The sequence below is a fragment of the Burkholderia perseverans genome, assembly GCF_022870505.1.
Classification (GTDB): Bacteria; Pseudomonadota; Gammaproteobacteria; order Burkholderiales; family Burkholderiaceae; genus Burkholderia; species Burkholderia plantarii.
Genome location: NZ_CP045094.1, coordinates 61,926 through 119,596, shown reverse-complemented (window position 1 = coordinate 119,596; position 57,671 = coordinate 61,926). Strand labels below are relative to the sequence as shown.

Here is a 57,671-nt window from a genome sequence, read left to right as displayed (position 1 = left end):
CGCCATTTGTCCCCGTGCTTTTCCCCTACCAATCCACTGCTTTTCCACAGGCTTATCCCTGGCTTGTCCACGCTTGATCCACCGACTTTTCCACCACCGAACCCCCACTTGCCCCCCGCTACTCCACAGCCTGTCCACTGCTTATCCCCGCCTTTATCCCCAGCCGCTCCAGCCACCTCCACCACATCCGCGCCCCACGCTCCCAGTCCGCCCACCGGCCCTCGCACACGCCCACGCTTGTCGTGAAGCGACGTCAATTTGGGCAAATTGACAACCCATCCGGCCTCGCGTAAATTCGCCGGCACGCGTCGGGAGAGCGTGCGACGGTTTGTCATCAAACCGGTCGCGCCGCCGAAGGGGCATACCCAGAAACTCTCAGGCAAAAGGACCGAACGCGTCGGATCACCCGCGCCACGCATTCGCGTCGCGCGACGGAGTTCGGACTCTGGAGAGCGGCAGTAGCCACGTGCGCGAGCATCGGCAGGCTGCCCACCGAAGGGGCGCGCGCAGGCCGGCAACGGCGGCGCAATCTCTCAGGTATCGAGGACAGAGGGGCTGCAATGAATCGCAGGCGGCATCACGCGCTTGCGCCTCGTCGCATCGCCGTTTTGTTTTCGCGTTCGCCCGCCATGGGCGAGCGGAACCCCGAGGCCCCGATGACCGCACTCAAACACACCCCGCTGCACGCCGCGCACGCCGCGCTCAACGCCCGCATGGTCGACTTCGGCGGCTGGGACATGCCCGTCAACTACGGCTCCCAGCTCGAGGAACACCGCGCCGTGCGCACCGACGCGGGCATGTTCGACGTGTCGCACATGTGCGTCGTCGATTTCCGCGGCACGCGCGTGCGCGCCTTCTTCGAACACGCGATCGCCAACCACGTCGGCAAGCTGAAAACGCCGGGCAAGGCGCTCTACTCGTGCCTGCTGAACCCCGAAGGCGGCGTGATCGACGACCTGATCGTCTACTACTTCACCGAAAACTTCTTCCGCGTGGTGGTGAACGCCGGCACCGCCGAAAAGGATCTGTCCTGGTTCACCCGACTGAACGCCGAGGGCGGCTTCGGGCTCGAGATCACGCCGCGCCGCGATCTGGCGATCGTCGCCGTGCAGGGCCCGAACGCGCGCGCCAAGGTGTGGGACACGGTGCCGGCCGCGCGCGCCGCCACCAGCGAACTGAAACCGTTCAACGCCGCGCAGGTGGCGGACACGCCGTTCGGCGAGCTGACCGTGGCGCGCACCGGCTATACCGGCGAGGACGGTTTCGAGGTCATGGTGCCGGCCGCCCACGTCGAGGCGCTCTGGCACGCGCTGGCGGCCCACGGCGTGCGCCCGGCCGGGCTCGGCGCGCGCGACACGCTGCGCCTCGAAGCCGGCATGAACCTCTACGGCCAGGACATGGACGACAGCGTCTGCCCGCTCGACGCGGGCCTCGCCTGGACCGTCGATCTCACCGCGCCGCGCGAATTCGTCGGCCGCGCCGCGCTCGAGGCCCGCGGCCAGCGCAGCGCGTTCGTCGGCCTGATCCTCGAGAAGGAAAACGGCAAGGCCGGCGGCGTGCTGCGCGCGCACCAGACGGTGCTGACCGAGCACGGCGAGGGCGAGATCACGAGCGGCACGTTCTCGCCCACCATGCAGGAATCGATCGCGTTCGCGCGCGTGCCGGCCGGCGTCGCCGCCGGTGCGACGGTGCAGGTGCGAATCCGGGACAAAAACCTTCCCGCGCGCGTGGTAAAACTCCCGTTCGTGCGCAACGGCAAGGTGCTGGCCGCCTGACGGCCGGCCGCCCTGCGCACGAACCTCAACGCACACACCCCCATCTCAGGAGCAACCGATGAGCAACGTCCCGGCCGATCTGAAATACACCGACGAACACGAATGGATCCGCACCGAGGCGGATGGCACGCTGACGATCGGCATCACCGATCACGCGCAAACCACGCTCGGCGACATCGTCTTCCTCGAACTGCCGCAGGTCGGCAAGCAGGCGAACGCGGGCGACCCGGTGGGCGTCGTCGAGTCGGTGAAAGCCGCCTCGGACATCTACGCACCGGTGTCGGGCGAGATCATCGCCATCAACGACGACGCCGTCGACGCGCCGGAATCGGTCAACGAAGACGCCTACGACGCCTGGCTCTTCAAGGTCAAGCTCGCGCCGGGCGCCAACACCGACGCGCTGCTCGACGCCGATGCCTACCAGAAGCTGATCGACTGACCCTCTGTCCACCCTGGCGGCGCGCCCGGCCACGGCGCGCGCCGCAACCCGCCGGAACGCCATGAAGCTCGAACACCCGGATCACCTGATGAACCGCACGCCCCTCTCGCTCGCCGCACTCGAAACCCACGACGCGTTCGCCGAACGCCACATCGGGCCCGACGCCGCCAGCCAGCAGGCCATGCTCGACACGCTCGGCTTCGCCTCGCGCGCCGCGCTGATCGACGCGGTGATCCCCGCCGCGATCCGCCGCACGGAAACGCTGCCGCTCGGCGCGTTCACGCAGCCGAAGAGCGAAGCGGAAGCGCTCGCCGCGCTGCGCGAGCTGGCCGGCAAGAATCAGGTGTTCCGCTCGTTCATCGGTCAGGGTTATTACAACGCGCACACGCCGGCCGTGATCCTGCGCAACGTGCTCGAGAACCCGGCCTGGTACACGGCCTACACGCCGTACCAACCCGAAATTTCGCAGGGGCGCCTCGAAGCGCTCCTGAACTTCCAGCAGATGGTGACCGACCTGACGGGCCTCGCGATCGCCAACGCGTCGCTGCTCGACGAGGCGACCGCCGCCGCCGAGGCGATGACGCTGCTGCAGCGCAACGGCAAGCCGAAATCGAACGTGTTCTTCGTCGCCGACGACGTGCTGCCGCAGACGCTCGAGGTGATCCGCACGCGCGCCGAGCCGATCGACATCGAGATCGTGACCGGCCCGGCCTCGCAGGCCGCCCACGCCAACGCGTTCGGCGTGCTGCTGCAATACCCGGGCGTGAACGGCGACGTGCATGACTACCGCGCGCTCGCCGACGCCGTGCATGCCGCGGGCGGCCACGTGGTGGTGGCGGCCGACCTGCTCGCACTGACGGTGCTGGCCGCGCCGGGCGAATGGGGCGCGGACGTGGCGGTGGGCAACACCCAGCGCTTCGGCGTGCCGGTCGGCTTCGGCGGCCCGCACGCGGCCTACCTGGCCGTGCGCGACGAATTCAAGCGCCAGATGCCGGGCCGCCTGGTGGGCGTGACCGTCGACGCGCAGGGCAAGCCCGCGCTGCGCCTCGCGCTGCAGACGCGCGAGCAGCACATCCGCCGCGAGAAGGCCACCTCGAACGTCTGTACCGCGCAGGCGCTGCTGGCGATCATGGCCAGCTCCTACGCCGTCTACCACGGCCCGCGCGGCCTGAAGACGATCGCGCTGCGCGTGAACCGGATCGCCGCGCTGCTCGACGCGGGCCTGAAGCAGCTTGGCTACGCCACCGTCAACGCGACCTTCTTCGACACGCTGACGATCGAGGCGGGCGAACGCGCCGCCGCGCTGCACGAAGCCGCCGGCGCCCGGCGCATCAACCTGCGCCGCGCCGGCGCGACGCGGGTGGGCGTGTCGATCGACGAAACCACCACGCGCGCCGACCTGGCCGACCTGCTGGCGATCTTCGCCGAAGTGGCGGGCGCCGCGGCGCCGGGCGTCGACGCGCTGGACGCCGCGCTGCCCGGCAGCGCCGCGCTGCCGGCCGGCCTCGAACGCCAGAGCGCGTACCTCACGCATCCGGTATTCAACCGCCATCATTCCGAAACGGAAATGCTGCGCTACCTGCGCAGCCTGTCCGACAAGGATCTCGCGCTCGACCGCTCGATGATCCCGCTCGGCTCCTGCACCATGAAGCTCAACGCCACCTCGGAGATGCTGCCGGTGACCTGGCCCGAGTTCGGCCAGATCCATCCGTTCGCGCCGCAGGCGCAGACGGTCGGCTATCGCGAGATGATCGCCCAGCTCGAGGCGATGCTGGTGGCCGCCACCGGCTACGCGGCCGTGTCGCTGCAGCCGAACGCGGGCTCGCAGGGCGAGTACGCGGGCCTGCTGATCATCCACGCCTATCACGCCTCGCGCGGCGAGGGCCATCGCGACGTCTGCCTGATCCCGGCCTCGGCGCACGGCACCAACCCGGCCTCGGCGCACATGGCCGGCATGAAGGTGGTGGTGGTGGCCTGCGACGCGCAGGGCAACGTCGACGTCGCCGACCTGAAGGCCAAGGCCGAACAGCACTCGGCGAACCTCGCGGCGATCATGATCACCTACCCGTCCACCCACGGCGTGTTCGAGCAGAACGTGCGCGAGATCTGCGAGATCGTGCATGCGCACGGCGGCCAGGTCTACGTGGACGGCGCGAACATGAACGCGATGGTCGGCCTGACCGCGCCGGGCCAGTTCGGCGGCGACGTGTCCCACCTGAACCTGCACAAGACGTTCTGCATCCCGCACGGCGGCGGCGGCCCCGGCGTCGGCCCGGTCGCGGTCGGCGCGCATCTCGCGCAGTTCCTGCCGAACCAGCGCTCGACCGGCTACGCGCGCGGCGAGCACGGCATCGGCGCCGTCTCGGCCGCGCCGTATGGCTCGGCCTCGATCCTGCCGATCTCGTGGATGTACGTGGCGATGATGGGCGCGCGCAACCTGACGGCCGCCACCGAAGTGGCGATCCTCAACGCGAACTACATCGCGCGGCGCCTCGCGCCGCACTACCCGGTGCTCTACTCGGGCCCGGGCGGGCTGGTCGCGCACGAATGCATTCTCGACCTGCGGCCGATCAAGGAGTCGAGCGGCATCACCGTCGACGACGTGGCCAAGCGCCTGATGGACTACGGCTTCCACGCGCCGACCATGAGCTTCCCGGTGCCGGGCACGCTGATGGTCGAGCCGACCGAATCGGAATCGCAGGAGGAACTCGACCGCTTCATCGACGCGATGATCGCGATCCGCGAGGAAATCCGCGCCGTCGAGGACGGCCGCGCCGACCGCGACGACAATCCGCTGCGCCACGCGCCGCACACGGCCGCGGTGGTCACCGCGAACGAGTGGACGCACGCCTACACGCGCGAGCAGGCCGCGTTCCCGGTGGCCTCGCTGGCGGCCGGTAACAAATACTGGCCGCCCGTCGGGCGCGCGGACAACGTCTACGGCGACCGCAACCTGTTCTGCGCGTGCGTGCCGATGTCCGACTACGCCTGAGCCCGGCAGGCCGCGCGCGCCGGGCCGGCCGGGCCGGCCAGTCGGGCCAATCGCGCGCCGCCATGCCGTGCGTCATCGCCTCCGCCGCGCGGGCGCGGCGGCGCGGTCGCGTTCGTTTCCAAGTCCGGATAACATCACACACCGCCATCCAGCCAATCGAGGAGTTCCGCATGGTGCGTAAGGTGTTTCCGGACAGGGCGCGAGCGCGCGCGCGAACCTGGCGCACGCTCGCGCCGGCGTTCGCGGCCTGCGTCGCGCTGGCGGCCGCGTCGCAGGCGCGCGCGGCGATGAATTTCTGCGCGGCGCCCGCGCTGCAGAGCAACGAGGTGACCTCGGCCGAGCCCGGCGTGCAGGCGCTGGTGCGCAGCGTCGAGGCGCGCGTCAACGAGCAGCCGAAGGCGCTCGCCCATCTTCATACCGAGGGCCTGCTGCCGCACGAGGGCATCCGCGACGCGAGCGAGGCCGCGCTCGACGACATGGAGCTGATGCGCGACGCGGCGCTGGCCTGGCGCGTGACCAGCGACGCGCGCTATCTCGCGCTCGTGAACCGTTTCCTGCTGGCCTGGGTGACCACCTACCAGCCCGATTTCGATCCGATCGACGAGACCCGTTTCGAAAGCCTGATCGTGGCCTACGACATGACCGCGAGCACGCTGCCGGTGAAGACGCGCAACGCCGCCGCCGCGTTCATCGCCAAGCTCGGCGCCGGCTACGTCGCGCAGATCGAGGCGCAGAAGCGCCCGCTCACAGGCACCTGGCGCAACAACTGGCAGAGCCACCGGATCAAGCTGATCGCGCTGGCCGCGTTCACGCTCGGCGACCGCAGGATGATGAACGCCGCGCAGCGGCTGTTCGTCGAACATCTGGCCGACAACATCGGCCCCGACGGCACCACGCTCGACTTCACCGAGCGCGACGCCGTGCATTACGCCGTCTACGACCTGCAGCCGCTCGTGACGGCCGCGCTCGCCGCGCGGCGCTTCAACCGCAACTGGCTGCGCGAACGCGGCACCAACGGCGCGACGCTCGAAGCCGCGCTCGACTGGCTGGTGCCGTATGCGCGCGGCGAGAAGACCCACGAGGAGTTCGTGAACTCCACGGTGGCGTTCGACGCGAAGCGCCGCGAGGCCGGCCTGCCCGGCTACTCGGGTCCATGGTCGCCGAAGCACGCCACCGAACTGTTCTACCTGGCGGCCCGTCTGGACGGCCGCTACAACAGCGTCGCGCAGCTGCTCGCGCCGCAGCCGCCCGCCTGGGTGGCCGCCTGCCTGCCGCTGCCGGCACGTTAATCCCCAGAAGCACCGAGAACCACAGGAAATCCCCATGGCAGTCAGCGTGTTCGATCTTTTCAAAATCGGGATTGGCCCGTCCAGCTCGCATACGGTGGGACCGATGCGCGCCGCGCTGATGTTCGTCCAGGGACTCGAACGCGACGGCCTGCTCGAGCGCACCGCCGCCGTGAAGGTCGACCTGTACGGCTCGCTCGGCGCGACCGGCAAGGGCCACGGCACCGACCGCGGCGTGATGCTCGGGCTGATGGGCGACGCGCCCGATACGGTCGACCCCGATACCATCGACGCGCGGCTCGCCGAGGTGCGCGACACGCGCAAGCTCGCGCTGCTGGGCCGCCATCCGGTGCCGTTCGTGCTGAAGGAGCAGATCGGCTTCTACCGGCAGGCGCTGCCCGAGCATCCGAACGCGATGACGCTGCGCGCGCGCGACGCGGCCGGCGAGACGCTGCGCGAGACCACCTACCTGTCGGTGGGCGGCGGCTTCGTGGTGACGGCCGGCGCGCCGAACACGAAGGTGCTGAACGCGGCCGAACAGATGCCCTACCCGTTTCGCAGCAGCGCCGAGCTGCTCGACCTAACGGCCAGCACCGGCAAGTCGATCGCGCAGCTGATGTGGGACAACGAGCGCGCCTGGAACGACGAGCCCACCACGCGCGCCGGCCTGCTGAAGATCTGGGACGTGATGCAGTCGTGCGTGTCGCGCGGCTGCGGGATCGACAACCCCGATGCGCACGGCACGCTGCCCGGCCCGTTCCAGGTCAAGCGCCGCGCGCCGCAGCTGTACCGCACGCTGACCGGCAACCCCGAGCAGGCGCTGCGCGACCCGCTCTCGATGATCGACTGGATCAACCTCTACGCGATCGCCGTGAACGAGGAGAACGCGGCGGGCGGGCGCGTGGTGACCGCGCCGACCAACGGCGCGGCCGGCATCATCCCGGCCGTGCTGCACTACTACATGCGCTTCACGCCCGGCGCCAGCGAACAGGGCGTGATCGACTTCCTGATGACGGCCGCCGCGATCGGCATCCTCTACAAGCTCAACGCATCGATCTCGGGCGCCGAGGTGGGTTGCCAGGGCGAAGTGGGCGTGGCCTGCTCGATGGCGGCCGGCGCGCTCGCCGCCGTGCTCGGCGGCACGCCGCGCCAGGTCGAGAACGCCGCCGAGATCGGCATGGAACACAACCTCGGGCTGACCTGCGACCCGGTCGGCGGGATGGTGCAGATCCCCTGCATCGAGCGCAACGCGATGGCCTCGGTGAAGGCCGTCAACGCCGCGCGCATGGCGCTGCGCGGCGACGGCAGCCACTACGTGTCGCTCGACTCGGTGATCAAGACGATGCGCGAGACCGGCGCCGACATGAAGACGAAGTACAAGGAAACCTCGCGCGGCGGACTCGCGGTGAACATCGTCGAGTGCTGATCGTCGCCGCGATGGTGGCCGCGCGAGCCCGAGGCGGCGCGTCTCCCGGCGCAGCGGGATGGGTGGGATGGGCGGGACCGCGTCGATCCGGGGCCGAAGCGGCGGCGCGGCATGGCATTTGCCGCTGGCGCGGCGCCGTGCCCGAGCCGCGCCGGCCGCCGGTGCTCCATGCCGGGCGCTGCCGATGCCATCGACACCCGCCCGGCCTCGATCCGCCCCCATCCGCCCCTCTCCGGCATCCTCCGCCACGTCCCGCGCATCCGGCGTAAGCTATCCCTCTCGTCACCGAGGGAGCCCGCCACTCATGTCGATCGTCCCGGAGTCCGCTGTCCCCGCCCCCGCCGCCAGCGTCACCGGCGCCCGCCTGCTGGTCGATGCGCTGCTCGCGAACCGCGTCGAACGCGTGTTCTGCGTCCCCGGCGAGAGCTTCCTCGCCGTGCTCGACGCGCTCGCCGACGAAACCGAACGGATCGGCACCGTCGTCTGCCGCCACGAGGCCGCCGCCGCGAACATGGCCGAGGCGGTCGGCAAGCTGACCGGCCGGCCCGGCGTCGCGCTCGTCACGCGCGGCCCCGGCGCCACGCACGCGTCGATCGGCGTCCACACCGCGTTCCAGGATTCCACGCCGATGATCCTGCTGATCGGCCAGTGCGCGCGCGAGCATCTCGACCGCGAGGCGTTCCAGGAGATCGACTACCGCCGCATGTTCGGCGAGCTCGCCAAGTGGGTCGCGCAGATCGACGACGCGCGCCGCATCCCCGAATACCTGAGCCATGCGTTCCACGTCGCCACCTCCGGGCGGCCCGGCCCGGTGGTGCTCGCGCTGCCCGAGGACGTGCTGTCCGAACCGTGCGCGCCGCAGCCGGCGGCGCCGGCCGCGAAGCGGATCGCCGCCGCGCCGTCCGAGGCGCAGCTCGGCGAGCTGCGCGAGCGGCTCGCGCGCGCCGAACGGCCGGTGGTGATCGCGGGCGGCAGCGGCTGGAGCGTGGACGCCTGCGCCGACCTGCGCCGCTTCGCCGAGAGCTGGCAATTGCCGGTGGCCTGCGCGTTCCGCTATCAGGACACCTTCGACAACGAGCATCCGCTCTATGCCGGCGACGTCGGGCTCGGCATCAACCCCGCGCTCGCAAAACGCATCGACGCCGCGGACCTGCTGCTCGTGATCGGCCCGCGGCTCGGCGAGGCCACCACCGGCGGCTACACGCTGCTCGCGATCCCGAAGACGCGGCAGACGCTGATCCACGTCCACCAGGGCGCCGACGAACTGGGGCGCGTCTACGCCGCCGACCTGCCGATCGTCTCGGGCATGCCCGAGATCGCGGCGCGGCTGGCCGCGCTCGCGCCGCCCGAGGTGCTGCCGTGGGCCGGCAGCGCGGCCGAGGCGCACGAGGCCTATCTCGCATGGCGCCGGCCGCTGCCGATGCCGGGCCGGCTGCAGCTCGGCGAGATCATCCAGCAGCTGCGCGAGCGGCTGCCGCACGACGCGATCGTCACCAACGGCGCCGGCAATTACGCGACCTGGCTGCACCGCCATTACGCGTACCGGCAGTTCCGCTCGCAGCTCGCCCCGACCAGCGGCGCGATGGGCTACGGGGTGCCGGCCGCGCTCGCCGCGAAGTCGCTCTATCCGCAGCGCGTGGCCGTGGCGCTGGCCGGCGACGGCTGCTTCATGATGGCCGGCAACGAACTCGCCACCGCGATGCAGTACGGGCTCGCGATCATCGTGATCGTCGTCAACAACGGCCATTTCGGCACGATCCGCATGCATCAGGAGCGCCATTACCCGGACCGCGTCCACGGCACCGCGCTGACGAATCCCGATTTCGCCGCCTACGCGCGCGCGTTCGGCGCGCACGGCGAGACCGTCGTCGACACCGCCGGCTTCGCGCCGGCGCTCAAGCGCGCGCTGGCGAGCGGCCTGCCCGCGCTGATCGAGATCCGGGTGCCGCAGGAGGCGTCCACGCCGGCCGCGACGCTCGAGCAGATCCGCGACCAGGGGCGGCGCGCGCGCGGCGAGGCGACGTGAGGCGGGGCCGCGTGGAGCGTCCGGGATCGGGACGGCGGCGCACGGGCGGATGGGGCCGCATCGGCCGTGGCGGTTGAGGTCCGGCGTCGGACCCGGGCCGGCCGCGCCATTCGCTCGCGCGACCTCGCGACGATTGCGGGTTGCGGTATTGCGCCGTTGACGCCGTCGCTCGAGTCGGCCCCGGCGATTGACGTGTGGCGGCGGACCGCGCCGGCGCGCGCCGTCCCACGGTGCCCCTCGGCCAATCGATCGGACACGGCTCGCTTCACCGCACCATCGACACCATCGCTCGCGCTGCCGGTGACGCTAGCCGCGCAATCGCCGACCGCAAGCCGCACCACGCGCGTCTCCCCCCGCTTCGCCGCGCGCTCGGCCGCTTCGCCGGCACCACGCCCCGAATCACGCGGCCGGCGCTAACATCGACGGCGAACGCGCCGGGCCGCCGGCGCCGCCCCGAGGAACACACCGCCCATGAAATCCCAAGCGCCGGCCGCCGGCGAAGCCGTGCCGAACCCGTTCGACGCGCTGCGCCATCCCGGCACGCTGCTCGCGCCCGAGCGCAGGCTCGTCGCGTCCTACGATCTGGAAACGGCGGGCCAGGCGCCGGCCGGCCACGTCGCGGCCACCCAGGCCGATGCCGGCCTCCTCAACGCGGCCGAGCGGCCGTTCCGGCTCGATTACGCACGGCTCACGGAAGTCCACGTGATCAACGGCATGGGTGTCGCGCTCGGCGACTCGATCATCGGGCTGACCGCGCTGGCCGCGCTGCGCGCCGCGCATCCGGCGCTGCGCCTCGTGCTGTACCGGCCGGCGCGTCTAGCGCCCCACGTCGAGGCGCTGTACCGGCTCGCCGGCAGCGAACCGGCGGCGCCGCGCACGCTGCCCTGGCCGCTCGACGCGCTGCCGCGCGCGGCAACGCGCATCGACGTCGGCAACCAGCTCTATCGGCCCGCGTTCGCGGCGCTGCCGATGATCGACTACTTCCTCGACGCGCTCGGCGCCGATCCGGCCTCGATCCCGGCCGCCGCCAAACGCAACCGCTGGCTCGCGCGGCTGACGCTGCCCGCGCTGCCGGACGGCTGGCGCCGGCGCCCCTACGCGCTGCTCTGCGCCGACGCGAGCACGCCGCTGCGCAGCATCCCGCCGGCCGAACGCGCCGCGCTCGTCGAGCGGATCGCGCGGCGCTACGGGTTGCCGGTGGCCGGCTTCGGTCCGGTCGGGCATCGCGACTACACCGACGTGTCCGCGCTGTCGCCCGACACCGCCGCCTATCTCGCCTGGGTCCGCGACGCGCGCGTGCTGGTCGGCGCCGACAGCTCGGCGATCCATGTCGCCGACGGCTTCGGAGTGCCCACGCTGGCCTGCTTCACGAGCATCGCGCCCGAGTTGCGCGTGCGCGACTATCCGCACTGCGTGGCGGCGCGCCTCGACGTGCCGGCCGCCCTGCGCGACCGCCACGCGAGCGACGAGCCGGCCCACCTCGCCGCCGTGGCGGCGGCCTATCGCGGGTTCGACTGGGACGCGCTCGCGTGGCCGCCGGCGCGCGACTGAGCCTGCCGCCTCAACCCGCCTCAACCCGTCTCAACCCGCCGCATCGCGCAACGCCTCGGACGGTCGCATCCCGAACATGCGCCGGTAGTCGTTCGCGAACTGGCTCAGGTGCCAGAAACCCCAGGCGGCGGCCACGTCCTGCACCGAGCCGGCCGCGCGGCCGCACAGGTCGCGCCGCGCTCCGTTCAGCCGCAAGGCGCGCAGGTAGGTGGCGGGCGCCATTCCGAGCACGTCCTGAAAGCAGTTCTGCAGCGTGCGGCGGCTCACGTGCAGCTGTTCGCAGAGTTCCGGCACGCCCACCGCGCGGCCGCGATGCGCGAGCACGTAATCGCGCGCCTGCGCGACGATCCGGCGCCGCCGCGCCGGCGCGAGCGCGTCCGGGGCCGCCTGCCGCGCCGCGTCCGGCCCCGCGCAGACGTCGAACAGCGCGGCCAGCACGGCCGCCTGCAGGTCGTGCCGCTCGCGGCCGGACAGCGCCGCGCGCGGGCTCGCCGCGCCGTCGAGCGAGGCGGCCAGCAGCGCGCGCAGCCGCGCGAGCCGCCCGCCGCCGACGTGGATCATCGGCCGGCGCGGCAGCCGGTCGTCCAGGCCCGCGTGCTCGACCTGCTCCGCGTAGCGGCGCAGCCCGTCGCCGCGCACCACCACGCCGTAGATCGAGAACGCGGCCGGCGTCAGCAACTCGAACCCGAGGTTGCCGGGCCGGCAGGCGACGCCGTCGGCCGCGATCGGCTGCGCGTCGATCCGCGCGCCGCCGTCCGGCACCACGGGAATCCCGAACCAGTATGCGTCGCCGCGCACTTCGCAGGCCTGCCGCAGCGTATGGCTGGTGGTTTCGCGAAACAGCTTCATGGTGTCGAGCGGCAGCTCGGTCAGCGTGCCGACGAAGCGCCCGGCCGCGAGCTGGTCATAGGTCTGGCGCCAGCCCACCAGGTTGCGCGCCTGCTCGTCGGCGTCGTGCGCGACGCTGACCACCGCGCGCCCGGCCGGCGCATCGGCACCGTCCGCGCTGCGCCGCGTGTCCTCGGCCGTGGCCTCGTCCGTGGCATCGGCGCCCGGCATGGCGCTGCCGGCCGGCGCCCGGTTCGCTCCGCTCGCTGCGTCCATCGCTGCCCTCCCTCGTCGATCGCCGGAACAACGCAAGTCCCGTGCCGAAACCGGGACCGGCATCGAGGCCGACGTCGCCACCGGCGGCGCATCGTCTCCGCGATCCGGTCCCGGCGCACTGCTCAACCGTGGCACAACGCCGCACTCCTGGATCGTGCCAATTTGGCACAGCCGGATCCGGCCAGCGCGGCGCGATCCGGCGTGCGTGCCGCCGCACCGGCGCGCGCCGCCCGCGCACCGCGGCGCGGCGGGCTGGCACGTTTTTGGCGTATCGAACAGGCCCTGCCGGCTCGATCGACGAGCCGCCGCAGCGTTTCCCTATATCGAACATGCGAGGAGCGACACGATGAATCACGCCGAGATGCAGCACCTGAACATCGAATTCCCGTACCGCAAGCAATACGGGAATTTCATCGGGGGCGAATGGGTACCGCCCGTCGGCGGCGACTATTTCGACAACGTCTCGCCCGTCACGGGCCAGCCGTTCACCTCGATCCCGCGCTCGCAGGCAGCCGACATCGAACTCGCGCTCGATGCGGCGCACGCGGCGCGCGCCGCCTGGGGCGCAACCCCGGCGGCCGAGCGCGCGGGCATCCTGCTCAAGATCGCCGACCGCATGGAAGCGAACCTGGCGCGCCTCGCGGTGGCCGAGACGATCGACAACGGCAAGCCGCTGCGCGAGACCACCGCGGCCGACATCCCGCTCGCGATCGACCATTTCCGCTATTTCGCGGGCTGCGTGCGTGCCCAGGAAGGCTCGATCGCCGACATCGGCGGCGATCTGGTGGCCTACCACTTCCACGAGCCGCTCGGCGTGGTCGGCCAGATCATCCCGTGGAACTTCCCGATCCTGATGGCCACCTGGAAGCTCGCGCCCGCGCTGGCGGCCGGCAACTGCGTGGTGCTGAAGCCGGCCGAGCAGACCCCGGCCTCGATCCTGGTGTGGGCCGAGCTGATCCAGGACCTGCTGCCGCCGGGCGTGCTCAACATCGTCAACGGCTTCGGGCTCGAGGCCGGCAAGCCGCTCGCCTCGAGCAAGCGGATCGCCAAGATCGCGTTCACGGGCGAGACCTCCACGGGCCGCCTGATCGCCGGCTACGCGAGCGCGAACCTGATCCCGGTCACGCTCGAACTCGGCGGCAAGAGCCCGAACATCTTCTTCGCCGACGTGATGGACCGCGACGACAGCTACTTCGAGAAGGCGCTCGAAGGCTTCGCGATGTTCGCGCTGAACCAGGGCGAGGTCTGCACCTGCCCGTCGCGCGCGCTGGTCGAGGAAAGCATCTACGAGCGCTTCATCGAGCGCGCCGTGCAGCGCGTGGAGAAGATCCGCCAGGGCCATCCGCTCGATGCGCAGACCATGATCGGCGCGCAGGCCTCCGAGGAACAGATGGAGAAGATCCTGTCGTACATCGACATCGGCCGCCAGGAAGGCGCCGAGTGCCTGACGGGCGGCGCGCGCAACACCATGACGGGCGAACTGGCGAGCGGCTTCTACGTGAAGCCGACCGTGTTCCGCGGCCACAACAAGATGCGCATCTTCCAGGAGGAGATCTTCGGGCCGGTGCTGTCGGTGACGACCTTCAAGAACGAGGCGGAAGCGCTCGAGATCGCCAACGACACGCTCTACGGCCTCGGCGCCGGCGTCTGGACCCGCGACGGCAACCGCGCCTATCACTTCGGCCGCGACATCCAGGCCGGGCGCGTCTGGACCAACTGCTACCACGCCTATCCGGCGCATGCGGCGTTCGGCGGCTACAAGCAGTCCGGCATCGGCCGCGAGACGCACAAGATGATGCTCGACCACTACCAGCAGACCAAGAACTTGCTGGTCAGCTACAGCGACAAGCCGGCCGGCCTGTTCTGACTCGCGTTCGCCCCGCCGCCGCCGGTCGCCGATCCACGACCGGCGGCGCCAACGAGGGGACTTGGACAGGCGCCGGCGGCGGATCGCCGGCGCTTTTTTTCCGCATTCGTTTGTTCTGCATTCGACCCGATGCGCGCGCCGCGATGCACGCGCCGCCGCCCTTCCCGCCGGCGTCGGTCATTCGACCGATACCGTGCGCGGCACCCGCCTGCGATGCTGGGCGCCTCTTCAACACGAAGCGGAGTCGCCATCGTGGACCGTTCCCCTCATTCCCTTCCCGCGCAAGACGAATCCTGGCTCAAGCGCTATTACTTCACGCGTACCGCGTTCTCGGTGATCTGGGCCGCGCTGGCGTTTTCGATCGGCCGCCAGGCGCCCGCCGTGGCCGCCGTGCTGCTGGTGATCTACCCGGCCTGGGACGCGCTCGCCAACGGCATCGACATGTCGCGCAGCGGCGGCGCGGGCACCAACCGCACCCAGGCGATCAACCTCGTCATGAGCGTCGCCGCCACGGCGGCCGTGGTGGTCGCGCTGCAATCGCGCGACGGCGGCGCGCTGGGGGTGTTGGGCGTGTTCGGCGCCTGGGCGATCGTGGCGGGGCTGCTGCAGCTCGGCACCGCCGTGCGCCGCTGGAAGTCGGCCGGCGGCCAGTGGCCGATGATCCTGAGCGGCGCGCAGTCGGCGCTGGCGGGCGCCGCCTTCTTCGCGCAGGCGCATGTCCCCGTCACGCAGGCGATCACGAGGATCGGCGGTTACGCCTGCGTCGGCGCGCTGTATTTCCTGATCGCGGCGGTGACGATCGTCGTCACCGAAAAGCGCCGGCAGCGCGTGCGCGTGTCCTGACGGCCGTGCCCTCCCTTCTCCACCCACGAGCTCACAGATGAATCACGCTTGCGAGACAGTCGGCCTGATCGGACTCGGCGCGCTGGGGCTGCCGATCGCGCAGAACCTGCTCGACGCCGGCTACCGCCTGATCGTCCACAACCGCACGGCCGCCAAGGCCGACGAGCTGCTCGAACAGGGCGCGCAGTGGGCGCCGCGCGCCGCCGACGCGGTGCCGCCGGGCGGCGTCGTGATCAGCCTGCTCTGGGACGATGCGTCGGTGGAGGCGCTGGTGCGCAGCGAGGACTTTCTCGACCGGCTCGCCGAAGGCGGCGTGCATGTCTCGATGAGTACGCTGTCGCCCGAGGCCTCGCGGCGGATCGCGGCGCTGCACGCGCAACACGGCTGCACGCTGGTGGAGGCGCCGGTGTTCGGGCGCCCCGAGGCGGCGCGCGTCGGGCGGCTGATCGCCGCCTGCGTCGGGCCGGCGGCGGCGCGGCAGCGCGTGCGCCCGGTGCTCGCCGCGCTCGGCGTGCAGCAGGTGTTCGATTTCGGCGCCACCTTCGGCCACGCGCTCACCGTCAAGCTGATCGGCAACTTCCTGATCTTCTGCGCGGCCGCCGCGCTGGAGGAAGGCCTCACGCTCGCGCGGCACGCCGGGCTGGACCCGCGGGCCGTGGCCGACCTGTACACGTCCACGCTGTTCGCCTCGCCCATCTACGTGAACTACGCGCGGATGATCACCGAGGGCACCTCGCCGTTCGGCGACAACGCGATTCCGGCGAAGGATCTCGACCTGTTCCGGCAGGCATCGGAGCAGGCCGGCGCACCGGCCGCGATGGCGGATTTCCTGTGTGCGGCCTTGCTCGCACAAGGCCGCGAGTCCTGACCGACCCACGCGTTCGGAACACGCAATCGGACCACCCGCCCGGATCACCGCCGCGCGTCGATCCGTTCGTGGTCCGCGCCTTCCGGCAGCAGCGCGTCGCTGTCGTCCTTGAGCCCGACGCCCGTCAGCCCGAGCCGCCGCGCCTGCGTCAGCAGGTAGTGCAGCTTGTGCGCGGCGGCGGCATGCGGCAGCCCCTCGGGCCGCACGTTCGAGATGCAGTTGCGCTGCGCGTCGTGGCAGCCCACCCGCGGCGCATGGGTCAGATACACGCCGAGGCTGTCGGGCGAACTGAGCCCCGGCCGCTCGCCGATCAGCATCGCCACGAAGCGCGCGCGCAGCAGCTCGCCGATCTCGTCGCCGAGGGCGACGCGTGCCTGGCGCGCCACCACCACCGGGCCGAGCGTCCAGCCGTCGGCCTCGAGCCGCCCGCGCACCGCGTTCAGCAGCGGCAGCGCCTGCTTCGCGGCCGCGAACGCCGACAGTCCGTCACCGATCACGAACACCAGATCGGGCTCGCCCGCGCCGTCGGCGGCCTCGCCCAATGCCGCGCGGCTCGGATCCGACAGGCGCCGGCCGAGGTCGGGCCGCCGCAGGTAATGCTGGCGATCGGGCGCGGCGCTGTCGGCCGCCAGCGTCGCGAAGCCGGTCGCCTCGAGTTCGCCGCGCAGCCGGTCGGCGTCGAGCGGCTGATGCACGGCGTCGCGCGCCTGCGCGTGCGAGAGGTTGAACGCGAGCAGCGGCGCGGTGGGCAGGCTGCTGCCCGCGCGGCCCAGCGCGATGCGCGCGTTCGTGAACGACTTCAGCGCGCCCCACGGGTTCTTCTCGACCGGATCCGTCATGCGCCGAGCCCCATCCACGCGTCGGCGCCGGCCAGCAGCGGCGTGCGCGCCGAGGCTGGCAGCAGCGCGCCCTTCGCGTCGGCGATCTCCATCGCCTCCAGCCATTCCTCGAACTCGGGCGCGCGCCGCAGCCCCAGCACCTCGCGCACGTAGAGCGCGTCGTGGAACGAGGTGCTCTGGTAGTTCAGCATCACGTCGTCGGCACCGGGAATGCCCATGATGAAGTTGATGCCGGCCGCGCCGAGCAGCGTCAGCAGCGTGTCCATGTCGTCCTGATCGGCCTCGGCGTGGTTCGTATAGCAGATGTCGCAGCCCATCGGCACGCCGAGCAGTTTGCCGCAGAAGTGATCCTCGAGCCCGGCGCGGATGATCTGCTTGCCGTCGTACAGGTACTCGGGGCCGATGAAGCCCACCACCGTGTTGACGAGGAACGGCCGGAACCGGCGCGCCACCGCGTAGGCGCGCACCTCGCAGGTCTGCTGGTCCACGCCGTGATGCGCGTTGGCCGACAGCGCGCTGCCCTGGCCGGTCTCGAAGTACATCAGGTTGTCGCCGACGGTGCCGCGCTTCAGCGAGCGCGCGGCCTCGTGCGCCTCGCCGAGCAGCGCGAGCGAGATGCCGAAGCTCGCGTTGGCCTGCTCGGTGCCGGCGATCGACTGGAACACCAGGTCCACCGGCGCGCCCTGCTCGATCGCCGCGATCGTGTTGGTGACGTGGGTCAGCACGCAGGACTGCGTCGGCACGCGGTAGCGCTCGCGGAACGCGTCGATCATCGCGAGCAGCTTCGTGATCGCGGCGAGGCTGTCGGTGGCGGGATTGATGCCGATCATCGCGTCGCCCGAGCCGTACATCAGGCCGTCGAGCATCGAGGCGGCGATGCCCTTCACGTCGTCGGTCGGGTGGTTCGGCTGCAGCCGCACCGACATGCGCCCCGGCAGCCCCATGGTGTTGCGAAAGCGCGTGACCACGCGGCGCTTGCGAGCCGCCGCGATCAGGTCCTGGTTGCGCATCAGCTTCGAGACGGCCGCCACCATCTCGGGCGTGAGGCCCGGCGCGACACGTTCCAGCGCGGCACCGTCGGCGGCCGGCGACAGCAGCCAGTTGCGGAACTCGCCCACCGTCAGGTGCGCGAGTTCGGCGAACGCGGCCGCGTCGTGCGTGTCGACGATCAGCCGCGTGACCTCGTCGCGCTCGTAGGGGATCAGCGCCTCGTTCAGGAACGCCTTGAGCGGCACGTTCGCGAGCGCCATCTTGGCGGCCACGCGCTCCTCCTCGCTGGCCGCCGCGATGCCGGCCAGCTGGTCGCCCGAGCGCAGCGGGCTCGCGCGCGCGAGCAGCGTCCTCAGGTCCGCGAAGCGGTAGGTACGCGAGCCGATCGTCTCCGTATGGGCCATCTGCAACTCTCCTGCGGTCAGTCGGCGCGCTCGGCGCGCGTCATTCCTCGAGCAGCGCCTCGGCCGGCGCGGCAGCACGCTGCGCGCGCGTCGCGATGAAATAGCCGTAGCCGAGCCCGACGATCACCAGGAAGATCAGCGCGACCAGCGCGTTGAAATAGACCATGGTGGCGAGGCACACCAGCGCGGCGGCCAGCGCGAACGCCGGGAACAGCGGATAGAGCGGCGCGCGGAACGGCCGCGCCATCGCCGGCTGGCTGCGGCGCAGCTTGAACAGCGCGGCCATGCTGACGATGTACATCACGATAGCGCCGAACACCGACATCGTCACGATGTTCGCGGTCAGCGTCTGGCCGCCGAACTGGATCAGCTCGTCGCTGTAGATCGCCGCGATGCCCACCACGCCGCCCGCAAGGATCGCGCGATACGGGGTGCGAAAGCGCGGGTGGACCTTGGCGAGCCATTCGGGCAGGTAGCCCTCGCGCGCCAGTGCGAAGATCTGGCGCGAATAGCCGAGTATGATGCCGTGAAACGACGCGACGAGCCCGAACAGGCCGAGCCAGACCAGCATGTGCATCCAGCCGCTGTGTTCGCCGACGATGGTCTTCATCGCCTGCGGCAGCGGATCGTTGATGTTGGCGAGCTTGGTCCAGTCGCCCGCGCCGCCCGCGAACACCATCACGCCGATGGCCAGCACCACCAGCGTGAGGATGCCGGCCACGTAGGCGATCGGGATCGAGCGCCGCGGGTTCTTCGCCTCCTCGGCGGCCATCGCCACGCCCTCGATCGCGAGGAAGAACCAGATCGCGAACGGGATCGCCGCGAACATGCCGGAGAACGCGCCGGGCGAGAAGTGCCCGGCGCCGCCCCAGCCGCCCTTCGAGAAGTGTTCCCACGAGAAGCCCGGCGACACCACGCCCATGAACACCAGCAGCTCGAAGATCGCGAACAGCGTGACGATCAGCTCGAAGGTGGCGGCGATCTGCACGCCGACGATGTTGAGCGCCATGAACACGAGGTAGGCGCCCATCGCCGCGTGCTTCGGCTCCAGCGACGGGAACTGCACGTGCAGGTAGGCGCCGATCGCGAGCGCGATCGCGGGCGGTGCGAACACGAACTCCACCAGCGTGGCGACGCCGGCCAGGTAGCCGCCCGCCGGGCCGAACGCGCGGCGCGCGTAGGCGAACGGGCCGCCCGCGTGCGGGATCGAGGTGGTCAGCTCGGTGAAGCTGAAGATGAAGGTGGTGTACATCGCCGCGATGAACAGCGCCGTGACGACGAAGCCGAGCGTGCCGGCGCTGGCCCAGCCGTAGCTCCAGCCGAAGTATTCGCCCGAGATCACGAGGCCGACCGCGATCCCCCACAGCTGCCAGGTGCCGAGGGTCTGCTTCAGCGCCGGCCCCGGCGCGCCGCCCGCTGCGGGACGGCCGTTCGACTCTGCGTGCATCGCGTGTTCTCCTTGGGTGGCACCCATTCGGGCCGGCCGCGCCTGACGTGGCGCGGCGGGAACGGGTGATCGACCACCGATGCTAGAGAGTCATAAATCCACGCGTTATCGAAAATCGGCAAACATGGCGGACGCTACGGTCAGCGAAACGATCGGCGCAGCAGGAAGCGGGCCCACGCGCGGCTTGCATCGATTGCGTGGATCGCGTGGATTGCGCCGGTTTCTCGCCTGGGCGGGCGCCGGCATGGGCCCGGCCGACGATCGAGGCGCTCCGCGCATGGCAAACCGTCAGGTCAAGATCCATCTGCCGCTGCGCTGCGCGGCATCCCGGCTGGCAGCGGCCGGGTCCATCGCGTGCGTGAGGTTCAGCGCATGCGCGTCCCGCAATGCACGCACCAGCGCGCGGCCGGGTCGAGCGGCGCGCGGCAGCGCCGGCAGACCGAGGGCGGGCTCGCATCGCCCGCGCGCAGCCGCTTGAATCCGGGGCGCCGGCTCGCGGTGCTGTCGGGGCGTGCCGGGCCGCCGCCGGGCGCGCCATCGCCGAGCGCTCCGCCACGGGGCGCGCCATTGTCAGGCGCTCCGCACCGGCCGCCGCGTCCGGCGCGCGATCCGGGCGCCGCGCCGTGCAGCAACCGATCGAACCATCTCGCGAGCTGCCCCATGTCGCCCTCCGTCAGCGCGACGCGCGCAACAGCCGCAAGCCGTTGGCCACCACGATCAGGCTCGCGCCCGCATCGGCGAACACGGCCATCCACATCGTGCCGAGCCCGGCCAGCGTGAGCCCGAGGAACACCAGCTTCACCACCAGCGCGAAGCCGATGTTCTGCAGCAGCACGCGGTGGGTGGCGCGCGAGAGCCGCACGAACGCGGGGATCTTGCGCAGGTCGTCGTCCATCAGCGCGACGTCGGCCGTCTCGATCGCGGTGTCGGTGCCCATCGCGCCCATCGCGAAGCCGATGTCGGCGCGCGCGAGCGCGGGCGCGTCGTTGATGCCGTCGCCGACCATCCCCACCGCGCGGCCCTGCCGCGCCAGTTCGGCCACCGCCGCGAGCTTGTCCTCGGGCAGCTGGCCGCCGCGCGCGTCGTCGATGCCGACCTCGCGCGCGATCGCCGCGGCGGTGTGCGCGTTGTCGCCCGTCAGCATCGCCGTGCGGATGCCGAGCGCATGCAGCTGCGCCACCGCCTCGCGGCTCGTGTCCTTGACCGTGTCGGCCACCGCGAACAGGCCGAGCACGCGCGCCGCGTCGCCGAGCATCACCACGGTCTTGCCCTGCGCCTCGAGTTCGGCCACGCGCGCGTCGAGCGCCGCCGAGGCGCGGCCGAGCTCGACCGCGAGCCGGTGATTGCCGAGCCAGTGGGCCGCGCCGTCGATCTCGCCGCGCACGCCGCGCCCGGGCAGCGCCTCGAAGCCGTCGACCTCGGCGAACGCCCGCACGCCGTCGGCCGCCGCCGCGGTCGCGATCGCCTGCGAGACCGGATGATCGGAGCGGCTCGCGAGGCTCGCGGCGAGCCACGCGATGCGCGCCGGCTCGACGTCGCGCGCGAACGGCTCGGCATCGGTGCGCACCGGCTTGCCGTGCGTGAGCGTGCCGGTCTTGTCGAGCGCGAGCCAGCCGAGCTTGCGGCCCTCCTCGAGATAGACGCCGCCCTTCACGAGGATCCCGCGCCGCGCCGCAGCCGCGAGCCCCGAGACGATCGTCACCGGCGTGGAGATCACCAGCGCGCACGGGCAGGCGATCACCAGCAGCACCAGCGCGCGATAACACCAGTCGTGCCACGCGCCGCCCGCCAGCAGCGGCGGCGCGATCGCCACCACCAGCGCGATCGCGAACACGATCGGCGTGTAGACGCGCGCGAAGCGGTCGACGAAGCGCTGGATGGGCGCCTTCGCGCCCTGCGCCGCCTCGACCGCGTGGATGATGCGCGCGAGCGTGGTGTTCGAGGCCACCGCCGTGACGCGATACTCGAACGAACCGGCCTCGTTGAGGGTGCCGGCGAACACGGCATCGCCGGGCGCCTTCTCGACCGGCAGGCTCTCGCCCGTGATCGGCGCCTGGTTCACCGTGGAGCGGCCGGCCACGAGCGCGCCGTCGAGCCCGATGCGCTCGCCGGGTCGCACGCGCACGATCGCGCCGAGCGCGACCTCGGCGGCCGCCATCGGTGCCCAGCTGCCGTCGGGCCGGCGCACCGTGGCCGTGTCGGGGGCGAGCCGCATCAGGCCCTGGATCGCGTTGCGCGCGCGGTCGAGCGACTTCGCCTCGATCAGCTCGGCGATCGTAAACAGCACCATCACCATCGCGGCCTCGGGCCACTGGCCGATCACCATCGCGCCCGTCACGGCGATGCTCATCAGCGCGTTGATGTTCAGGTTGCCGTTGCGGATCGCGATCCAGCCCTTGCGATAGGTGGTCAGGCCGCAGAGCGCGACGGCGGCCACCGCGAGCAGCGCCGCGAGCCAGGTCGGCAGGCCGGCCCAGGTCAGCGCCTCGGAGCCGAGCGCCGCCACGCCGGCCGCGACGAGCGGCCAGAGCGGCTTGGCCTCGGCCGCGGGCACGGGCGCGCCGCCGGCGGCATCGGCGCCGGCCGCATCGGGCGTCATGCCGAGCGAGCGGATCGCGGCGGCCACCGCGTCGGCCGCGCCCGGCGCATGCACCACCGTCAGCATCCGCTGCATCAGGTTGAAGTCGAGCGCGGTGACGGCGGCCATGCCGCCGAGCTTCTTGCGGATCAGCGTCTCCTCGGTCGGGCAGTCCATCTGCATGATGCGGAACGCGGTGCGCTCGCTGCCGTCGGCGAGGCGGCTCGTCCCCGGCAGCGGCGCGAGCGAGCGCGCGGCCGGCGCGCAGCAGCCGGCGCCGTGATCGTGCGAATGCGCGTGATCCGATGCGTGGTCGTGATCATGATCGTGGCCGTGCGAGTGCGTGTGGCCCGACTCGGGATCGTGGTCATGCGAGTGCGCGTGATCCGACGCGTGATCATCGTCATGCTCGTGCGAACACGCCCCGGCCCGCGGCGCGCCATGCGCGTGCGCGGCGCCGCCGCAGCAGGCCGACGCCGTGCGCGGCACCGCCGCGTCGGCCTCCACCCTCTCGGACAGCTCGTTCGCCTGGGCCATGACCTTCTCCTGTTCGCTTGACGGTGTACAGTTAACACCTTGAAGCCACTTCAAGGTCAACCGCTTCCGACAGGAGATTGCAATGAAGATCGGCGAACTCGCGAAAGCCGCCCGCTGCACGCCCGAGACGATCCGCTTCTACGAGAAGGAGGGCCTGATGCCGGACGCGGAGCGGACCGACGCCAACTACCGGCGCTACACCGAGATCCACGTCGAGCGCCTGCGTTTCATCCGCAACTGCCGCGCGCTCGACATGACGCACGACGAGATCCGCGCGCTGCTGCGCCTCACCGACGATCCGTCCGACCGCTGCGATTCGATCAACGCGCTGCTCGACGAACACATCGGCCACGTGAATGCCCGGCTCGTCGAACTGCAGCACCTGAAGGCGCAGCTCACCGACCTGCGCGACCAGTGCCAGGGCGAACACACGGTGGAGGACTGCGGAATCGTGCACGGTCTCGCCACGATGGAAACGCCCGAGGCGCCCGCCAGGCGCACCCACGTCGGCTGAGCCGGCGGCCCCGTTTCCCGCGCCCTCCTTGTGCGCATTCATCACCAGTCATAAAATAACCAGTCATTTATTGACGATGAATGTCACGCGGGAAACATGCCGAAATTCTCTCCCCTCGCGCTCGCGGTGCTCGCGATGCTGACCGAAGCGCCGATGCATGCCTACCGCATCCAGCAGTTGATCAAGCTGCGCGGCAAGGACGACGTGATCAACGTGCGCCAGCGCAACAGCCTCTACCAGACGCTCGACCGGCTGCTGCGCGAACGGCTCGTGGTGGTCCACGAGACCGAGCGCGACGGGATGTTTCCGGAGCGCACCGTCTATGCGATCACCGACGCGGGCCGCAACTGCGCGCGCGCCTGGCTGCGCGAACAACTCGCGCGGCCCGCCCGCGAATTCCCGGCGTTTCCGGTGGCGCTGTCGGTGCTGCCGCTGCTGTCCGTCGAGGACGCGCGCCGCCAGCTCGAAGCGCGGATCGGCGCGCTCGAGGAAGAACTCGAACGCCTCGACGCCGCACGCAACGCGGCGCTCGCGATGCAGATCCCGCGCCTGTTCCTGCTCGAAGGCGAACTGCTGCAGGCCACCGTCGAGACTGAACTCGGCTGGGTCCGCAGCGTGGTCGAACACCTGAGGGTGGGCGCGCTGACCTGGAGCGAGGCGTGGCTGCGCGACGTGGCCGAGCGTCTCGCGCAGTCCGACACCGAATGAAGCGAACGCGGCGGCCGGCCGGCACCGGCCATGCCGCCGCCATGTCGCGTCACTTCGGTCACTTCGCCGAGATGTCGATGTCGCCGAAGTACTTGCGGCCGAGCGCCTGCATGGTGCCGTCGGCCTTCAATTTCTCGATCGCGCCGTCGAGGCGCGCCTTCAGCGCGTCGTCGCTCTTGCGCAGCCCGAAGCCGATCCCGCTGCCGAGGATGCGGTCGTCGCGCACCGGCTGGCCGACGAAGCCGAAGCCGTTGCCGTCGGGCCGCGACAGGAATCCGCGCTGGCCGGCCGGCGCGAGCACCAGCGTGGCGTCGAGGCGGCCCGAGACGAGATCCGCGTATACCTGGTTCTGATCCTGATAGGCCACCACCGCCACGCCCGCGTTCGCCCAGTGGGCGTTCGCGTAGGTCTCCTGGATCGAGCCCTGCAACACGCCCACCCGCTTGCCCGCGAGCGATTCGGGCGTGGGCAGCAGCCCGCTGGCGCTGCGCGCGATCAGCTGCGTCGGCACGCGATAGAGGATGGTGGTGAACGCGATCGCCTGGCGGCGCTGCTCGGTCGCGTTCATCGCCGAATTGATCGCGTCGAACTTGCGCCCCTGCAGTGCCGGAATCAGCCCGTCGAACGAGGTCTCGACCCACTTGCACGACAGCTGCGCGAGCCGGCACACGGCGTTGCCGACGTCGATGTCGAAGCCCTGCAGCGTGCCGTCGGCCGCCTTCGATTCGAACGGCGCGTACTGCGCCTCGACGCCGAAGCGCAGCGTCGCCTGCGGCTGCGCCGCCACGGCGCCGCCGGCGGCAAAGCCGCAAGCCAGGGCGCAGGCCAGCGCGAGTGCCGCGCGCGGGTTCCATCGGTTCATCGTGATCTCTCCTGCATGGGGTCGGGGTTCGGGACGGGGAGGGTTCAGAACGCGCTCAGGCGCCGCGCGCCTTCCACGAGCGTCGCGTCGTCCTTCGCGAAGCTGAGCCGGATCACGCCGGTGTCGGTGCCGTCGGCATGGAACGCCGACAGCGGGATGGTCGCGACGCGCGCCTCGCGAATCAGCCGCAGCACGAAATCGCCGTCGCGCTCGTCACTGAGATGGCGAAAACGCGCGAGCATGAAGAACGTGCCCTCGCTCGGCACCAGTTCGAAGCGCGAGCCGGCCAGCTCGCGCGCGAGCAAGTCGCGCTTGCGCTGGTAGAACGGCGCGAGCCCGAGGTAGCTCTGCGGCTCGGCCAGCGCCCCGGCGAACGCGACCTGCATCGGCGTGTCGGCCGCGAACGCCATGAACTGATGCACCTTGCGGATCTCGTCCATCAGCAGCGCCGGCGCGAGGCAGTAGCCCACGCGCCAGCCGGTCACGTGAAACGACTTGCCGAACGACGACACGATCACGCTGCGCCCGGCCAGCGCGGGCCGACTCGCCATGCCGTGATGCGGCGCGCCGTCGTAGACCATGTGCTCGTAGACCTCGTCGGAGAGGATCACGATGCCGGTGTCGCGCGTGAGTTGTTCGAGCCGCGCGAGATCGCCGGCGCCGAACACGGTGGCGGTCGGGTTGTGCGGCGTGTTGACGATGATCATGCGCGTACGCGGCGTCAGCGCCGCGGCCACCTCGTCCCAGTCGATCCGCAGCGTCTCGGGCGAGAGCTTGATCGCCACCGGCACGGCGCCCTGCAGGCGCACGATCGGCGCGTAGCTGTCGAACGACGGCTCGAAGTAGAGCACCTCGTCGCCGGGATGCACGAGTGCGCTGATGCTCGCGTAGAGCCCCTCGCTCGCGCTGGCCACCACGGTGATCTCGCTGCCCGGGTCGTAGCGCGCGCCGGTCAGGCGCTCGGTCTTCGCCGCGAGCGCCTCGCGCAGCGCCACCACGCCCGGCATCGGCGCGTACTGGTTGTGGCCGTCGCGCATCGCGCGCGCGACGCGCTCGACGAGCGCCGGATCGGGCGCGAAGTTCGGCGCGCCCTGCGCGAGGTTCAGCGCGTCGTGCTCGGCGGCGAGCCGGCCGATCACGGTGAAGATGTTGGTGCCGACGTCCGGCAGTTTGGAGCGGGGCGTGGTGGCGCTCTGCATGGTCGTCTCGACGGTCGATGGGACGCGGGCCGGGAGGCCTGCGGGTACCGGTCGATTTAGCCAAGGACAATTTCCGCGCGCAACCGAATCGTATGCATGCCCGCGATGAGGAAAACGCATGACAAGGCGCGTCGATCGAGCGATCGAGCGATCGGGCATCACGGCGCGCGCCCATGAAAAAGGCCGGCCGCCGGAACGCGCGATGCGCGCCCCGAGGGCCGGCCCGATGCAACGGATTCCGAAGCATCCGCGCGCGGCGGCGCGCGGTGCCCGTCAGCCGTTCAATCCATGCTTACTTGCCGCCGATGCTCTTGAGCGGCACCCACTCGCCCTTCACGACCTTGTACATCGTGATGCCGCCGTTGCGCAGGTCACCCTTCGAGTCGTAGGCGATGTGCGTCGAGGTCACGCCGGCCATGTCGGTCTTCGCCAGCACCGGCAGGTACTTGGCCGGATCGGTCGAGTCGGCCTTCTTCATCGCGTTGAACATCGCCATCGCGCCGTCGTAGGCATACGGCGAGTAGGTCTGCACGTCCTCGCCGAAGCGCTTCTTGTACTTGTCGGCGTAGGCCTTGCCGCCCGGCATGTCGTTCAGCGGCAGGCCCGCGAGCGACGCGATCGTGCCGTCCGACGCATCGCCGGCGATCTTCAGGAAGGTCGGCGTATGTACCATCTCGCCGCTCATCAGCGGTGCGGTGGCGATGCCGAGCGACTTCATCTGCTTGACCATCGGCGCGCCCTGCGAATCGGCGCCGCCGTAATAGATCAGGTCCGGCTTGGCGGCCTTCAGCTTGGTCAGGATCGCCTTGAAGTCGACGGCCTTGTCGTTCGTGAATTCACGATCGACGATGGTCGCGCCGGCGGCCTTGGCGGCCTTCTCGAACTGGTCGGCGAGGCCCTGGCCGTAGGCGGTGCGGTCATCGACGATGGCGATCCGCTTCATGCCCAGATCCTTCACCGCGAACGCGCCGGCCACCGAGCCCTGCTGCGTGTCGGACGTCATCATCCGGAACGTGGTCTTGTAGCCCTGCTGCGTGTACTCCGGCGCCGTCGCCATGGCGATTTCCGGGATGCCGGCGTTCGCGTAGATGCGCGAGGCCGGGATCGTGGTGCCCGAGTTGAAGTGGCCCAGCATGCCCTTGATACCGTCGTCGACGAGCTTCTGCGCGACCGTGGTACCCGTGCGCGGGTCGGCCTGGTCGTCCTGCGTGTCGAGCACGAACGTCACCGGCTTGCCGCCGATCACGGGCTTCGTCGCGTTGAAGTCCTCGATCGCCAGCACGATGCCGTTCTGCATGTCCTTGCCGTAGTGCGCCTGCGCTCCCGTCATCGGCGCCGCGAAGCCGATCTTCACGTCTTCCGCGTATGCGGTCCCCGCCAGCGACATGACGGCAACGAACGTTGCGCCTGCCACTTTTTTCATCGTGTGTTGCATAGCTTCTCCTAATACCAGGGTAAGTGGAGCGACTTCGGGTTTGCCTTGCCGCTTCCGTTTCGTCATGCCAACCAGCCGGGATCGCTCAGCCGATCGTCATCAGGTTCGCGTTGCCGCCCGCCGCCGCGGTGTTCACGCTGACCGAGCGCTCGGTCAGCAGGCGTTCCAGCGCGTAATCCTCGTCGCCGTTCTCGAAGGCGCCCGCCGCCACGCCCTGCACCGACACGATCGGCCCGGGGCGCTGCGACACCTCCTTCACCAGCGCCAGCAGCTCGTCGCTGTCGCCTTCGAACAGCACCGCGTCGAAGCTCGCATCGGGCTGCTTGCGCACGCCCGCATACGGCTTCAGCGCGGCCGGCAGCGCGGCGGCCAGCGCCTCGCCCGCGGCGCCCGCGAACAGCGCGCGGTTGCCGGTGGCCAGCACCGCGGCCAGCTGCGCGCGCGCGCCCCTGGCGGTCGCCGCCACGCACAGCACCGTGCCGCGCGGGCCGAGCGTGTAGGTGTTGCGTTCGCCGGTCGGCCCCGGCAGCACCGCGGTCGCCCCGGCCAGCACGTGCGCCAGATAGCCTTCGCAGCGCGCGGCCAGCGCCGGCTCGCGTTGTTCGATCAGCCAGTCGCGCAGCGCGGCCAGCGCCGAGGACGGATTATTACCCGACTCGCCGTCCACCGGCGCATCGACCATCAGCGATGCCTCCAGCGACTTCGGCAGCCCGGCCGGACGCGTGGCCAGCAGGCGCTGCAGGTAGAGCGCGCCGCCCGCCTTCGGGCCGGTGCCCGACAGGCCCTCGCCGCCGAACGGCTGCACGCCCACCACCGCGCCCACCACGTTGCGGTTCACGTAGATGTTGCCCACGTGCGCGCGGCCGATCACGTGCGCGATGGTCTCGTCGATGCGCGTGTGGATGCCGAGCGTGAGCCCGTAGCCGGTCGCGCGAACCTGGTCGAGCAGCTTGTCGAGCGCGCTGCGGCGGTAGCGGACCACGTGCAGCACCGGGCCGAACACCTCGCGCTTCAGCTCGTCGATGCTGCCGATCTCGATCAGCGTCGGCGGCACGAAGGTGCCCTGCGCGCAGCCGTCCGGCATCGGTAGCTGGGTCACCGCGTGGCCCTTGTCCTTCATCGCGGCGACGTGGGTGTCGATGGTGCGCTTCGCCTCGGCGTCGATCACCGGGCCGACGTCGGTCGACAGCCGGTCCGGGTTGCCGAGCGACAGCTCGTGCATCGCGCCCTTCAGCATCGTCAGCGTGCGGTCGGCCACGTCGTCCTGCAGGCACAGCACGCGCAGCGCGGAGCAGCGCTGGCCGGCCGAGTCGAACGCCGAGTTCATCACGTCGGCCACCACCTGCTCGGCCAGCGCCGACGAATCGACGATCATCGCGTTCTGGCCGCCGGTCTCGGCGATCAGCGGGATCGGCTTGCCGTCCGGGTCGAGCCGGGCCGCCAGCACCTTGTTGATCAGGCGCGCGACCTCGGTCGAGCCGGTGAACATCACGGCGCGCGTGCGCGGGTCCGACACCAGCGCCGCGCCCACCGTCTCGCCGTCGCCGGGCAGCAGTTGCACGGCACCGGCCGGCACGCCGGCCTCGCGCAGCAGGCGCACGGCCTGCGCCGCGATCAGCGGGGTCTGCTCGGCCGGCTTGGCCAGCACCGTGTTGCCGGCCGCCAGCGCGGCGGCCACCTGGCCCATGAAGATCGCCAGCGGGAAATTCCACGGGCTGATGCAGACCACCGGGCCGAGCGGGCGATGCGTGTCGTTCGAGAACTCGTCGCGGATCTGCGCCGAGTAGTAGCGCAGGAAGTCGATCGCCTCGCGGATCTCGGCCACCGCGTTCGGCAGCGACTTGCCGGCCTCGCGCACCACCAGGCCCATCAGCGTGTGCATCTGCGCTTCGAGCAGGTCCGCCGCGCGCGCCAGGCAGTCGGCGCGCGCCTCGACCGGCGTGGCCTGCCAGATCGGCGCGGCCGACACCGCGTGCGCGAGCGCCGCGCCGACGTGCTCGGGCGTCGCCTCGCTGACGGTGCCCACCACGTCGCGCTGGTCGGCCGGATTGCGCACCTCGCGCGCCGGCGCGTCGGCCAGCGCCTCGTCGGCCAGGAGCGGCGCGGCGCGCCATGGGTGATGCGCGCTCGTCAGCAGTGCCGACGACAGCGACGCGAGCCGGTGCTCGTTCGACAGGTCGAGGCCCATCGAGTTGGCGCGCGAATCGCCGTACAGCTGGCGCGGCAGCGGGATCTTCGCGTGCGGCGCGCCGAGCGGCACGATGCGCGCCGATTCCTCGACCGGATCGGCCACCAGGTCCTTCACGGCCACCGTCTTGTCGGCGATCCGGTTCACGAACGAGGTGTTCGCGCCGTTCTCGAGCAGGCGGCGCACCAGATACGCGAGCAGCGTTTCATGCGTGCCGACCGGCGCGTAGACGCGGCACGGCCGGTTAAGCTTGTCGCGGCCCGTCACTTCTTCGTAGAGCGGCTCGCCCATGCCGTGCAGGCACTGGAACTCGTACTGGCCCGGGTAGTAGTTCTGGCCGGCCAGGTGATAGATCGCCGAGAGCGTGTGCGCGTTGTGGGTGGCGAACTGCGGATAGACCGCGTCGGGCGCGCCGAGCAGCTTCTTCGCGCAGGCCAGATACGACACGTCGGTGTAGATTTTGCGCGTGTAGACGGGATAGCCTTCCAGGCCGTCCACCTGCGCGCGCTTGATTTCCGAATCCCAGTAGGCGCCCTTCACGAGCCGGATCATCAGGCGATGCCGGCTGCGGCGCGCCAGATCGATCAGGTAGTCGATCACGAACGGGCAGCGCTTCTGGTAAGCCTGCACCACGAAGCCGATGCCGTTCCAGCCGGTCAGCTCCGGATCGAAGCAGAGCGCCTCGAGCAGGTCGAGCGAAATCTCGAGGCGGTCGGCTTCCTCGGCGTCGATGTTCAGGCCGATGTCGTAGCGGCGCGCCAGCAGCGCGAGCGCGCGCACGCGCGGCAGCAGCTCGGTCATGGTGCGGTCCTGCTGCGCGCGCGAGTAGCGCGCATGCAGCGCCGACAGCTTGATCGAGATGCCCGGGCCTTCGTAGATGCCGCGGCTGCCGGCGGCCTTGCCGATCGCGTGGATCGCCTGCTCGTAGGACGCGTAGTAGCGCAGCGCGTCCTCTTCGGTGGTGGCCGCCTCGCCGAGCATGTCGTAGGAGTAGCGGAAGCCGCGCGCCTCGTACTTGCGGCTGTTGGCGAGCGCCTCCGAGATCGTCTCGCCGGTCACGAACTGCTCGCCCATCAGGCGCATCGCCATGTCCACGCCCTTGCGGATCAGCGGCTCGCCGCCCTTGCCGATCATGCGCGTGAGCGCCGACGAGAGCCCCGCCTCGCTGTTGGTCGTGACCAGCTTGCCGGTGATCATCAGCCCCCAGGTGGCGGCGTTGACGAACAGCGACGGCGCGTGGCCGACGTGCGAGCGCCAGTCGCCCTTGCTGATCTTGTCGCGGATCAGCGCGTCGCGCGTGGCGCGATCGGGAATCCGCAGCAGCGCCTCGGCCAGGCACATCAGCGCCACGCCTTCCTGGCTCGACAGCGAGAATTCGTGGATCAGCCCTTCCACGCCGCCACCCGAGCTCTTGGTGCGCAGCGTCTCGACCAGCTTGCCCGCCATCGTCTGGACCTCGCCGGCGAGGTTGGCCGGCAGTCGCGCCTGGCCGATCAGGAACGGCACGCACTCGGGTTCCGGGCGGCGGTACGCGGCCGTGATCGCCGCGCGCAGCACCGACTGCGGCTGCACGCTCTGCGCGAATTCGAGGAACGGGTGCGGGGCGCCGTCTTCGGCGTCGGCCTGGCTGTCGGCCAGCTCGGCGAAGCCGCTGCGGCCCGACAGCTCGGCCGGCAACTGGCCGTGCTCGATGCGTTCGAGGTACGCGAAGATGGCCTGCTTGATCAGCCAGTGGGGGGTGCGCTCCAGTCGCGCGGCGGCGTCCTTGAGACGCGAGCGAAGCAGATCGTCGACTTTGACGCCTAGGGTGGTGCTTGCCATGATTCCTTTTGTGCCGGGCTGGAGCCGGCGGTCGCGTGGATGAGACTCGCCGAATCCTATGCCACACAATAAAAAGGTGCAACCGAATTGCACGTCCGGTTGCACCCTCACAAAATTCTTTGGAATCAATGCATTAGATCATCGCAACCGGGCCTCGCCAAGCATCCGGGCGATCGGTATTTTCCCTTAGACCACAATCGTGCCCGGATGCCCGCAACGGATGCACCGGAATGGTGAAGTGATGCCGGCGGCGCCGCGATGGCGCGCCGGCGCGCCACGCGCGGCAGGGGCGGGCAAATGGAAAACCGGCGGGAGGCAGGTGCGACAAGGCACGGCGGCGGTTTCGTCGTGCCGCGTCGAGGTTGCGCCGGCCGCCCGGAACCGGCCCCGCGGCCGGCCGGTGCGCCGCGGCATCGCCGCGGGCGCGGCCGGGTTGCACCACTTCGATGCATTCGCGCGAGCCGCGTCGCGACGCCCACCGGCATCGAACTGGCGCTCAAATATCGAGCGGATCGACTTCGACGCTCCAGCGCAACACGCCCTTCAGTTCGCGCAACAGCGGTTGCCACGCGGCGAGCACGCGCTGCAGCACCACGCGCGACGCGCTCTCGACCAGCAGCTGCGCGCGATGCACGTGCATCACCTTCACGATCGTCAGCGGCACCGCGTCGTAGACGGTCACGCGCTCGGCCCCGGGCAGCGTGGCGAGCGCGGCCGCGCCGGCCTGCAGGAACGCGATCGCGGCCTCCAGCGTGCGCCCCTCGGCGCGCAGCAGCGCCTGGTAGACGAACGGCGGCAGGTGCGCGTCGCGCCGCTCGGCCAGCGTCGAATTGGCGAAGCCGACGTAATCGTGGCGCGCCAGCGCGTGATAGAGCGCGTGGCGCGGATAGCGCGTCTGGATCAGCACGTCGCCGGCCAGCCCGGCGCGGCCGGCGCGCCCGCTCACCTGCATCAGCTGCGCGAACAGCCGCTCGGTGGCGCGAAAGTCGTGCGAGAACAGCGCGGTGTCGGCGTTCAGCACGCCAACCAGCGAGACGCGCCGGAAGTCGTGGCCCTTGGCGATCATCTGCGTACCGACCAGGATGTCGACCTCGCCCGCGTGGACATCGGAGAACAGCGCCTGCGCGCTGCCCTTGCGGCGCGTGCTGTCGGCGTCGATGCGCAGGATCCGCGCGCCGGGCACCGCCTCGGCGAGCGTTTCCTCGACGCGCTGGGTGCCGCGCCCGAGCGGCGCGAGATCGACGTTGCCGCACTCCGGGCAGGCATGCGGAATCCGCGATTCCCAGCCGCAATGGTGGCAGCGCAGCGCGCGCTCGGGCTTGTGCAGCACCACGTAGGCGCTGCAGCGCGGGCAGCCGGCCACCCAGCCGCAGGCGTCGCAGGCCAGTGCCGGCGCGTAGCCGCGGCGGTTCAGGAAGATCAGGCTCTGCTCGCCGCGTTCGAGCCGCCCCTTCAGCGCCGCCACCAGCGGCCCCGACAGCCCGCCGAGCGAGGCGCGCCCGCGCCGCCGTTCCTCCTCCAGGTCGACCAGCCGCACGCTCGGCAGCACCGCGTCGGCCACCGCGCGCCGCGACAGCGTGAGCCGCTGGTAGCGCCCCTGCTCGGCGAGCCACCAGCTTTCGAGCGACGGCGTGGCCGAGCCGAGCACCACCGGCACGTCGAGCTGCTTGGCGCGCCACACCGCGAGATCGCGCGCCGAGTAGCGCAGCCCTTCCTGCTGCTTGTAGGCGGGCTCGTGCTCCTCGTCCACCACGATCATCGCCAGCGACGGCAGCGAGGCCAGCACCGCGAGCCGCGTGCCGAGCACGATCCGCGCGCGGCCGGTGTGCGCGGCGAGCCAGTGCCGCGCGCGCTCGCCCTCGGCGAGCCCGCTGTGCAGCGTGACGATCGCGTCGCCGGGCATCACGGCCGCGAAGCGCGCGCGGAACGCGGCCTCGAACTGCGGCGTGAGGTTGATCTCGGGCACCAGCACCAGCGCCTGCGCGTCGGGCCGCGCGTCGAGCAGCGCCGCCAGCGCGCGCAGGTAGACCTCGGTCTTGCCGCTGCCCGTCACGCCGTGCAGCAGGAACGCCGCGAAGCCGCGCGCCGCGCTGATCGCGTCGAGCGCATCCTGCTGCTCGGCCGTCAGCGGCGGCGGCACAGCCGCGCCGACCCGGTTGTCCACCAGTTGTCCACCGGCTTCGGCGATCGAAATCTCGTCGCGCGCGGCCCAGCCGGCCTCGCACCAGGCGTCGAGCGTCACGCTCGCCTTCGGATGCAGCGCGCGTAATTCGGGCAGGCCGAGCGAGGGCGCCTCGACGAGCGCCTGCGCGAGCCGGCGCAGCGCCGCCGCGCGCGCCGGTAGCGCGTCGGGCAGCGCCTCGCGGCCGGCCGGCAGCAGTCGATAACGGAGTTCGGGTGCCAGCAGCCGGCCCCAGCGCGACGCGTCGCGCAGCGCCTGCGGCAGCGCCGGCAGCGCGACCTCGCCGCGCCCGCGCTGGTAGTAGTCGGCCGCGAACGCGATCAGTTCAAGCCAGGCGTCGGACAGCGGCGGCAGTTCGGAGCAAACCTCGGTCACCTCGCGCAGGCGGTTCGCGGGGACCTCGGTGTGAGTGGCAACTTCGCAGATCAGCCCGACGGCGAGCCGTTTTCCGAACGGCACCTGCACCAGCATGCCGCGTTCGGGCGGCGTCGCCGCGCGATAGCGGTAGTCGAACAGCGTCGCCAGCGGATGATCGAGCGCGACGCGGACGAAGCGGTCCCCGCTCATCGCCCGTGCGCCGCGCCGACGCGCGCGATCGATGGCCGGCGCACGGCCGGCGCCGTGAAGTTAAAGTAAAACATCACTTTCGCCGCTAAGTTTCGGATTCTCATTAAGAATCGGGGAACGCCGGTTCCGCCTGTGGATAACTTTGTTGAGAACTCGCGCTTGACAGGCCGGGAACGGTGTTCCCATCTGCGCTTCGCTGCATTTTGATACGTTCTGGCACCGATCGCGGAGCCTTATCCAGCAAGGCTGCTATCCGTTTTCCGACGCAATAGCGTGAGCAGTTTGTTGATGTGGCGCTCTACCGCGCCGCAACGTGCAAAATGTGCATAAGTCAAGTCTTGACAAGCCGGGAAGTGCCAATCGGCGGGCGGTGACGCCCCCGATGGCGGCTCGCCGGCCTCCCGGCCCGCGGCGCGCGCCGGCCGTCGCCGCTGCAATGCAGCATCGCGCCGACAGTGACCGCTCAGCCCAGCGCGCCGGCGCGCAGCGTCCTGCTGTGGCGATGCACCTCGTCGACGAGTTCCGCGACGTGCTCGGGCGGCGTGAACTGCGAGATCCCGTGGCCGAGGTTGAACACATGGCCCGGGTGGTTGCCGTAGCTGTCGAGCACCGCGCGCGCTTCCATGCGGATCGTCGCCGGCGGCGCGAACAGGATCGACGGATCGATGTTCCCCTGCAGCGCCACGCTGCCGCCCACACGCTCGCGTGCGCGGCCGAGGTTGACGGTCCAGTCGAGGCCGACCGCGTCCACGCCGCTGCCGGCGATTTCTTCCAGCCAGAGCCCGCCGCCCTTGGTGAAGGTGATCACCGGCACGCGCTCGCCGTCGTGCTCGCGCTCGAGCTGCGCGACGACGCGGCGGATCGGGTCGAGCGAGAGCCGCTGGTAGGCGCCGTCGGCCAGCGCGCCGCCCCAGGTGTCGAAGATCATCACGGCCTGTGCGCCCGCTTCGATCTGCGCGTTGAGGTAGGCGGCCACCGCGTCGACGTTCACGTCGAGGATGCGCTGCATCAGGTCGGGCCGCGCGTAGGCCATCGACTTCACGGTGCGGAAATCGTCGGAGCCGCCGCCTTCCACCATGTAGCAGGCGAGCGTCCACGGGCTGCCCGAGAAGCCGATCAACGGCACGCGCTGGCGACCCTGCGCGTCGGTCAGCGCGCGGCGGATCTCGCGCACCGCGTCGATCACGTAGCCGAGCGTCGCGCCGATGTCGGGCACCGCGAGCCGCGCGACGTCGGCCTCGGTGCGCACCGGATGCGCGAACTTCGGCCCCTCGCCGGCCTGGAACTCGAGGCCGAGCCCCATCGCGTCGGGGATCGTCAGGATGTCGGAGAACAGGATCGCCGCGTCGAGCGGATAGCGTTCGAGCGGCTGCAGCGTCACTTCCGTCGCATAGGCCGGGTTCTTCGCGAGCCTGAGGAAGCTGCCGGCGCGCGAGCGCGTGGCGTTGTACTCCGGCAGATAACGGCCCGCCTGGCGCATCAGCCAGATCGGCGTGTAGTCGGTCGGCTGGCGCAGCAGCGCGCGCAGGAAGGTGTCGTTGAGCAGGTTATGAGCCACGATGGGGAGCGACGGAGCGTGAGCAAACGGGCATTCTACCGGAGCCGCCGCCCGGAACCGCGAGCGCGCGTCGCGCCGGGCGGCCCCGCCATGCCCGCGCGCCGCTATCATCACGGGCCGGCGGCCTCGCCTGCCGCCCTGATCCCGACATCCATCGAACCGGCCGGCGCGGCCGGTCCTCCGGAGACCTCGATGCCGTCCGCCCGCTTCCAACGCCTCGTCCACCACGCGCGTCATGCGCGCCGCCTGCATCGCCCGGCTCGGGCGCCGCGCCCGTTCCTCGCGGCGCCGGCCGCCGCGCTCGTGCTGGCTGGCGCCGCAGTCTTCGGCTCGCCATCGGCACCGGCACTGGCCGCGGACGCGACCGAAGCCACCCGCACCACCGGCGCCGCCGCGCCTGCCTCGCGGCTCGACGCGGTGCTGGCGCGCGGCACGCTGCGCGTCTGCACCACCGGCGACTATCGCCCCTACTCCTACTACCGGCCCGACGGCCACTTCGAGGGCATCGACATCGACCTGGCCGAGTCGCTCGCGCGCTCGCTCGGCGTGCAGGCCGAGTTCGTCAAGACCAGCTGGCGCGCGCTGACCGACGACTTCATCGCGAAGTGCGACGTCGCGGTCGGCGGCATCTCGACCACGCTCGACCGCCAGAAGCGTGCGTTCTTCACGCGGCCGACCCTGCAGGACGGCAAGACGCCGATCGTGCGGTGCGCCGACGTCGACCGCTATCGCACCGTCGCGCAGATCGACCAGCCCTCGACGCGCGTGATCGTGAACCCGGGCGGCACCAACGAGCGCTTCGCGCGGCAATTCCTGTCGCATGCGAACCTCACGGTCCATCCCGACAACGTGACGATCTTCCGGCAGATCCTCGACGGCCACGCGGACGTGATGGTGACCGACGCGTCCGAAACTCTGTGGCAGCAGAAGCTCAACCCGGGGCTCTGCTCGGTCCATCCCGACCAGCCGTTCCAGTTCGGCGAGAAGGCCTACATGCTGCCGCGCGGCGACGTGGTGTTCCAGCAGTACGTCGATCAGTGGCTGCATCTCGCGCGCGAAACCGGCGAATTTCAGTCCATTACGGACAAGTGGCTGAAATGAGCCGCGGCAGCCCCGCGCGGCGGCGTCCGGCGGCCTGGCAAACCGCGACCGGGCGGCGCCCCGCGGCACGCCGTTGCTTGACCGCGCCGCGGCCGCCGGCCGGCAAATTCGGCGGCCCGTCGCCGGCCGAACCCTCACCATTGCGATCGAATTGGTCCGACCGCCCGACCACGCCGTCGCGCGATTACCCGCCGGCGCATCCTTAATCACGTCATCACTTAATTCAATTGTTTCGATCCGACAAATGATGCAATATCGAAACGCATGAAATCATAACTTTCGTCAAATAAGGCGCATCGCACGAGAGGGCATAATCGAACACAAAAAGCGGTCAGGAAAATACGGTAAAAATGACGCCCGGAGCCCCCCGCCAGAGGGGTAAAAAATCCCGCGGAGCCTTATCTGGCGGGCGTTACAACCTGATACACTTTGTTACCGCGCTACTTTCGCAATTCGCCCACAATGGCTCTCACGGTTTCAACACGGATGTGGTCTTTCCAGTGCGGCGTGTGAGCGGATGCGGTGCACTTTGAATAGTCCGTCGGCCTTGCGCCGAATCCCTTATCAGGGGCATCCCTGTTGGAATCGTGATCGGCCCACGCCGATTGCGTTCCACCTTTGGTCTCCTCGCGCTAACCCCGTAGCGTGTGGTTTTTAGCGGGCTCTTAAGCCCGCTTTTTTTCGTCCGCAGAAAACGCAACCGGCATTTTCAGGCCGTTTTCTGCACCGCCAGCCCGAGTTCGTCGATCATCGCCTCGCGCATCACGAACTTCTGCACCTTGCCCGTCACGGTCATCGGCAGCGCCTCCACGAAGCGCACGTAGCGCGGCACCTTGTAGTGCGCGATCTGCCCGCGGCAGAACTCGCGCAGACCCTCCGCGTCGAGCGTCTCGCCGGCGCGCAGCACCACCCACGCGCACACCTCCTCGCCGTATTTCGCATCGGGCACGCCGAACACCTGCGCGCTCTGGATCTTCGGATGGCGGAACAGGAATTCCTCGATCTCGCGCGGATAGATGTTCTCGCCGCCGCGAATCAGCATGTCCTTCAGGCGCCCGACGATATTGCAGAAGCCCTGCTCGTCGAACGTGGCGAGGTCGCCCGTATGCATCCAGCCGTCGACGATCGCCGCGCGCGTGAGCGCGTCGCCGCCGTCTCCCGCGCCGTCGCACCAGTAGCCCGACATCACCGAATAGCCGCGCGTGCAGAGTTCGCCCGTCTCGCCCACCGGCACGATCGCGCCCGCCGCGTCGATGATCTTCGCCTCGAGATGCGGCTGGATCCGGCCCACCGTGGTGGTGCGCTTCTCGAGCGAGTCGGTGGTGGTGCTCTGGAACGAGACCGGGCTCGTCTCCGTCATGCCATAGGCGATCGTGACCTCGGTCATGTGCATCTCGGCCACCACGCGCTTCATGGTCTCGATCGGGCACGGCGAGCCGGCCATGATGCCGGTGCGCAGCGTAGACAGGTCGAAGCGGCCGAACTCGGGATGGTCGAGCTCGGCGATGAACATGGTCGGCACGCCGTGCAGCGCGGTGCAGCGTTCGGCCTGCACGGCCTCGAGCGTCGCGAGCGGATCGAACGCGGCGCCCGGGAACACCATCTTCGCGCCCACCGACACGCAGGCCAGCGCCGCCAGCACCATCCCGAAGCAGTGATAGAGCGGCACCGGAATGCAGAGCCCGTCCTGCTCGGTCAGATGCATCACGTGGGCGATCGCGATCGCGTTGTTGACGATGTTGCGATGGGTGAGCGTGGCACCCTTCGGGCTGCCGGTGGTGCCGCTCGTGAACTGGATGTTGATCGGATCGGTCTGCGCGAGCCCGGCGCCGAGCACGTCGAGCGCCGCCCGCGTGCGCTGCGCGCGGCCCTGCGCCAGCACCTCGTCGAAGCGGAACATGCCGGCCGGCGCCTGCGCGCTCATCGACACGATCGCGCGCAACGACGGCACCCGCGCGCAGCGCAGCGCGCCCGGCGTCTGGCTGTCCAGCTCGGGCAGCAGCGTGCGCAGCATCTGCGTGTATTGCGAGGACTTGAACGACTCGGCCGCGATCAGCACCTTGCAGCCGACCTGGTTCAGCGCGTAGTCGAGCTCGGCGAGCCGGTAGGCGGGATTGATGTTGACGAGGATCGCGCCGATCCGCGCGGTGGCGAACTGCGTGAGCAGCCATTCGACGCGGTTCGGCGCCCAGATCCCGACGCGCTCGCCCGGCGCGATGCCGAGCGCGACCAGCGCGGCGGCCAGCGCATCGACCTCGTCGCCGAACTCGCGCCAGCTCCAGCGCACGCCCTGCTCGCGGAACACCACGGCCGGGCGGTCGGGAAAGCGTGCGATCGTGTCGGCCAGGAACGCGCCGACGGTCGCGTGGCTGAGCGGCACGTCGGTCGCGCCGCGCACATACGAGAGGCCGTCGCGCGGCGCGGTCCGCGCGCCGTCGGCACTGTCCGTCCCCTCGTCCATCGTCGCCGTCGTTGCCGCCGCCATCGTCGCCATGCCGTCTCCACGCGCGCAGGATCAGCGGCCCATTCTGCACCGGCCGCCCCGCGCCCGACATCGGGGTTAGCGCGGGCAGGACGATGCGCGACAAGCTTCGCGGCGCGGCCGGGATGTGCGCGGAGATCGGCACCGGGATGCACGGGCGAAAAAAAAGCAGCCCGAAGGCTGCTTCTTCCTGCCGGCGCGCGGAGCACCGGCGTGCGTCAGTTCTTGCTGCGGATCTTCGCGAGACGCTGGATCGCCTCGAGCTGCGCCATCGCGGTCGCGAGTTCCGACTGCGCCTTGGCGAGATCGATGTCCGACTTCGCGTTCTGCAGCGTTTCCTCGGCGCGACGCTTCGCTTCCTCGGCCTTGGCGGCGTCGAGGTCGCGGCCGCGGATCGCGGTGTCGGCGAGCACGGTGACCGCGCCCGGCTGCACTTCGAGAATGCCGCCGGCGACGAACACGAACTCGTCGGCGCCGGCTTCGGACTCGATGCGCACCGCGCCCGGACGAATCCGGGTAATGAGCGGCGTGTGGCCGGGCAGAATGCCCAGCTCACCCGATTCGCCCGGCAGCGCGACGAACTTCGCCTGGCCCGAGAAGATTTCCTCTTCCGCGCTGACGACGTCTACTTTGATGGTTGCCATATCGACTCCTGTCGACGAAGCGCGGCGCCTGAGCGTCTCGCCCCGTCCCATGCACGGCGGGTTGAGCGTGTTGCGTGTCGCGCGGGCGGCGCCGGGATCGACCGCGCGCCTGTCGCGATCCGCCCCGACGCCTGCCCGCGCAAGCGACTCACTTCACCCTTACTGGATCTTCTTGGCCTTCTCGAAGGCTTCGTCGATCGTGCCGACCATGTAGAACGCCTGTTCCGGCAGGTGATCACACTCGCCGCCGACGATCATCTTGAAGCCGCGGATGGTTTCCTTCAGCGGCACGTACTTGCCCGGCGCGCCCGTGAACACTTCCGCGACGTGGAACGGCTGCGACAGGAAACGCTGGATCTTCCGGGCGCGAGCGACCGTCAGCTTGTCTTCCGGCGACAGTTCGTCCATGCCCAGAATCGCGATGATGTCGCGCAGTTCCTTGTAGCGCTGCAGCGTCTGCTGCACGCCGCGCGTGATCGTGTAGTGCTCTTCGCCGATCACGTTCGGGTCGATCTGGCGCGAGGTCGAGTCGAGCGGATCGACGGCCGGGTAGATACCCAGCGAGGCGATGTCACGCGACAGCACGACGGTGGCGTCCAGGTGGCCGAAGGTGGTGGCCGGCGACGGGTCGGTCAAGTCATCCGCAGGAACGTACACGGCCTGCACGGACGTGATCGAGCCGGTCTTGGTCGACGTGATGCGCTCCTGCAGCTTGCCCATTTCCTCGGCCAGCGTCGGCTGATAACCCACCGCCGACGGCATCCGGCCCAGCAGTGCCGACACTTCGGTACCGGCCAGCGTGAAACGGTAGATGTTGTCGACGAAGAACAGCACGTCGAGGCCTTCGTCACGGAAGTGCTCGGCCATCGTCAGACCGGTCAGCGCGACGCGCAGACGGTTGCCCGGCGGCTCGTTCATCTGACCGTACACGAGCGCGACCTTGTCGAGCACGTTCGAGTCCTTCATTTCGTGGTAGAAGTCGTTCCCTTCACGGGTTCGCTCGCCCACGCCCGCGAACACGGAGTAGCCGCCGTGCTCCTTCGCGATGTTGTTGATCAGCTCCATCATGTTGACGGTCTTGCCGACGCCGGCGCCGCCGAACAGGCCGACCTTGCCGCCCTTTGCGAACGGGCAGACCAGGTCGATCACCTTGATGCCCGTTTCGAGCAGCTCGGTCGACGGCGACAGCTCGTCGAACGCCGGCGCCTTCTGGTGGATCGAGCGCTGATGTTCGCTCTCGATCGGACCGGCTTCGTCGATCGGACGGCCGAGCACGTCCATGATGCGGCCGAGGGTCGGCTTGCCGACCGGCACCGAGATCGGCTTGCCGGTGTTCTTCACCAGCACGCCGCGGCGCAGGCCGTCGGAGGCGCCCAGACAGATGGTGCGGACGATGCCGTCACCAAGCTGCTGCTGGACTTCGAGCGTCAGCTCCGAACCTTCCAGCGTCAGCGCGTCGTAGATCTTCGGCATGCCGTCACGCGGGAATTCCACGTCGATAACGGCGCCGATGCACTGTACGATCTTGCCTTCTACCAAAGCAGTAGTACTCATCGCTTTTCCTTTCAATACCTGATTCTTGACTCGCGCAAGGGCGCAGTTTCGAGGCAACGGTCGCGCGGCGGCTTACACCGCGGCGGCACCGCCGACGATCTCCGACAGCTCCTTCGTGATCGCGGCCTGCCGGCTCTTGTTGTACGACAGCTGAAGCTCGCTGATCACGGTCTTCGCATTGTCGGACGCAGCCTTCATCGCGACCATTCGCGCCGATTGCTCGGACGCCATGTTTTCCGCCACGGCCTGATAGACGAGCGCCTCGACGTAGCGCACCAGCAGCTCGTCGACCACCGCCTGCGCATCCGGCTCGTAGATGTAGTCCCACGAGGTCGAGGGCGTGCCGTCCGCGCCGTTCTCGAAGTGATCGGCCGCGAGCGGCAGCAGCTGCTCGATCACCGCTTCCTGCTTCATCGTGTTGATGAAGCGCGTGTAGGCGATGTACACGGCGGACAGCTTGCCTTCCGAGTACAGGTCGAGCTGGACCTTCACGGCGCCGATCAGCTTGTCGAGGTGCGGCGTGTCGCCGAGCTGGACGACCTGCGAGATCACCTTGCCGCCGAAGCGGTTCAGGAAGCCGAGGCCCTTGCCGCCGATCGCGGTGGCTTCGAACTTCTGGCCCTGCTTCTCGAGTTCCTTCAGCTTGTTCACCGTCGCGCGCAGCACGTTGGTGTTCAGGCCGCCGCACAGACCCTTGTCGGTCGTCACGAGGATCAGGCCCGCCGTCTTCGCCTTGTCGTTCGCCACCATGAACGGGTGGCGGTACTCGGGGTTCGCGCGGCTCATGTGCGCGGCGATCGCGCGGACCTTGTCGGCATACGGACGGGCTGCGCGCATGCGTTCCTGCGCGCGGCGCATCTTCGATGCCGCGACCATCTCCATCGCCTTGGTGATCTTGCGCGTGTTCTGCACGCTCTTGATCTTGCCGCGAATTTCCTTCATTCCAGCCATTGCTTGCTCCTTGACCGAAGCGGCACGGCGCTACGCGCGCCGCACCGCTTCAGGGTGTCCCTCGCGGATCAATAGGCGCCCGACTTCTTGAAGGACTTCAGCGCTTCGTGCAGCGCGCCGTCGTCTTCCTTCGACAAAGCCTTGGTGTCTTCGATACGCTTGATGAGCTCGGCGTGGCTGGCCTTCAGGTACTCGCGCAGGCCCTTCTCGAATGCGAGGACGTCCTTGACGTCGACGTCGTCGAGATAGCCGTTGTTCGCCGAGAACAGCGCGACGGCGAGTTCCCACACCTGCAGCGGCTGGTACTGCGGCTGCTTCAGCAGTTCCGTCACGCGGCGGCCGCGTTCGAGCTGCTTGCGCGTCGCGGCGTCGAGGTCCGAGGCGAACTGGGCGAACGCGGCGAGCTCGCGGTACTGCGCGAGGTCGGTACGGATGCCGCCCGAGAGCTTCTTGACGACGTTGGTCTGCGCGGCGCCACCGACTCGCGACACCGACACGCCGGCGTTGATCGCCGGACGGATGCCCGCGTTGAACAGGTCGGTTTCCAGGAAGATCTGGCCGTCGGTGATCGAGATCACGTTGGTCGGCACGAAGGCCGTGACGTCGCCGGCCTGCGTTTCGATGATCGGCAGCGCCGTCAGCGAACCCGTCTTGCCCTTGACTTCGCCGTTCGTGAACTTCTCGACGTACTCGGCCGACACGCGCGCGGCGCGCTCGAGCAGACGCGAGTGCAGATAGAACACGTCACCCGGATACGCCTCGCGGCCCGGCGGGCGGCGCAGCAGCAGCGAGATCTGGCGGTAGGCCCAGGCCTGCTTGGTCAGATCGTCATAGATGATCAGCGCGTCCTGGCCGCGATCGCGGAAGTATTCGCCCATCGAGCAGCCCGCATACGGCGCGAGGTACTGCATCGCGGCCGAATCCGAGGCCGAGGCCGACACGACGATGGTGTATTCCATCGCGCCGGTTTCCTCGAGCTTGCGCACCACGTTCATGATCGACGAAGCCTTCTGGCCGATCGCGACGTAGATGCAGATGAGGTCCTTGCCCTTCTGATTGATGATCGTGTCGAGCGCGACGGCGGTCTTGCCCGTCTGGCGGTCGCCGATGATCAGCTCGCGCTGGCCGCGGCCGATCGGCACCATCGCGTCGATCGACTTGACGCCCGTCTGCACCGGCTGCGACACGCCATGACGCCAGATCACGCCCGGGGCGATCTTCTCGATCGCGTCGGTCGCCTTCGCGTTCACGGGGCCCTTGCCGTCGATCGGGTTGCCGAGCGCATCGACCACGCGGCCGATCAGTTCCGGACCGACCGGCACTTCGAGAATGCGGCCCGTCGTCTTGACGATGTCGCCTTCCGAGATGTGGCCGTAGTCGCCGAGAATCACGGCGCCGACCGAGTCGCGCTCGAGGTTCAGCGCGAGGCCGAACGTGTTGCCCGGAAATTCGAGCATTTCGCCCTGCATCACGTCCGACAGGCCGTGGATGCGCACGATGCCGTCCGTCACGGAGATCACGGTGCCCTGGTTGCGAACGTCCGCGCTCGCTTCAAGGCCCTGGATCCGGCTCTTGATCAGCTCGCTGATCTCAGAGGGATTGAGTTGCATATTCGCTCCTGATGTTCAATTCTGTTGCCGGCAGCGGCGCTCAGGCCGTCAAGGCAGCCTGCATGCTGGCCAGCCGCGCGCGCACCGAGGTATCGAGCACTTCGTCGCCGACCGTCACGCGCACGCCGCCGATCAGCGACGCGTCGATCTCGACGGCGGCCTTCAGCTTGCGCCCGAACTTGCGTTCGAGACCCGCGACGAGCTCGGCGAGCTGCGCGCCCTCGAGCGGGAACGCGCTGACGATCTGCACGTCGGCGGCGCCTTCGCGCGCGTTCTTCAGTTCGTCGAATTGCACGGCGATTTCCGGCAGCAGCACGATGCGGTGATTGTCGACCAGCATCCGCACGAAGTTCTTCGCTTCCGCGCTGTCCGCCAGCGGCAACTTCACCGCGGCGAGCAGCAGCTCGACGATCTGCTCGCGGGCCACCTTCGGGCTCGACGCGACAGACTTCACTTCGGGCAGTTGCGCAACCTGGGCCAGCGCCTCGACGAGCGTGGACCAGGCGGCGACGTCACCAGCCTCGGCCACGCGGAACAGCGCTTCTGCGTAAGGGCGGGCGATGGTTGCAAATTCGGCCATGATCAGAGCTCGGCTTTCAGTTGATTCAGCAGTTCGGCATGGGCCGTCTGGTCGACTTCGCGCTTCAGGATCTGTTCGGCGCCCTTGACGGCGAGCGTGGCGACGTCGGCACGCAGCGCTTCACGGGCCTTCACGACTTGCTGTTCGGCGTCGGCCTTGGCTTGCGCGATGATGCGGGCCGCTTCGGCCTGCGCGTTCGCCTTGATTTCTTCCGCCACGGCGAGCGCGCGCTTTTCAGCGTCGGCGATACGTTGCTGGCCGTCGGTGCGGGCTTGCGCGAGTTCCTGGTCGGCGCGCTGGTGCGCGGCCTCGAGTTCCGCCTTGCCCTTTTCCGCTGCGGCCAGGCCGTCGGCGATCTTCTTCGCGCGCTCGTCGAGTGCATTGATCAGCGGCGGCCACACGAACTTCATCGTGAACCACGCGAGGATCAGGAACACGACCAGCTGCGCAAACAGGGTTGCGTTGAGATTCACGGTGTTTCCTTAGTCTGCTATTCCGGGAAAATGAAACGGTAAGGCGCTCATCGATTGCAGCCGATCAGCGCCCGGTCTCCGTTCCGCCCTGCGCCCCTCACCTTCGGTGCGGGCGCAACATTTCCGGGGAACCTTAGCCTGCGAGCTTCGACAGGAGCGGGTTCGCGAACGCGAACAGCATCGCCACGCCCACGCCGATCAGGAATGCAGCGTCGATCAGGCCGGCCAGCAGGAACATCTTCGTTTGCAGGGGGTTGATCAGTTCAGGCTGACGTGCGCAGGCTTCGATGTACTTGCCGCCCATCAGGCCGATACCGATACAGGCGCCGACGGCACCCAGGCCGATGATGATGCCGATACCGATGGCGGTCAGACCCTGGATGTTGGCGATGAAAGCTTGCATGATCACTCCTATGTGAAAAGACTGGGAACTAGAGATTTAAAAAACGAAAAACGAAGACTCGTGGGTCCGGCGCGCTCAGTGCTTCTCGTGCGCCTGACCGAGATACACCAGCGTCAGCATCATGAAGATGAACGCCTGCAACAGCACAATCAGGATGTGGAAGATTGCCCAGATGCTGCCCGCGATCACGTGACCGACGAAGCCGAGCACCGTCGCGTCGCCGCCGAAGCTCCACATGCTGCCGAGCAGGGCGATCAGCAGGAACACCAGTTCACCGGCGTACATGTTGCCGAACAGCCGCATGCCGAGCGACACCGTCTTGGCGACGTACTCGACGATGTTCAGCGCGAGGTTCGGAATCCACAGCAGCGGATGCGCGCCGAACGGCGCCGACAGCAGCTCATGCACGAAGCCGCCCGGGCCCTTGATCTTGATGCTGTAGTAGATCATCAGCACGAACACGCCGAGCGCGATGCCGAGCGTGCCGTTCAGGTCGGCGGTGGGGACGATGCGGTGATGCGGGATCACGCCCGACAGTCCGATCAGGTCGATCACGCGGCCCGGCAGATCCACCGGCAGGAAGTCGAGGGAGTTCATCAGCAGCACCCAGACGAACACGGTCAGGGCGAGCGGCGCGATGAAGGTGCGATTGCCGTGGACCACGGCCTTCGATTGATCCTCGACCATCTCGACGACCATCTCGATCAGGCACTGGAAGCGGCCGGGCACGCCCGGCGTGGCCTTGCGAGCGGCCAGGCGCAGCACCAGGATGGTGACGAGGCCACAGACGATCGACCAGAACAGCGTATCGAGATTCCACACATGGAAGTCGACGATCGACGTCTGATGCGAGGAGGTGAAGTTCTGCAAGTGGTGCGCAATGTACTCGGACGGATCCAGAGCGTGCGTGCCTTCGCTAGCTGCCATAGTCGTTAATGCCACCCAAATTGTCGAAAATCGTTGTTTTACGCATTGCCGCAACAAATTGTTGCGGGAACACGCGAGCGCAACCTCGGGTCGAACTGCGATACTGACGCCCATGTCAATTCGGAATTCGACAGCCGTTTTGCTGCAGTATGCTTTACCGCCAGGCCAGAGCGAGCCAGTAGGTTTTCAGCGCGACGAGGTAGGTGGCCAGCAACGGCACCCAATGCACATCCGGAAACCGGAGCGCCACCGCGGTGAACATCGCGATCGTCACGCCCAGCTTCAGCGCCTCGCCGAACATCCAGCCCATCACGGTGTTCGCACCGCCGAATCTCAGTCTCGCCGCAAACACCGCACTCGGTACCCAGCCGATCGCTCCGCCCATGAACGCGGATTGCGCAGCGGCGCCCGGCGACTTCGAAAACAGCCACCACGCCAGCGTTGCAACCAGGGACAAGGCCACTTGCGCGATCACCACCCGAAACGGGGTGACGCGAGATGGCCGACTCACCTCGGGACCGAACAGCGCCTGCGCCTCGGCCCGCGTGAGCGGAACGATAAGGTTATCCTGCTGCGCGGCATCCCAGCCGTCATCCGCCGCCGGGGAGCCGTGCCGCTGCGCGGCAGCGACCTGCTGCGCATGGTGATCGTCGTGCCTGTCTTTCGGCGCTTGACCCGCCATCGCAATCTTCCGCAAATTCGCCTTTCTTCCCGTCAGCTTTCCATAAGCTTTCAGGGCTGCCGTGCTAACAAATCCGAGCGATTGTAAGCGATACCCGCAGGCGATTCAAGGTTTTGCACGAGACAAAAACACGACGGAAACGACGTCCGAGTAGAACAAAATCGCGTGAATTTTCGACGGCAGACAACAGTTGTAAGGTCTGTTTCCGTCCCGCCTTTCAAACGCGTTTCGATCCGGCTCGCGCGGGCGCCGGCACGACCCGAAGCCCGCTAGAACCAGCGCAGCCAGGCGGCGCCCGCCGCGAACGCGGCGAGGCCGAACGGCACGCTGACGAGGTGGAACGGCAGCCAGATGCCGGGCGTCTTCGCGAGCCGCACCGCGATCAGGTTCGCGAGCGAGCCGATCGCGAAGCCGAAGCCGCCGACGCTCACGCCGAACGCGAGCGCGCGCCAGTCGCCGCTGAACTCCGAGAGCAGGATCGCCGCCGGCACGTTGCTGATGCCCTGCGACAGCACCGCGCCCGCCGTGTAGAGGCGCAGCGGCGCGTCCAGGCCGAGCCTCGCAAGCGTGCCGTGGACCACGGGCAGCGCCGCCGCGCCGCGCAGCACCACGAACATCAGCACGAAGATCAGCAGCAGCAGCCAGTCGATGCGCAGCACCGCCTCGCGCCGGAGCACGCCGAGCATCACGGCGACCACGATCACGCCCGGCACCGCGTAGTGCGCGTCGGCCGCCGCCACGAAACCGGCGAACAGCAGCGCGGCCGCGATCGCGAGCGGCCGGCGCACCGGATGCGGCTCGCGATCGCCGGAAAAATCGAGGGGTTTTGAACGGAACCAGCAAGCTGCCAGCAAGAGCAGCATCGCCATCGTCATCAGCGCGAGCGGGCCGAGCTCGAGGATGAAGCGACCAAATGACGCACCACTGCGCTGCCAGAGAAACAGGTTCTGCGGATTGCCGAGCGGCGTCGCGATCGAACCGGCGTTGACCGCGATCGCGAGGCAGATCACGAGCCGCTTGAACGGCAGCGGCGCGAGCTTCTGCAGCGAGACGACGAGCGGCACCGCGACGAACAGCGCCACGTCGTTGGTGAGCCAGGTGGCGAGCACGGCGGCGAACACGATCAGCAGCATCGCGAGCGAGCGCTCGGTGCGCACGTGCTGGACGATCCGGTGCGCGAGCCACATCAGGAAGCCCGACATCTCGAGCGCCTTCGTCACCATCAACAGGCCGGCCAGCGTCGCCACCGTCTGCCAATCGACGAGCCGCGCGAGCGCAGCCACCGGCTGCGGCCGCGCGACCTGCAGCGCGACCAGCGCGACCACGAGGATCGACAGCACCGGCTCGCTCGCGACGAACGCAAGCCACCGCCGGGGGGCGCTCCTCCCGCTCAGTTCCGCCATGGTTGCCCTCGCCTCAGGCTGCGACGTTGCCGCGCAACCGCACGAGAATACCCTCGAGCGCGTCGAGGTCGCCGAAGTCGATCGTCAGCTGCCCTCGCCCGCGGCGGCCCAGCTTGATCTTCACGTTCGAGGCGAGCATGTCGGACAGTTCCTCTTCCAGGCGCCGCGTATCGCGGCCGCCGTCGTCCTTCGACTTCGCCTTCAGCGCCGGCGCTTCCTTGGTGGTCTGCGCGACCAGCTTCTCGGTCTCGCGCACCGACAGCCGCTTGTTGACGACCTGATGCGCGAGCGTGATCTGCGTCGCCGCATCCACGGCGAGCAGCGCGCGTGCGTGGCCCATGTCGAGATCGCCGGCCAGCAGCATGGTCTGCACCGGCGCGGCCAGATTCAGCAGGCGCAGCAGGTTCGAGACCGCGCTGCGCGAGCGGCCGACCGACTCGGCGGCCTGCTCGTGCGTGAAGTTGAACTCGTCGAGCAGGCGCTGGATGCCGTGCGCCTCTTCGAGCGGATTTAGGTCCTCGCGCTGGATGTTCTCGATCAGCGCCATCGCCGCGGCGGCCTGGTCCGTCACCTGCCTGACGAGCACCGGCACCTCGGTCAGCCCGGCCAGCCGCGCGGCCCGGAAGCGCCGCTCGCCGGCGATGATCTCGAACCGGTCGGCACCGACCGGCCGCACCAGGATCGGCTGCATCACGCCCTGTGCGCGAATGCTCGCGGCCAGTTCCTGCAGTGCGCCCTCGTCCATCCGCGTGCGCGGCTGGTACTTGCCGGCCTGCAGCCGGTCGAGCGCGAGCGTGTTCGGCGCACCCTCGATCTTCACCGCCTCGGTGATGTCGGCGCTGCCGCCGAGCAAGGCTTCGAGCCCGCGCCCCAGCCCCTTCTTCTTCGCTACCGCATTCATCGCATTCCCTCGTTCGCTAGCCCGGAACCCACGGCGCTCACAGCGCGCGCACCCGCTCGATCATCTCCGCGCCGAACTGCAGGTAGGCCTGCGCGCCGCGCGAGGCGCGATCGAACACCACGCCCGGCAGCCCGTAGCTCGGCGCTTCGGCCAGACGCACGTTGCGCGGGATCACCGCATCGAACACCTTGTCGCCGAAGTGCGCCTTCAACTGGTCCGACACCTGCTGCTGCAGCGTGATGCGCGGATCGAACATCACGCGCAGCAGGCCGATCACCTTCAGCTCGCGGTTCAGGTTCGCGTGGATCTGCTTGATGGTGTTGACCAGATCGGACAGCCCCTCCAGCGCGAAATACTCGCATTGCATCGGGATCACCACGCCGTGCGCCGCACACAGGCCGTTCAGCGTCAGCAGCGACAGCGCCGGCGGGCAATCGATCAGCACGAAGTCGTATTGGTCGGCGATCTTGTCGATCGCGGCCTTCAGCTGGCGCTCGCGATTCTCTACCTCGACCAGTTCGATCTCGGCACCCGCGAGTTCGCGGTTGGCCGGCAGCACGTCGTAGGCGAGCGCCTCGGGACGCACGCGCGCCTGCTCGATATCGACGCCATCGACGAGCACTTCGTAGACGGTCGATTCGCAGGCTGCCTTGTCGATGCCGCTGCCCATCGTGGCATTGCCCTGCGGGTCCAGATCGATCAGCAACACGCGCTGCGCCTGGGCAGCGAGGCTCGCGGCGAGATTGACCGTCGTCGTCGTCTTGCCGACGCCCCCCTTCTGGTTGGCCACGCAGAAGATTTTTGCCATCGTTGGTTTGTCCCTCTTTCTAAAACCGTTGGACGCGAAACCCGCGTCTCATTTCACTGTGCTTCGGCAACGCCGACTTCGATCAGATGCCGCTCCGCGTCGAGCGCCGGCACCGCGAGGCGGATCGTCCGGCGAACCTGCGAACCTTCGGGCAATCGCGCGATTTCATCGTCGGGACGCACGCCCTTCATCGCCCAGATCGCCCCGCCCGGCGCCACCAGATGGCGAGCCAGCGACACGAAATCGGCCAGGTCAGCGAACGCGCGCGAGACGATCACGTCGAACTGTCCCGGCACTTCGTGGCCGGGGCGCAGCATCTCGACGCGGCCCGTGACGACCGACAGGTTTGCGAGCTTCAGCTCCGCCTTCGCCTGCGTCTGGAACGCCGACTTCTTGTGGACGATGTCGTTCAGCGTGACCTGCCAACCCGGAAACACGATCGCGAGCACGATACCCGGCAGGCCGCCACCCGAACCGACGTCGAGCGCCTGGGTGGCCGCGTCGAGCGAACTCAGGTGCGGGACGATCGACAGCGAATCGAGAATGTGCTGGATCAGCATCTGCCGCGGGTCGCGGATCGCGGTCAGGTTGTAGACCGCGTTCCATTTGCCGAGCAGCGCAACGTAATCGAGCAGCTTTGCCACCTGCGCCTCGTCGAGCTTGAGCCCGAGCGAATCGAGGCCGTCGGCCAGCAACGCATGCAGTGCCTCGCGGGACGCACCCGCCATCGGATGCCGCCCCGTCATTGCTGCGTCGGGACGTTGCTGCCCCCCGCTTCGCCCGTCGTCGCCGACGTCGTGCCGCGCCGGCCGAGGCCGCGCTTCAGATGAACCATCAGCAGCGAAATCGCCGCCGGCGTGATGCCCGAGATCCGCGATGCCTGTCCAATCGTCTCCGGACGATGCTGGTTCAGCTTCTGACGTGCCTCGAACGACAATCCGCGCACCTCGGCGTAATCGATACCGTCCGGCAGGCGCGTATTCTCGTGCGCGCCGTTGCGCTCGATTTCGCCGGCCTGGCGCTCGATGTAGCCCTGGTACTTGATGCCGATCTCGATCTGCTCCTCGATCTGGGCCAGCAGCACCGGATCATCGGCCAGCGGCTCGGTCGGGCCGCACTCGCCGCCGCGCAAGCCGCAGACACCCGCGTAGCTGACGCCGGGACGGCGCAGCAATTCGGCCAGGCTGTATTCATGATCGATTGCCTTGCCGAGCAGGGCCGTCGCCTCTTCCACCGGCAGCGTCCTCGGCGTCACCCAAGTAGAACGTAGCCGCTCTGTTTCACGTGAAACAGCGTCGCGCTTGCGGCTGAACGCGTCCCAACGCGCATCGTCGACGACGCCGAGTTCACGGCCGACTTCGGTCAGGCGCATGTCGGCGTTGTCTTCGCGCAGGCTCAGGCGATATTCGGCACGGCTCGTGAACATCCGGTACGGCTCGGACACGCCGCGTGTGACCAGATCGTCGACGAGCACGCCGAGATAGGCTTGGTCACGGCGCGGACACCATGCTTCCTTGTCCTGTGCATAGCGGCCAGCGTTGATCCCGGCAAGCAGGCCTTGCGCCGCCGCTTCCTCGTAGCCGGTCGTGCCGTTGATTTGCCCGGCGAAGAACAGGCCCTCGATCACCTTCGTTTCCAGCGAAGCCTTCAGGCCGCGCGGGTCGAAGTAGTCGTATTCGATCGCATAGCCGGGGCGCAGGATGTGCGCATGTTCCAGGCCACGCATCGAATGAACGAGATCGAGCTGCACGTCGAACGGCAGGCTGGTCGAGATCCCATTCGGGTAGAACTCATTCGTGGTCAGCCCTTCCGGCTCGAGGAAGATCTGATGCGAATCCTTCGAGGCGAAGCGGTGGATCTTGTCCTCGATCGACGGGCAATAACGCGGGCCGACGCCTTCGATCACGCCGGTGTACATCGGCGAACGATCGAGGCCGCTGCGGATGATGTCGTGCGTCTGCTCGTTCGTGTGCGTGACCCAGCACGGCATCTGCCGCGGGTGTTGTTCGACGCGGCCGAGGAACGAGAACACCGGGATCGGGTCGAGGTCGCCCGGCTGTTCCTCGAGCTTGGAGAAGTCGATCGAGCGGCCGTCGATGCGCGGCGGCGTCCCGGTCTTGAGCCGGCCTTGCGGCAGCTTCAGCTCCTTCAGGCGCGCGGACAGCGACACGGCCGCCGGATCCCCCGCCCGCCCACCCGTGTGGTTGTTCAGGCCGACGTGGATCTTGCCGTCGAGGAACGTGCCGGCAGTCAGCACGACTGCACGAGCCAGGAAGCGGATGCCAATCTGCGTGACCGCGCCGACCACGCGCTCGCCCTCGACGATCAGGTCGTCCACGGCTTGCTGGAACAGCCAGAGGTTCGGCTGGTTTTCGAGGCGGCTGCGGATCGCCTGCTTATATAGCAGACGGTCAGCCTGCGCGCGCGTGGCACGCACGGCCGGCCCCTTCGACGAGTTGAGGATCCGGAACTGGATGCCGGCCTCGTCGGTGGCGATCGCCATCGCACCACCCAGCGCATCGACCTCTTTCACCAGATGGCCCTTGCCGATCCCGCCGATCGACGGGTTGCAGCTCATCTGTCCGAGCGTTTCGATGTTGTGCGTCAGCAGCAGCGTTTTCACGCCCATGCGGGCGGCGGCCAAAGCGGCTTCCGTACCGGCGTGACCGCCGCCGACGACGATCACGTCAAATTCAGTGGGATAAAGCATTGCTGATTTCGCGTCAGAACGAGCGCGAACCTGAGAGAGAAGTATGGGCCGAATTATAGCGGGTTCGCTTTTGGCCCGAATATCGACCGAACGGACAGCCGATAAAAACCGCGTGTTTCACGTGAAACACGCCACTTTTTTCCAACACTAATGCGGTCGGTCTGGCGGTTGGAAGCGGATTTGGGTCCGACGCGTGAGGAAGATCATCGGTCGCTGGACCATCGGAATGCTTCGACACACCGCTCCATGAATGATCCCATCGGGACCTTGATTTCATGTGGATAGGTGGTTTCACGTGAAACCATCGTGCTAACCGACTCAGCGCAGAGACAGGCAAGCCATCGCAAGCGGGATGAAGGGGATCGATGACTCGCGGGCTTAGCGTGGTTCGGAAGGAAGAGGCTGCAGACGAACGAATCGTGCGCAACACCCGAGCGTTCGAGCTGACGTACATCGATGGCCGGCCTTGCCTTCCGTCATCCGGTACTGCCGCTCCATCTCGCCATGCGTCGTCCTGTTGTCCAATCGAGCGCCGAGCTCAACGAAGCTTTCGAATAACGGCGGCACCATCTCCGTCCAACTCCGGCATCCTCTGAGTCGCATTCACCGAGCCGGCAGTATGGCTGACAAAAAGACCGCAGCCGGTTCTTCGATATCGCGAACACCTACTTTCGCGAAGCCGCTGGCAACCGCCAATTCCTCTTCGACGCATGACGCGGCCACAAGCCCCAAATGGAATGGCAGCGCCTCAGCGGCACTGACAAACTTCCCCGGCAATCAGCCTCACCAACGCGTCGATAACCATCACGCACGCAATCGATCAAACGACCTCCCAGGCGCCCTGCTACGGCCCTCTCGACGCCCGTCGCGGCCCTCCCGCACTCACACCATACGCGTAACGATCGCCCATGGATCCCAATCCGTCTTCCATCCGCTCCACGCACCCAAAGCTATTCCACGCGCGCGCGCAACCCCACATCGCCAAACCCAAGCGATGTCAGACCAGACCAGAAAAGGGAAACAAACCACGGACCAACCACCCGCCCATTGCAGGCCGGCGTAAAACAGAAAAACCGCCAAAAGACCACCCGGCGAGCGCCGAAAATGAAAAAGCGCTGTTGGATTCCGTCCAACAGCGCTTTGGGGCCGGGCACTTTGTGCCTCGATTGTCTCCTCGTTCTCCACCTGCAAAATTCGTTTCGCGGTGCATCAGAACTGAGACGAAGATTAAACAACCGCCGGGTATGCGACAACCTAGCATTTACCCCTATGGTGCATCGCCGCACGAAAATTGGGCACAAAATCAGGCGAGGAACCGGTGAATTGACCGGCATTCGCCGCCAGTTGCCGGCAGTTGTCCCCCCGCCTCGTCCCACGCTTTGCCGCTGCGCATCACGACGAAGCACGCAACGATTTCACTCGCGCGACGATCTCGCCGACGATGCCGCGCCGGAATGCGAGCACGCAGGCGATGAAGATCAGCCCGGTGACGATCGAGGTCGATTCGCCGAGCGAGCGAAACCATTCCACGCCCGTCACCGAGGCCAGCCAGGTGCCGATATCACCGAGCCGCTCCTCGAGCAGCACGATCAGCGCCGCGCCGAGCAGCGGCCCGAACAGCGTGCCCATCCCACCCACCAGCGTCATCAGGATCACGAGGCCCGACATCGTCCAGTACGCGTCGCCGAGTGTCTCGAAGCCAAGCACGAGCACCTTCAGCGAGCCGGCCAGCCCGGCCAGCGCCGCGGACAGCACGAACGCGAGCAGCTTGAAGCGGTCGGTGTCGTAGCCGAGCGAGATCGCGCGCGGCTCGTTCTCCTTGATCGCGACCAGCACCTGGCCGAACGGCGAGTGCACGATCCGCACGATCAACAGCGCGGCCAGCACCACGGCCACCAGGATCACGTAGTAGAGCGTCAGGTCCGGCGACAGGTCGAGCAGCCCGAACAGGCTCCCGCGCGGCACGCCCTGCAGGCCGTCCTCGCCATGCGTGAACGGCGCCTGCAGATAGACGAAATAGACCATCTGCGCAAACGCGAGCGTGATCATCGCGAAGTAGATCCCCTGCCGGCGGATCGCGAACAGCCCCACCACCAGCCCTACCGCCGCCGCCGCCGCGGTACCGGCCAGCACGCCCAGCTCGGGCGCGACGCCGAGCGTCTGAATCGCGTAGCCGGTCACGTAGCCGGCCGTGGCGAGGAACATCGCATGGCCGAACGACAGCAGCCCCGTATAGCCGATCAGCAGGTTGAACGCGGCCGCGAACAGCGCGAAACACATCACCTTCATCACGAACAGCGGATAGGCGCCCGCGAACGGCGCGACCGCGAGGCCGGCCAGCAGCACACCATAGAGCACGTTTCTCTGCATCATCGTTCCTTGCCGAACAGGCCCGCCGGACGCACCAGCAGCACCAGCGCCATGATCACGAACACCACGGTCGCGGACGCCTCCGGATAAAACACGCGCATGAAACCCTCGATCACGCCGAGCAGCAGGCCCGTGACGATCGAGCCGAGGATCGAGCCCATTCCGCCGATCACGACCACGGCGAACACGGTGATGATCATCGGCTGCCCCATCAGCGGCGAGACCTGGATCACCGGCGCGGCCAGCACGCCCGCGAACGCGGCCAGCGCCACGCCGAAGCCGTAGGTGAGCGTGATCATCAGCGGCACGTTCACCCCGAACGCCTCCACCAGCTTCGGGTTCTCGGTGCCGGCGCGCAGGTAGGCGCCGAGCCGCGTCCTCTCGATCACGAACCAGGTGACGAGGCAGACCGCAAGCGACGCCACCACCACCCAGGCGCGATAGTTCGGCAGGTACATGAAGCCGAGGTCGGTCGCGCCGGCCAGCAGCGCGGGCACGTCGTAGGGCTGGCCCGACGCGCCGTAGATCGAGCGGAACACGCCCTCCACGACGAGCGTGATGCCGAACGTCAGCAGCAGCCCGTACAGATGATCGAGCCGGTACAGCCAGCGCAGCATGGTCCGCTCGATCAGGATGCCGAACAACCCGGTGACGAGCGGCGCGATCACGAGCATCGCCCAGTACGGCAGCGAGAAATAGTTGAGCCCCATCCACGCGAGCATCGCGCCGAGCATGAACAGCGCGCCGTGCGCGAAGTTGATCACGTTGAGCAGCCCGAAGATCACCGCGAGCCCGAGGCTCAGGATCGCGTAGAACGAGCCGTTGACGAGGCCGAGCAGCAACTGGCTCAGCATTGCCGACAACGGAATGCCAAAGATGTCCATCGAACCTGCCGTCTGAAGAGGGTGCGCGGCGCGCGGCACCGGCTCACCGCCGCGGGCGGGACACCGGCGCCGTGCAGCGCCGCGCGGGAACGGATTCAGCTCATTTCCACGACGCGCAGCGCGATTCCTGTTTGGTCGCGAACGCCTGCTCGCCCGGAATCGTCGCGAGAACCTTGTAGTAATCCCACGGTTCCTTCGATTCGGACGGCTTCTTCACCTCCATCAGATACATATCGTGGATCATGCTGCCGTCCGCGCGCACGTAGCCCTTCGCGTAGAAGTCGTCGATCTTCTGCTTCTTCAGCTGCGCCATCACCTTGTCGGCATCGGTCGAGCCCACCGCCTGCACCGCCTTCAAATAAGTCGTGACCGAGGAATAATCGGCCGCCTGCAGGCTGGTCGGCATCTTCCTGGTCTTCGCGAAGAAGCGCTGCGCCCACTTGCGCGAGGCGTCGTCGCGGTTCCAGTACCAGCTGTCGGTCAGCACGAGGCCCTGGGTCGTCTCCAGGCCCAGGCTGTGGATGTCGGAGATGAACGCCAGCAGCGCGGCCAGCTTCATGGTCCTGGTGATGCCGAATTCCCTGGCGGCCTTGATCGAGTTGATGGTGTCGCCGCCCGCGTTGGCGAGGCCGAGGATCTGCGCCTTCGAGGCCTGCGCCTGCAGCAGGAACGACGAGAAATCCGAGGCCGACAACGGGTGGCGCACCGCGCAGAGCACCTGGCCGCCGTTGGCTTTCACGACGTCGGAGGTGTTCTTCTCGAGCGCCTTGCCGAACGCGTAGTCGGCGGTCAGGAAGAACCAGGTCTTGCCGCCCTGCTTCGTGACGGCCGAGCCGGTGCCCTTGGCGAGCGCCATCGTGTCGTAGGCATAGTGGATCGTGTACGGCGTGCATTGCTCGTTGGTGAGGTTGTCCGCGCCGGCGCCGATGTTGATGTAGACGCGCTTCTTCTCGGCCGCCACCTGGTTCATCGACAGCGCGGTGGCCGAATTGGTGCCGCCTACCAGCAGGTCGAGCCCGTCGCGATCCATCCATTCGCGCGCCTTCGAGGCGGCGATGTCGGCCTTGTTCTGGTGATCGGCGTAGACGAACTCGATCGGCTTGCCGTTGACCTTGCCGCCGAAGTCGGCGATCGCCATGCGGATCGCCTCGATGCCGCCGGGGCCGTCGATATCGGTATACA

42 protein-coding genes and 2 riboswitches (1 of these 44 only partly in view) are annotated in these 57,671 nt (G+C 68.8%); of the genes, 13 read left to right on the top strand and 29 right to left on the bottom strand.

Annotated features, from left to right (window positions below; all coding sequences use genetic code 11):
* The first annotated feature begins 300 nt into the window (after window positions 1–300).
* Window positions 301–401: riboswitch (glycine riboswitch) on the top strand.
* A 34-nt stretch (window positions 402–435) separates the two neighbouring features.
* Window positions 436–560: riboswitch (glycine riboswitch) on the top strand.
* Window positions 561–656: 96 nt separating this feature from the next.
* The 7 genes from gcvT to BpN12_RS14995 all read left to right on the top strand — a co-directional run bounded on the left by gcvT (window position 657) and on the right by BpN12_RS14995 (window position 11,495).
* On the top strand, window positions 657–1,775 hold the full coding sequence (gene gcvT, locus BpN12_RS15025; protein ID WP_246796378.1) for a glycine cleavage system aminomethyltransferase GcvT: 1,119 nt from the start codon (window positions 657–659) through the stop codon (window positions 1,773–1,775).
* Between the two features lie 58 nt (window positions 1,776–1,833).
* Window positions 1,834–2,214 (top strand): glycine cleavage system protein GcvH, encoded by a 381-nt coding sequence (gene gcvH / locus BpN12_RS15020; protein WP_246796377.1) that lies wholly within the window; start codon window positions 1,834–1,836, stop codon window positions 2,212–2,214.
* 61 nt (window positions 2,215–2,275) lie between these two features.
* Window positions 2,276–5,206, top strand: coding sequence for an aminomethyl-transferring glycine dehydrogenase (gene gcvP, locus BpN12_RS15015; RefSeq protein WP_246796376.1), 2,931 nt, complete (start codon window positions 2,276–2,278; stop codon window positions 5,204–5,206).
* 170 nt (window positions 5,207–5,376) lie between these two features.
* Window positions 5,377–6,495: an alginate lyase family protein gene (locus BpN12_RS15010; RefSeq protein ID WP_246796375.1), complete on the top strand. Its 1,119-nt coding sequence runs from the start codon at window positions 5,377–5,379 to the stop codon at window positions 6,493–6,495.
* A 34-nt stretch (window positions 6,496–6,529) separates the two neighbouring features.
* Window positions 6,530–7,918: an L-serine ammonia-lyase gene (locus BpN12_RS15005; RefSeq protein ID WP_246796374.1), complete on the top strand. Its 1,389-nt coding sequence runs from the start codon at window positions 6,530–6,532 to the stop codon at window positions 7,916–7,918.
* Window positions 7,919–8,222: 304 nt separating this feature from the next.
* Window positions 8,223–9,944 carry a thiamine pyrophosphate-binding protein gene (locus BpN12_RS15000; protein ID WP_246796373.1) on the top strand — a complete coding sequence of 574 codons (1,722 nt, stop codon included), beginning with the start codon at window positions 8,223–8,225 and terminating at the stop codon, window positions 9,942–9,944.
* Window positions 9,945–10,415: 471 nt separating this feature from the next.
* Window positions 10,416–11,495, top strand: coding sequence for a glycosyltransferase family 9 protein (locus BpN12_RS14995; RefSeq protein WP_246796372.1), 1,080 nt, complete (start codon window positions 10,416–10,418; stop codon window positions 11,493–11,495).
* A gap of 30 nt (window positions 11,496–11,525) precedes the next feature.
* Here the strand turns inward: BpN12_RS14995 and BpN12_RS14990 are convergent, their stop codons facing one another.
* On the bottom strand, window positions 11,526–12,554 hold the full coding sequence (locus BpN12_RS14990) for a helix-turn-helix domain-containing protein (protein ID WP_246797914.1): 1,029 nt from the start codon (window positions 12,552–12,554) through the stop codon (window positions 11,526–11,528).
* Between the two features lie 391 nt (window positions 12,555–12,945).
* Between BpN12_RS14990 and adh the strand changes: the two genes are divergently transcribed.
* The 3 genes from adh to BpN12_RS14975 all read left to right on the top strand — a co-directional run bounded on the left by adh (window position 12,946) and on the right by BpN12_RS14975 (window position 16,177).
* On the top strand, window positions 12,946–14,466 hold the full coding sequence (gene adh, locus BpN12_RS14985) for an aldehyde dehydrogenase (protein ID WP_246796371.1): 1,521 nt from the start codon (window positions 12,946–12,948) through the stop codon (window positions 14,464–14,466).
* 249 nt (window positions 14,467–14,715) lie between these two features.
* On the top strand, window positions 14,716–15,309 hold the full coding sequence (locus BpN12_RS14980; RefSeq protein ID WP_246797913.1) for a DUF308 domain-containing protein: 594 nt from the start codon (window positions 14,716–14,718) through the stop codon (window positions 15,307–15,309).
* A gap of 37 nt (window positions 15,310–15,346) precedes the next feature.
* The gene (locus BpN12_RS14975; protein ID WP_246796370.1) at window positions 15,347–16,177 is read left to right on the top strand and encodes an NAD(P)-dependent oxidoreductase; all 831 of its coding nucleotides are present in this window, start codon (window positions 15,347–15,349) and stop codon (window positions 16,175–16,177) included.
* A gap of 44 nt (window positions 16,178–16,221) precedes the next feature.
* On the opposite strand, the gene eutC is transcribed toward BpN12_RS14975, so the two are convergent.
* The 4 genes from eutC to BpN12_RS14955 all read right to left on the bottom strand — a co-directional run bounded on the left by eutC (window position 16,222) and on the right by BpN12_RS14955 (window position 22,972).
* Window positions 16,222–17,016 (bottom strand): ethanolamine ammonia-lyase subunit EutC, encoded by a 795-nt coding sequence (gene eutC / locus BpN12_RS14970; RefSeq protein WP_246796369.1) that lies wholly within the window; start codon window positions 17,014–17,016, stop codon window positions 16,222–16,224.
* Window positions 17,013–18,410, bottom strand: coding sequence for an ethanolamine ammonia-lyase subunit EutB (locus tag BpN12_RS14965; protein ID WP_246796368.1), 1,398 nt, complete (start codon window positions 18,408–18,410; stop codon window positions 17,013–17,015). The genes eutC and BpN12_RS14965 overlap by 4 nt, the downstream gene beginning before the upstream one ends.
* A 40-nt stretch (window positions 18,411–18,450) precedes the next feature.
* Complete coding sequence (gene eat / locus BpN12_RS14960) at window positions 18,451–19,857, bottom strand: ethanolamine permease (protein ID WP_246796367.1); 1,407 nt, start codon at window positions 19,855–19,857, stop codon at window positions 18,451–18,453.
* A 673-nt stretch (window positions 19,858–20,530) separates the two neighbouring features.
* Window positions 20,531–22,972 carry a heavy metal translocating P-type ATPase gene (locus BpN12_RS14955; RefSeq protein WP_246796366.1) on the bottom strand — a complete coding sequence of 814 codons (2,442 nt, stop codon included), beginning with the start codon at window positions 22,970–22,972 and terminating at the stop codon, window positions 20,531–20,533.
* Window positions 22,973–23,054: 82 nt separating this feature from the next.
* On the opposite strand from BpN12_RS14955, the gene cadR reads away from it, so the two are divergent.
* Together cadR and BpN12_RS14945 are read left to right on the top strand one after the other, a co-directional pair.
* Window positions 23,055–23,486 (top strand): Cd(II)/Pb(II)-responsive transcriptional regulator, encoded by a 432-nt coding sequence (gene cadR, locus BpN12_RS14950; RefSeq protein ID WP_246796365.1) that lies wholly within the window; start codon window positions 23,055–23,057, stop codon window positions 23,484–23,486.
* A gap of 96 nt (window positions 23,487–23,582) precedes the next feature.
* Window positions 23,583–24,194 (top strand): PadR family transcriptional regulator, encoded by a 612-nt coding sequence (locus tag BpN12_RS14945; protein WP_246796364.1) that lies wholly within the window; start codon window positions 23,583–23,585, stop codon window positions 24,192–24,194.
* Window positions 24,195–24,252: 58 nt separating this feature from the next.
* Here the strand turns inward: BpN12_RS14945 and BpN12_RS14940 are convergent, their stop codons facing one another.
* The 6 genes from BpN12_RS14940 to hemE form a co-directional block, all read right to left on the bottom strand.
* Window positions 24,253–25,056 (bottom strand): transporter substrate-binding domain-containing protein, encoded by an 804-nt coding sequence (locus BpN12_RS14940; protein ID WP_246796363.1) that lies wholly within the window; start codon window positions 25,054–25,056, stop codon window positions 24,253–24,255.
* 44 nt (window positions 25,057–25,100) lie between these two features.
* Complete coding sequence (locus BpN12_RS14935) at window positions 25,101–26,255, bottom strand: methionine aminotransferase (RefSeq protein ID WP_246796362.1); 1,155 nt, start codon at window positions 26,253–26,255, stop codon at window positions 25,101–25,103.
* A 292-nt stretch (window positions 26,256–26,547) separates the two neighbouring features.
* Window positions 26,548–27,690, bottom strand: coding sequence for a branched-chain amino acid ABC transporter substrate-binding protein (locus tag BpN12_RS14930; RefSeq protein ID WP_246796361.1), 1,143 nt, complete (start codon window positions 27,688–27,690; stop codon window positions 26,548–26,550).
* Between the two features lie 85 nt (window positions 27,691–27,775).
* The gene (gene putA, locus BpN12_RS14925) at window positions 27,776–31,699 is read right to left on the bottom strand and encodes a trifunctional transcriptional regulator/proline dehydrogenase/L-glutamate gamma-semialdehyde dehydrogenase (protein ID WP_246796360.1); all 3,924 of its coding nucleotides are present in this window, start codon (window positions 31,697–31,699) and stop codon (window positions 27,776–27,778) included.
* A gap of 496 nt (window positions 31,700–32,195) precedes the next feature.
* Window positions 32,196–34,448, bottom strand: coding sequence for a primosomal protein N' (locus tag BpN12_RS14920; RefSeq protein ID WP_246796359.1), 2,253 nt, complete (start codon window positions 34,446–34,448; stop codon window positions 32,196–32,198).
* A gap of 463 nt (window positions 34,449–34,911) precedes the next feature.
* A complete protein-coding gene (gene hemE, locus BpN12_RS14915) occupies window positions 34,912–36,006 on the bottom strand; it encodes a uroporphyrinogen decarboxylase (protein WP_246796358.1) in 1,095 nt (364 codons plus the stop codon).
* A 306-nt stretch (window positions 36,007–36,312) separates the two neighbouring features.
* Between hemE and BpN12_RS14910 the strand changes: the two genes are divergently transcribed.
* Window positions 36,313–37,107: a transporter substrate-binding domain-containing protein gene (locus tag BpN12_RS14910; RefSeq protein WP_246797912.1), complete on the top strand. Its 795-nt coding sequence runs from the start codon at window positions 36,313–36,315 to the stop codon at window positions 37,105–37,107.
* A gap of 709 nt (window positions 37,108–37,816) precedes the next feature.
* Here the strand turns inward: BpN12_RS14910 and BpN12_RS14905 are convergent.
* The 18 genes from BpN12_RS14905 to BpN12_RS14820 all read right to left on the bottom strand — a co-directional run.
* Window positions 37,817–39,568 carry an AMP-binding protein gene (locus tag BpN12_RS14905; RefSeq protein WP_246797911.1) on the bottom strand — a complete coding sequence of 584 codons (1,752 nt, stop codon included), beginning with the start codon at window positions 39,566–39,568 and terminating at the stop codon, window positions 37,817–37,819.
* Window positions 39,569–39,807: 239 nt separating this feature from the next.
* Complete coding sequence (locus BpN12_RS14900; RefSeq protein ID WP_012734182.1) at window positions 39,808–40,233, bottom strand: F0F1 ATP synthase subunit epsilon; 426 nt, start codon at window positions 40,231–40,233, stop codon at window positions 39,808–39,810.
* Window positions 40,234–40,392: 159 nt separating this feature from the next.
* Window positions 40,393–41,787, bottom strand: a complete 1,395-nt coding sequence (gene atpD / locus BpN12_RS14895; protein WP_198250656.1) for a F0F1 ATP synthase subunit beta — start codon at window positions 41,785–41,787, stop codon at window positions 40,393–40,395.
* A gap of 72 nt (window positions 41,788–41,859) precedes the next feature.
* On the bottom strand, window positions 41,860–42,738 hold the full coding sequence (gene atpG / locus BpN12_RS14890) for a F0F1 ATP synthase subunit gamma (RefSeq protein ID WP_246796357.1): 879 nt from the start codon (window positions 42,736–42,738) through the stop codon (window positions 41,860–41,862).
* Between the two features lie 68 nt (window positions 42,739–42,806).
* A complete protein-coding gene (atpA, locus tag BpN12_RS14885; protein ID WP_042623490.1) occupies window positions 42,807–44,348 on the bottom strand; it encodes a F0F1 ATP synthase subunit alpha in 1,542 nt (513 codons plus the stop codon).
* A 40-nt stretch (window positions 44,349–44,388) separates the two neighbouring features.
* The gene (locus BpN12_RS14880) at window positions 44,389–44,928 is read right to left on the bottom strand and encodes a F0F1 ATP synthase subunit delta (protein ID WP_246796356.1); all 540 of its coding nucleotides are present in this window, start codon (window positions 44,926–44,928) and stop codon (window positions 44,389–44,391) included.
* 2 nt (window positions 44,929–44,930) lie between these two features.
* Window positions 44,931–45,401 carry a F0F1 ATP synthase subunit B gene (locus BpN12_RS14875; RefSeq protein WP_042623488.1) on the bottom strand — a complete coding sequence of 157 codons (471 nt, stop codon included), beginning with the start codon at window positions 45,399–45,401 and terminating at the stop codon, window positions 44,931–44,933.
* A gap of 133 nt (window positions 45,402–45,534) precedes the next feature.
* The gene (gene atpE / locus BpN12_RS14870) at window positions 45,535–45,804 is read right to left on the bottom strand and encodes a F0F1 ATP synthase subunit C (RefSeq protein ID WP_013696170.1); all 270 of its coding nucleotides are present in this window, start codon (window positions 45,802–45,804) and stop codon (window positions 45,535–45,537) included.
* Window positions 45,805–45,879: 75 nt separating this feature from the next.
* Complete coding sequence (atpB, locus tag BpN12_RS14865; protein WP_246796355.1) at window positions 45,880–46,731, bottom strand: F0F1 ATP synthase subunit A; 852 nt, start codon at window positions 46,729–46,731, stop codon at window positions 45,880–45,882.
* Window positions 46,732–46,885: 154 nt separating this feature from the next.
* Window positions 46,886–47,413 (bottom strand): ATP synthase subunit I, encoded by a 528-nt coding sequence (locus BpN12_RS14860; RefSeq protein ID WP_246796354.1) that lies wholly within the window; start codon window positions 47,411–47,413, stop codon window positions 46,886–46,888.
* Window positions 47,414–47,682: 269 nt separating this feature from the next.
* Complete coding sequence (locus tag BpN12_RS14855) at window positions 47,683–48,816, bottom strand: SLC13 family permease (protein ID WP_246796353.1); 1,134 nt, start codon at window positions 48,814–48,816, stop codon at window positions 47,683–47,685.
* A 13-nt stretch (window positions 48,817–48,829) separates the two neighbouring features.
* Window positions 48,830–49,717 (bottom strand): ParB/RepB/Spo0J family partition protein, encoded by an 888-nt coding sequence (locus BpN12_RS14850; protein ID WP_055137838.1) that lies wholly within the window; start codon window positions 49,715–49,717, stop codon window positions 48,830–48,832.
* Window positions 49,718–49,754: 37 nt separating this feature from the next.
* Window positions 49,755–50,525: a ParA family protein gene (locus tag BpN12_RS14845; RefSeq protein ID WP_246796352.1), complete on the bottom strand. Its 771-nt coding sequence runs from the start codon at window positions 50,523–50,525 to the stop codon at window positions 49,755–49,757.
* A 53-nt stretch (window positions 50,526–50,578) separates the two neighbouring features.
* A complete protein-coding gene (gene rsmG, locus BpN12_RS14840; protein WP_246796351.1) occupies window positions 50,579–51,271 on the bottom strand; it encodes a 16S rRNA (guanine(527)-N(7))-methyltransferase RsmG in 693 nt (230 codons plus the stop codon).
* On the bottom strand, window positions 51,268–53,235 hold the full coding sequence (gene mnmG / locus BpN12_RS14835) for a tRNA uridine-5-carboxymethylaminomethyl(34) synthesis enzyme MnmG (RefSeq protein ID WP_246796350.1): 1,968 nt from the start codon (window positions 53,233–53,235) through the stop codon (window positions 51,268–51,270). Before mnmG ends, rsmG begins: the two co-directional genes overlap by 4 nt.
* A gap of 1,392 nt (window positions 53,236–54,627) precedes the next feature.
* Entirely contained in the window at window positions 54,628–55,605 is a 978-nt protein-coding gene (locus BpN12_RS14830) for a branched-chain amino acid ABC transporter permease (RefSeq protein ID WP_246797910.1), read from the bottom strand.
* Window positions 55,605–56,489, bottom strand: coding sequence for a branched-chain amino acid ABC transporter permease (locus tag BpN12_RS14825; RefSeq protein ID WP_246796349.1), 885 nt, complete (start codon window positions 56,487–56,489; stop codon window positions 55,605–55,607). Before BpN12_RS14825 ends, BpN12_RS14830 begins: the two co-directional genes overlap by 1 nt.
* A 100-nt stretch (window positions 56,490–56,589) precedes the next feature.
* A protein-coding gene (locus BpN12_RS14820; RefSeq protein WP_246796348.1) for an ABC transporter substrate-binding protein crosses the window boundary here: on the bottom strand, window positions 56,590–57,671 show its 3' portion. 127 nt of this gene lie beyond the right edge of the window; 1,082 of the gene's 1,209 nt are visible here — the last part of the coding sequence; the start codon falls outside the window, past its right edge — the gene reads right to left on this strand; its stop codon occupies window positions 56,590–56,592.

Excerpts from the sequence above, each read along its gene's own strand:
- gcvT (WP_246796378.1), top strand. The coding sequence starts at position 657 with ATGACCGCACTCAAACACACCCCGCTGCACGCCGCGCACGCCGCGCTC.
- gcvH (WP_246796377.1), top strand. The coding sequence starts at position 1,834 with ATGAGCAACGTCCCGGCCGATCTGAAATACACCGACGAACACGAATGG.
- gcvP (WP_246796376.1), top strand. The coding sequence starts at position 2,276 with ATGAAGCTCGAACACCCGGATCACCTGATGAACCGCACGCCCCTCTCG.
- BpN12_RS15010 (WP_246796375.1), top strand. The coding sequence starts at position 5,377 with ATGGTGCGTAAGGTGTTTCCGGACAGGGCGCGAGCGCGCGCGCGAACC.
- BpN12_RS15005 (WP_246796374.1), top strand. The coding sequence starts at position 6,530 with ATGGCAGTCAGCGTGTTCGATCTTTTCAAAATCGGGATTGGCCCGTCC.
- BpN12_RS15000 (WP_246796373.1), top strand. The coding sequence starts at position 8,223 with ATGTCGATCGTCCCGGAGTCCGCTGTCCCCGCCCCCGCCGCCAGCGTC.
- BpN12_RS14995 (WP_246796372.1), top strand. The coding sequence starts at position 10,416 with ATGAAATCCCAAGCGCCGGCCGCCGGCGAAGCCGTGCCGAACCCGTTC.
- BpN12_RS14990 (WP_246797914.1), bottom strand. The coding sequence starts at position 12,554 with ATGCCGGGCGCCGATGCCACGGACGAGGCCACGGCCGAGGACACGCGG.
- adh (WP_246796371.1), top strand. The coding sequence starts at position 12,946 with ATGAATCACGCCGAGATGCAGCACCTGAACATCGAATTCCCGTACCGC.
- BpN12_RS14975 (WP_246796370.1), top strand. The coding sequence starts at position 15,347 with ATGAATCACGCTTGCGAGACAGTCGGCCTGATCGGACTCGGCGCGCTG.
- eutC (WP_246796369.1), bottom strand. The coding sequence starts at position 17,016 with ATGACGGATCCGGTCGAGAAGAACCCGTGGGGCGCGCTGAAGTCGTTC.
- BpN12_RS14965 (WP_246796368.1), bottom strand. The coding sequence starts at position 18,410 with ATGGCCCATACGGAGACGATCGGCTCGCGTACCTACCGCTTCGCGGAC.
- eat (WP_246796367.1), bottom strand. The coding sequence starts at position 19,857 with ATGCACGCAGAGTCGAACGGCCGTCCCGCAGCGGGCGGCGCGCCGGGG.
- BpN12_RS14955 (WP_246796366.1), bottom strand. The coding sequence starts at position 22,972 with ATGGCCCAGGCGAACGAGCTGTCCGAGAGGGTGGAGGCCGACGCGGCG.
- cadR (WP_246796365.1), top strand. The coding sequence starts at position 23,055 with ATGAAGATCGGCGAACTCGCGAAAGCCGCCCGCTGCACGCCCGAGACG.
- BpN12_RS14945 (WP_246796364.1), top strand. The coding sequence starts at position 23,583 with ATGCCGAAATTCTCTCCCCTCGCGCTCGCGGTGCTCGCGATGCTGACC.
- BpN12_RS14940 (WP_246796363.1), bottom strand. The coding sequence starts at position 25,056 with ATGAACCGATGGAACCCGCGCGCGGCACTCGCGCTGGCCTGCGCCCTG.
- BpN12_RS14935 (WP_246796362.1), bottom strand. The coding sequence starts at position 26,255 with ATGCAGAGCGCCACCACGCCCCGCTCCAAACTGCCGGACGTCGGCACC.
- BpN12_RS14930 (WP_246796361.1), bottom strand. The coding sequence starts at position 27,690 with ATGCAACACACGATGAAAAAAGTGGCAGGCGCAACGTTCGTTGCCGTC.
- putA (WP_246796360.1), bottom strand. The coding sequence starts at position 31,699 with ATGGCAAGCACCACCCTAGGCGTCAAAGTCGACGATCTGCTTCGCTCG.
- BpN12_RS14920 (WP_246796359.1), bottom strand. The coding sequence starts at position 34,448 with ATGAGCGGGGACCGCTTCGTCCGCGTCGCGCTCGATCATCCGCTGGCG.
- BpN12_RS14905 (WP_246797911.1), bottom strand. The coding sequence starts at position 39,568 with ATGGACGAGGGGACGGACAGTGCCGACGGCGCGCGGACCGCGCCGCGC.
- BpN12_RS14900 (WP_012734182.1), bottom strand. The coding sequence starts at position 40,233 with ATGGCAACCATCAAAGTAGACGTCGTCAGCGCGGAAGAGGAAATCTTC.
- atpD (WP_198250656.1), bottom strand. The coding sequence starts at position 41,787 with ATGAGTACTACTGCTTTGGTAGAAGGCAAGATCGTACAGTGCATCGGC.
- atpG (WP_246796357.1), bottom strand. The coding sequence starts at position 42,738 with ATGGCTGGAATGAAGGAAATTCGCGGCAAGATCAAGAGCGTGCAGAAC.
- atpA (WP_042623490.1), bottom strand. The coding sequence starts at position 44,348 with ATGCAACTCAATCCCTCTGAGATCAGCGAGCTGATCAAGAGCCGGATC.
- BpN12_RS14880 (WP_246796356.1), bottom strand. The coding sequence starts at position 44,928 with ATGGCCGAATTTGCAACCATCGCCCGCCCTTACGCAGAAGCGCTGTTC.
- atpE (WP_013696170.1), bottom strand. The coding sequence starts at position 45,804 with ATGCAAGCTTTCATCGCCAACATCCAGGGTCTGACCGCCATCGGTATC.
- atpB (WP_246796355.1), bottom strand. The coding sequence starts at position 46,731 with ATGGCAGCTAGCGAAGGCACGCACGCTCTGGATCCGTCCGAGTACATT.
- BpN12_RS14860 (WP_246796354.1), bottom strand. The coding sequence starts at position 47,413 with ATGGCGGGTCAAGCGCCGAAAGACAGGCACGACGATCACCATGCGCAG.
- BpN12_RS14855 (WP_246796353.1), bottom strand. The coding sequence starts at position 48,816 with ATGGCGGAACTGAGCGGGAGGAGCGCCCCCCGGCGGTGGCTTGCGTTC.
- BpN12_RS14850 (WP_055137838.1), bottom strand. The coding sequence starts at position 49,717 with ATGAATGCGGTAGCGAAGAAGAAGGGGCTGGGGCGCGGGCTCGAAGCC.
- BpN12_RS14845 (WP_246796352.1), bottom strand. The coding sequence starts at position 50,525 with ATGGCAAAAATCTTCTGCGTGGCCAACCAGAAGGGGGGCGTCGGCAAG.
- rsmG (WP_246796351.1), bottom strand. The coding sequence starts at position 51,271 with ATGACGGGGCGGCATCCGATGGCGGGTGCGTCCCGCGAGGCACTGCAT.
- mnmG (WP_246796350.1), bottom strand. The coding sequence starts at position 53,235 with ATGCTTTATCCCACTGAATTTGACGTGATCGTCGTCGGCGGCGGTCAC.
- BpN12_RS14830 (WP_246797910.1), bottom strand. The coding sequence starts at position 55,605 with ATGCAGAGAAACGTGCTCTATGGTGTGCTGCTGGCCGGCCTCGCGGTC.
- BpN12_RS14825 (WP_246796349.1), bottom strand. The coding sequence starts at position 56,489 with ATGGACATCTTTGGCATTCCGTTGTCGGCAATGCTGAGCCAGTTGCTG.